The organism is Cellulomonas hominis (genome assembly GCF_014201095.1).
Lineage (GTDB): Bacteria > Actinomycetota > Actinomycetes > Actinomycetales > Cellulomonadaceae > Cellulomonas > Cellulomonas hominis.
This window is the reverse complement of the sequence record NZ_JACHDN010000001.1, coordinates 1,360,259-1,417,929: the sequence shown is the minus strand read 5'-3', so window position 1 is coordinate 1,417,929 and position 57,671 is coordinate 1,360,259. Positions and strand designations below refer to the sequence as shown.

At 75.0% G+C, this 57,671-nt stretch carries 45 protein-coding genes and 2 CRISPR repeat arrays (2 of these 47 running past the window's edge); of the genes, 20 read left to right on the top strand and 25 right to left on the bottom strand.

Annotation, left to right across the window (positions count from 1 at the left end; translation table 11 throughout):
• A CRISPR array of direct repeats spans window positions 1-1,290; the repeat unit is 29 nt; unit sequence GGGCTCATCCCCGCACGCGGGGAGACGAC (it extends 2,279 nt beyond the left edge of the window).
• 120 nt (window positions 1,291-1,410) lie between these two features.
• From cas2e to HNR08_RS06650, 11 genes are all read right to left on the bottom strand, one after another.
• Window positions 1,411-1,758 carry a type I-E CRISPR-associated endoribonuclease Cas2e gene (gene cas2e / locus HNR08_RS06700; RefSeq protein ID WP_146836717.1) on the bottom strand — a complete coding sequence of 116 codons (348 nt, stop codon included), beginning with the start codon at window positions 1,756-1,758 and terminating at the stop codon, window positions 1,411-1,413.
• On the bottom strand, window positions 1,755-2,699 hold the full coding sequence (cas1e, locus tag HNR08_RS06695) for a type I-E CRISPR-associated endonuclease Cas1e (protein ID WP_146836714.1): 945 nt from the start codon (window positions 2,697-2,699) through the stop codon (window positions 1,755-1,757). The genes cas2e and cas1e overlap by 4 nt, the downstream gene beginning before the upstream one ends.
• A 1-nt stretch (window position 2,700) precedes the next feature.
• Window positions 2,701-3,399, bottom strand: a complete 699-nt coding sequence (gene cas6e / locus HNR08_RS06690; RefSeq protein WP_221286320.1) for a type I-E CRISPR-associated protein Cas6/Cse3/CasE — start codon at window positions 3,397-3,399, stop codon at window positions 2,701-2,703.
• Window positions 3,396-4,115 carry a type I-E CRISPR-associated protein Cas5/CasD gene (cas5e, locus tag HNR08_RS06685; protein WP_146836711.1) on the bottom strand — a complete coding sequence of 240 codons (720 nt, stop codon included), beginning with the start codon at window positions 4,113-4,115 and terminating at the stop codon, window positions 3,396-3,398. Before cas5e ends, cas6e begins: the two co-directional genes overlap by 4 nt.
• Complete coding sequence (gene cas7e, locus HNR08_RS06680; RefSeq protein WP_146836708.1) at window positions 4,112-5,296, bottom strand: type I-E CRISPR-associated protein Cas7/Cse4/CasC; 1,185 nt, start codon at window positions 5,294-5,296, stop codon at window positions 4,112-4,114. Before cas7e ends, cas5e begins: the two co-directional genes overlap by 4 nt.
• Window positions 5,296-5,952, bottom strand: coding sequence for a type I-E CRISPR-associated protein Cse2/CasB (gene casB, locus HNR08_RS06675; protein WP_146836705.1), 657 nt, complete (start codon window positions 5,950-5,952; stop codon window positions 5,296-5,298). The genes cas7e and casB overlap by 1 nt, the downstream gene beginning before the upstream one ends.
• On the bottom strand, window positions 5,945-7,573 hold the full coding sequence (gene casA, locus HNR08_RS06670; protein WP_146836702.1) for a type I-E CRISPR-associated protein Cse1/CasA: 1,629 nt from the start codon (window positions 7,571-7,573) through the stop codon (window positions 5,945-5,947). Before casA ends, casB begins: the two co-directional genes overlap by 8 nt.
• Complete coding sequence (gene cas3 / locus HNR08_RS06665) at window positions 7,570-10,536, bottom strand: CRISPR-associated helicase Cas3' (RefSeq protein WP_146836699.1); 2,967 nt, start codon at window positions 10,534-10,536, stop codon at window positions 7,570-7,572. Before cas3 ends, casA begins: the two co-directional genes overlap by 4 nt.
• 119 nt (window positions 10,537-10,655) lie before the next feature.
• Entirely contained in the window at window positions 10,656-11,405 is a 750-nt protein-coding gene (locus HNR08_RS06660) for a hypothetical protein (protein WP_146836696.1), read from the bottom strand.
• Window positions 11,402-12,541 carry a hypothetical protein gene (locus HNR08_RS06655; protein ID WP_186812759.1) on the bottom strand — a complete coding sequence of 380 codons (1,140 nt, stop codon included), beginning with the start codon at window positions 12,539-12,541 and terminating at the stop codon, window positions 11,402-11,404. Before HNR08_RS06655 ends, HNR08_RS06660 begins: the two co-directional genes overlap by 4 nt.
• Before the next feature lie 84 nt (window positions 12,542-12,625).
• Window positions 12,626-13,386: direct repeats of the CRISPR family, unit length 28 nt; unit sequence GGCTCATCCCCGCACGCGGGGAGCGGAC.
• Window positions 13,387-13,602: 216 nt separating this feature from the next.
• Window positions 13,603-14,589: a LacI family DNA-binding transcriptional regulator gene (locus HNR08_RS06650; RefSeq protein WP_246803040.1), complete on the bottom strand. Its 987-nt coding sequence runs from the start codon at window positions 14,587-14,589 to the stop codon at window positions 13,603-13,605.
• Between the two features lie 368 nt (window positions 14,590-14,957).
• Between HNR08_RS06650 and HNR08_RS06645 the strand changes: the two genes are divergently transcribed.
• On the top strand, window positions 14,958-17,540 hold the full coding sequence (locus HNR08_RS06645) for an ATP-dependent Clp protease ATP-binding subunit (RefSeq protein ID WP_146836686.1): 2,583 nt from the start codon (window positions 14,958-14,960) through the stop codon (window positions 17,538-17,540).
• A 162-nt stretch (window positions 17,541-17,702) separates the two neighbouring features.
• Entirely contained in the window at window positions 17,703-18,752 is a 1,050-nt protein-coding gene (locus tag HNR08_RS06640; RefSeq protein WP_146836683.1) for a serine hydrolase domain-containing protein, read from the top strand.
• Between the two features lie 22 nt (window positions 18,753-18,774).
• Here the strand turns inward: HNR08_RS06640 and HNR08_RS06635 are convergent, their stop codons facing one another.
• A complete protein-coding gene (locus HNR08_RS06635; protein WP_146836681.1) occupies window positions 18,775-19,167 on the bottom strand; it encodes a VOC family protein in 393 nt (130 codons plus the stop codon).
• Between the two features lie 133 nt (window positions 19,168-19,300).
• On the opposite strand from HNR08_RS06635, the gene HNR08_RS06630 reads away from it, so the two are divergent.
• Window positions 19,301-20,317, top strand: coding sequence for a LacI family DNA-binding transcriptional regulator (locus HNR08_RS06630; RefSeq protein WP_146836678.1), 1,017 nt, complete (start codon window positions 19,301-19,303; stop codon window positions 20,315-20,317).
• Window positions 20,318-20,387: 70 nt separating this feature from the next.
• Here HNR08_RS06630 and HNR08_RS06625 read toward each other — a convergent pair whose 3' ends face one another.
• The gene (locus HNR08_RS06625; protein ID WP_146836675.1) at window positions 20,388-21,326 is read right to left on the bottom strand and encodes a DUF4862 family protein; all 939 of its coding nucleotides are present in this window, start codon (window positions 21,324-21,326) and stop codon (window positions 20,388-20,390) included.
• A gap of 203 nt (window positions 21,327-21,529) precedes the next feature.
• Here HNR08_RS06625 and HNR08_RS06620 point away from each other — a divergent pair, with 203 nt between their 5' ends.
• From HNR08_RS06620 to HNR08_RS06595, 6 genes are read left to right on the top strand one after another with little or no spacing between them, the layout of a single operon-like run.
• Window positions 21,530-22,927: an MFS transporter gene (locus HNR08_RS06620; RefSeq protein WP_146836672.1), complete on the top strand. Its 1,398-nt coding sequence runs from the start codon at window positions 21,530-21,532 to the stop codon at window positions 22,925-22,927.
• Window positions 22,924-23,781, top strand: a complete 858-nt coding sequence (gene kduI / locus HNR08_RS06615) for a 5-dehydro-4-deoxy-D-glucuronate isomerase (RefSeq protein WP_246803039.1) — start codon at window positions 22,924-22,926, stop codon at window positions 23,779-23,781. The genes HNR08_RS06620 and kduI overlap by 4 nt, the downstream gene beginning before the upstream one ends.
• A gap of 35 nt (window positions 23,782-23,816) precedes the next feature.
• Window positions 23,817-24,614: an IclR family transcriptional regulator gene (locus HNR08_RS06610; RefSeq protein WP_146836670.1), complete on the top strand. Its 798-nt coding sequence runs from the start codon at window positions 23,817-23,819 to the stop codon at window positions 24,612-24,614.
• Between the two features lie 35 nt (window positions 24,615-24,649).
• Complete coding sequence (locus HNR08_RS06605; RefSeq protein WP_146836667.1) at window positions 24,650-25,642, top strand: C-terminal binding protein; 993 nt, start codon at window positions 24,650-24,652, stop codon at window positions 25,640-25,642.
• Complete coding sequence (locus HNR08_RS06600; protein ID WP_183834886.1) at window positions 25,639-26,682, top strand: zinc-dependent alcohol dehydrogenase; 1,044 nt, start codon at window positions 25,639-25,641, stop codon at window positions 26,680-26,682. The genes HNR08_RS06605 and HNR08_RS06600 overlap by 4 nt, the downstream gene beginning before the upstream one ends.
• Window positions 26,679-27,434, top strand: coding sequence for an SDR family oxidoreductase (locus HNR08_RS06595; RefSeq protein WP_146836664.1), 756 nt, complete (start codon window positions 26,679-26,681; stop codon window positions 27,432-27,434). Before HNR08_RS06600 ends, HNR08_RS06595 begins: the two co-directional genes overlap by 4 nt.
• A 200-nt stretch (window positions 27,435-27,634) precedes the next feature.
• Here the strand turns inward: HNR08_RS06595 and HNR08_RS06590 are convergent, their stop codons facing one another.
• On the bottom strand, window positions 27,635-28,261 hold the full coding sequence (locus tag HNR08_RS06590) for a TetR/AcrR family transcriptional regulator (protein ID WP_183834884.1): 627 nt from the start codon (window positions 28,259-28,261) through the stop codon (window positions 27,635-27,637).
• A gap of 117 nt (window positions 28,262-28,378) precedes the next feature.
• Between HNR08_RS06590 and HNR08_RS06585 the strand changes: the two genes are divergently transcribed.
• Window positions 28,379-29,452 carry an ABC transporter permease gene (locus HNR08_RS06585; RefSeq protein ID WP_146836732.1) on the top strand — a complete coding sequence of 358 codons (1,074 nt, stop codon included), beginning with the start codon at window positions 28,379-28,381 and terminating at the stop codon, window positions 29,450-29,452.
• Window positions 29,449-31,293 carry an ATP-binding cassette domain-containing protein gene (locus HNR08_RS21585; protein WP_246803038.1) on the top strand — a complete coding sequence of 615 codons (1,845 nt, stop codon included), beginning with the start codon at window positions 29,449-29,451 and terminating at the stop codon, window positions 31,291-31,293. The genes HNR08_RS06585 and HNR08_RS21585 overlap by 4 nt, the downstream gene beginning before the upstream one ends.
• A gap of 13 nt (window positions 31,294-31,306) precedes the next feature.
• On the opposite strand, the gene HNR08_RS06575 is transcribed toward HNR08_RS21585, so the two are convergent.
• Complete coding sequence (locus HNR08_RS06575) at window positions 31,307-32,065, bottom strand: ABC transporter ATP-binding protein (RefSeq protein WP_146836658.1); 759 nt, start codon at window positions 32,063-32,065, stop codon at window positions 31,307-31,309.
• Window positions 32,066-32,213: 148 nt separating this feature from the next.
• Entirely contained in the window at window positions 32,214-33,671 is a 1,458-nt protein-coding gene (locus tag HNR08_RS06570; RefSeq protein ID WP_146836655.1) for a sugar porter family MFS transporter, read from the bottom strand.
• A gap of 205 nt (window positions 33,672-33,876) precedes the next feature.
• Here HNR08_RS06570 and HNR08_RS06565 point away from each other — a divergent pair, with 205 nt between their 5' ends.
• The 3 genes from HNR08_RS06565 (at window position 33,877) to HNR08_RS06555 (ending at window position 36,464) form a co-directional block, all read left to right on the top strand.
• Entirely contained in the window at window positions 33,877-34,479 is a 603-nt protein-coding gene (locus HNR08_RS06565; protein ID WP_146836730.1) for a hypothetical protein, read from the top strand.
• 353 nt (window positions 34,480-34,832) lie between these two features.
• Window positions 34,833-35,453: a DUF47 domain-containing protein gene (locus tag HNR08_RS06560; RefSeq protein ID WP_146836652.1), complete on the top strand. Its 621-nt coding sequence runs from the start codon at window positions 34,833-34,835 to the stop codon at window positions 35,451-35,453.
• Between the two features lie 6 nt (window positions 35,454-35,459).
• Window positions 35,460-36,464 carry an inorganic phosphate transporter gene (locus tag HNR08_RS06555; RefSeq protein WP_146836649.1) on the top strand — a complete coding sequence of 335 codons (1,005 nt, stop codon included), beginning with the start codon at window positions 35,460-35,462 and terminating at the stop codon, window positions 36,462-36,464.
• Window positions 36,465-36,584: 120 nt separating this feature from the next.
• Here HNR08_RS06555 and HNR08_RS06550 read toward each other — a convergent pair whose 3' ends face one another.
• From HNR08_RS06550 to mshD, 3 genes are all read right to left on the bottom strand, one after another.
• Window positions 36,585-37,550 carry an NUDIX hydrolase gene (locus HNR08_RS06550; RefSeq protein ID WP_146836646.1) on the bottom strand — a complete coding sequence of 322 codons (966 nt, stop codon included), beginning with the start codon at window positions 37,548-37,550 and terminating at the stop codon, window positions 36,585-36,587.
• Window positions 37,547-40,063, bottom strand: a complete 2,517-nt coding sequence (locus HNR08_RS06545) for an RNA degradosome polyphosphate kinase (RefSeq protein ID WP_246803037.1) — start codon at window positions 40,061-40,063, stop codon at window positions 37,547-37,549. Before HNR08_RS06545 ends, HNR08_RS06550 begins: the two co-directional genes overlap by 4 nt.
• Window positions 40,064-40,177: 114 nt before the next feature.
• Window positions 40,178-41,077, bottom strand: a complete 900-nt coding sequence (gene mshD, locus HNR08_RS06540) for a mycothiol synthase (protein WP_146836643.1) — start codon at window positions 41,075-41,077, stop codon at window positions 40,178-40,180.
• Window positions 41,078-41,301: 224 nt separating this feature from the next.
• Here mshD and HNR08_RS06535 point away from each other — a divergent pair, with 224 nt between their 5' ends.
• The gene (locus HNR08_RS06535) at window positions 41,302-42,618 is read left to right on the top strand and encodes an NAD(P)-binding domain-containing protein (protein ID WP_246803036.1); all 1,317 of its coding nucleotides are present in this window, start codon (window positions 41,302-41,304) and stop codon (window positions 42,616-42,618) included.
• Between the two features lie 9 nt (window positions 42,619-42,627).
• Here HNR08_RS06535 and HNR08_RS21580 read toward each other — a convergent pair whose 3' ends face one another.
• Window positions 42,628-43,701, bottom strand: coding sequence for a LacI family DNA-binding transcriptional regulator (locus HNR08_RS21580; protein ID WP_146836640.1), 1,074 nt, complete (start codon window positions 43,699-43,701; stop codon window positions 42,628-42,630).
• A gap of 141 nt (window positions 43,702-43,842) precedes the next feature.
• On the opposite strand from HNR08_RS21580, the gene HNR08_RS06525 reads away from it, so the two are divergent.
• Genes HNR08_RS06525 through HNR08_RS06505 form a run of 5 tightly spaced genes read left to right on the top strand, consistent with a single transcriptional unit; the run spans window position 43,843 to window position 51,624 of the window.
• Window positions 43,843-45,117 carry an extracellular solute-binding protein gene (locus HNR08_RS06525; RefSeq protein ID WP_183834882.1) on the top strand — a complete coding sequence of 425 codons (1,275 nt, stop codon included), beginning with the start codon at window positions 43,843-43,845 and terminating at the stop codon, window positions 45,115-45,117.
• Between the two features lie 4 nt (window positions 45,118-45,121).
• On the top strand, window positions 45,122-46,087 hold the full coding sequence (locus HNR08_RS06520) for a carbohydrate ABC transporter permease (RefSeq protein ID WP_146836637.1): 966 nt from the start codon (window positions 45,122-45,124) through the stop codon (window positions 46,085-46,087).
• An 8-nt stretch (window positions 46,088-46,095) separates the two neighbouring features.
• Window positions 46,096-46,983, top strand: coding sequence for a carbohydrate ABC transporter permease (locus HNR08_RS06515; protein WP_146836634.1), 888 nt, complete (start codon window positions 46,096-46,098; stop codon window positions 46,981-46,983).
• 50 nt (window positions 46,984-47,033) lie between these two features.
• Window positions 47,034-50,408, top strand: a complete 3,375-nt coding sequence (locus HNR08_RS06510; RefSeq protein ID WP_146836631.1) for a GH36-type glycosyl hydrolase domain-containing protein — start codon at window positions 47,034-47,036, stop codon at window positions 50,406-50,408.
• Between the two features lie 28 nt (window positions 50,409-50,436).
• Window positions 50,437-51,624 carry a glycoside hydrolase family 1 protein gene (locus tag HNR08_RS06505; protein WP_146836628.1) on the top strand — a complete coding sequence of 396 codons (1,188 nt, stop codon included), beginning with the start codon at window positions 50,437-50,439 and terminating at the stop codon, window positions 51,622-51,624.
• Between the two features lie 57 nt (window positions 51,625-51,681).
• On the opposite strand, the gene acs is transcribed toward HNR08_RS06505, so the two are convergent.
• From acs to HNR08_RS06480, 5 genes are all read right to left on the bottom strand, one after another.
• Window positions 51,682-53,631, bottom strand: coding sequence for an acetate--CoA ligase (acs, locus tag HNR08_RS06500; protein ID WP_221286633.1), 1,950 nt, complete (start codon window positions 53,629-53,631; stop codon window positions 51,682-51,684).
• Window positions 53,632-53,833: 202 nt separating this feature from the next.
• Window positions 53,834-55,075 carry a hypothetical protein gene (locus HNR08_RS06495; protein ID WP_183834880.1) on the bottom strand — a complete coding sequence of 414 codons (1,242 nt, stop codon included), beginning with the start codon at window positions 55,073-55,075 and terminating at the stop codon, window positions 53,834-53,836.
• 149 nt (window positions 55,076-55,224) lie between these two features.
• On the bottom strand, window positions 55,225-56,067 hold the full coding sequence (locus tag HNR08_RS06490; RefSeq protein WP_146840391.1) for a formate/nitrite transporter family protein: 843 nt from the start codon (window positions 56,065-56,067) through the stop codon (window positions 55,225-55,227).
• Between the two features lie 140 nt (window positions 56,068-56,207).
• Window positions 56,208-57,332: a 23S rRNA (uracil(747)-C(5))-methyltransferase RlmC gene (gene rlmC, locus HNR08_RS06485; protein WP_146840390.1), complete on the bottom strand. Its 1,125-nt coding sequence runs from the start codon at window positions 57,330-57,332 to the stop codon at window positions 56,208-56,210.
• A gap of 25 nt (window positions 57,333-57,357) precedes the next feature.
• Window positions 57,358-57,671, bottom strand: partial view of an NAD-dependent malic enzyme gene (locus HNR08_RS06480; RefSeq protein WP_146840389.1) — the 3' portion only. The gene runs 1,126 nt beyond the window's last position; the window shows 314 of its 1,440 coding nt (coding positions 1,127-1,440); its start codon lies beyond the right edge, outside the window — the gene reads right to left on this strand; the stop codon is at window positions 57,358-57,360.

Sequence of the window (57,671 nt, the reverse complement as noted above, 5' to 3'; positions counted from 1 at the left end):
GGAGACGACCTCACCCCGCAGTCGAAGGAGGCGCAGGCCCAGGGCTCATCCCCGCACGCGGGGAGACGACTGGCTCTCCTCAGTTCGTGAGTCGCTTCGCGAGGGCTCATCCCCGCACGCGGGGAGACGACCGGCCCGCGGTAGCCTGCGACACGAGGCCCATGGGCTCATCCCCGCACGCGGGGAGACGACACGGGCGTCTCACCAGCGGCGGCCAGCCGCTGGGGCTCATCCCCGCACGCGGGGAGACGACTCACGTCGATGGCGACGAAGGAGATCGAGCGGCGGCTCATCCCCGCACGCGGGGAGACGACCACAGGAGGTCACCCAGGATGTCCCCGAGCGCCGGCTCATCCCCGCACGCGGGGAGACGACTTCACGGCTGCGGTGTTCAACCCTGCGTCCCGGGGCTCATCCCCGCACGCGGGGAGACGACAGGCTTCCGTACCCCCCCGAGGGACCCCCCGCCGGCTCATCCCCGCACGCGGGGAGACGACCATCACGACTCCACCCCCTCGACGCGCACGCCGGGCTCATCCCCGCACGCGGGGAGACGACGCCGGGTGAGGACTCGGTGGGCGAGCGGATGCGGGCTCATCCCCGCACGCGGGGAGACGACTCCCCGGCCTTCTCCGCCGCCGGGATCAGCAGGGGCTCATCCCCGCACGCGGGGAGACGACGAACCCCGGGTACGTCCGCACGCTCGACCCGGCGGCTCATCCCCGCACGCGGGGAGACGACGCAACCCGTCACCCCCTCGGGAAGTCCGGCACGGGCTCATCCCCGCACGCGGGGAGACGACGGCTTCGTGAGGCACCCGCACGCGCACCCGGCCGGCTCATCCCCGCACGCGGGGAGACGACCGGCGGCCGCATGACGAGCGGCCTGCCCTACCCGGCTCATCCCCGCACGCGGGGAGACGACTCGCCGTTCCCGGCGCCCGCGACGGCCCAGTAGGGCTCATCCCCGCACGCGGGGAGACGACCCGATCCCCCCTGGTGGCTCGGTGACGTACGCGGGCTCATCCCCGCACGCGGGGAGACGACCTCGCGACGCTGGCGGTGAAGAAGTTCGCGGACGGCTCATCCCCGCACGCGGGGAGACGACTCAGCGGCCTCCAGGTCGCCGGCGGCGTGGCGGGGCTCATCCCCGCACGCGGGGAGACGACGAGATCAGCGTCGCCTCGTCCGTGCCCGAGCCCGGCTCATCCCCGCACGCGGGGAGACGACTTCGGGGCCGGGCCGATCGCCTTGGACCACACGGGCTCATCCCCGCACGCGGGGAGACGACACTTCCTGACCTGTGACGATACCCGCTCGACGTGCGTTTTCACTTCACTCCGCGCACCCTCGCAGAGGGCTGTCGCGCCCGCCGCTGGGCGCGACGATCAGCGCTGATGAACCTGTGCCGCTACCGTCCGATCCGCCGACGCCGCCCGGCGTTGCTCCACCCCGCGGCCGGTGCCGGCGCGTCGGCCGACTCCGCCCCGTGCGGCCGGAGCATCAGCGTGAGCCCTTCGACGTCGACCGGCTCCCAGTGGTGCCCGTGGCTGCGGAGGGCGAACCCCTGCTCGGTGCGGGCGGTGTGCGCCATGACCGCGCGGCCGCGGCCGGACAGCTCGACCACGCGGTCCCAGAGCTCGTCACGCACGCGGGTGCTGACCTTCCCGACGAAGACCCCGGCGGAGACCTCGATCAGCCAGCGGGTGAGGTGCCCGCGCAGGCCCTCCGGGCAGGCGGTCAGCACGAGGACGATCACCAGTCCGGCTCCGCGTAGGACGTGCCACCGGCGACGACACGATCGCCCCCGTCCCAGAGGTGGACCAGGTCGGCGTCGGGCTCCTCCTCTGGCGGGTCGGTCGGGAGCAGGAGAGTGCGGATGTCGCGTGCGCACGTGTCGAGCAGCGCGCCGTCCCGGAAGCGGTCGCGCATCGCGCGCCTGGTCTCAGCGCCGATGTCCATCGAGGTGTGCGCCGCGACCTCGAAGGCGCACGGGATGGCGTACTCCGCCTTGTACAGGTCGGCGACGTCGAAGACGAACGACCGTACGTGTCCGGTATGGACGAAGCCGAGGCCGGGGGAGCAGCCGAGCGCGACGATGACGGCGTGGGTGATCCCGTAGAGCGCGGTGGTCGCGGCGGACAGAGCTTGGTTGACGGGGTCGCCGGACTCGAAGTCCGTGGGGTCGTAGCGTCGGTTCTTCCACTCGATGCCGTGCAGGGCAGCCTGCTCGCGGTAGCAGCGGCGGACCCGCGCCCCTTCCCGTCCACGGAGCTGCTGCATCGTCAGGGTGGTCGTGTCCTCGCCGGGGAAGCGCATGGCATACATCTCGCGGGCGACTCTCAGTCGCGACGGACGGTGCGTGACGAGCTCGGCCTGCGCCAGCAGCAGCGTGGACGAGCGCGCCAGGGACCGGCCGTGCGCGTAGTAGCGCACGCCGCGCTCCCCGACCCAGACCACCGTGGCGCCGCAGTCGCCGAGCAACATCATCGCGTGGTGGCTGATCTGGACGCCGGGGCCGAGCAGCAGCGCCCCGACCGAGGCGGCGGGGATGTGCACCGTGCCGCGTTCGTCGGTGGCGGTCACCGCGTTGGACTCGCGGTGCACGACGCAGCGCTCCAGGTAGAGGAACGACAGCCGGTCCTGCGCGCGGGTCAGCTCGCCGAGCTCAGGCGGGCGGGTGCCCGGGATGCGCGCCATGTCACGAGCGATCCGCGGCGAGGGTCAGCAGTCCGCAGCCGTAGGCCTTCGCGGGGCCGATGCCGGTGACGAGAGTCTGCCGCAGCGCGGCCGCGTCGGTGACCTCGAGCCGCCCGTCGTATTGGACTGTGCTGATCGTGACCGTGCGGGACCGCGGCATCTCCGTCTCGCGGCGGTCGAACGAGGCGATGTTCCGCCGGGTCACCACCAGGTCGCCCGTCGGGTCCTCCGGTCCGGTTCCGGTGATGCGGAACCCGAGCCGCTCGCACCGCTCGCGCAGCCACGTCGCCTGGTGACCGACCGACACGTGCCCCACGCGCTTCGCGCGGGAGTCGTCCGAGCCGCGCACGTAGCGCGTGGGGTTCGCCGCGAGGCGGAACGCCCAGGTCTGCCCGGCGTCGAGACGGGCGAGGAGCTTGTCGTACGACTTCACCGTCCCGCGCTCCGTGGTCGGCCACCCGGCCTGCTCCGCGAGGTGGGCGAAGTCCGGCTCGTCCGGGCTGACGACGTAGAGCAGCACACGCTCGGCGTCGTGGTCGAGGCGCCAGAGCACGCGGGCCGATCCCGCGCGGTCCCCGGTCGGCGGCGTGGGGAAGGAGGCGAGCACGGCCGCGTGCAGGCGCTGCGGACTGCTCAGCAGCCGCCGTGCGCCCCGGCGGCGCGGGTTCAGCTGGAGACGGGACAGGTACACGGCGGTCACTCCAGCTCGGTCATCGGTTCGTGGGCGAGTCCGGCGACGGCGGGTGGCCCACCGGCGCGCAACGGGATCACCCCGTGCGTGACGGTGCGCCAGCCGTACTGCCGGTTCTGCGGGTCGAACGACCGCGGTTCGTCGCGCTGGGTCGAGGTGCCGAGCACGCGGAGCCCGGGCGCCGCCCCGCCCTCGCCGTCCATGCGGAACTCCAGGTCCACCGGGTCGCCGTCCAGCTTCCGGCGCCACCAGGCAGCCGCCTGCCACGGCTCGTCGATGAGCACCTGCTCGAGGGCCGCCTCGCGCAGCCGAGGGGCGAGTGGCTCGGACGGCGGGCAGGACCGCCGGCCCAGGTACAGCGGGAACACCGGGGAGCGCAGCGCGTCGACCAGTGACTCGAGCAGCGCGCGATCCGCCTCCAGCGCCACGACGTAGCGGGCGTCCGCGCGGTAGTACCGGTACGACAGCGGCATCGACGTCCCGCCGTCGAGCGTCCGCGCGGTCTGGAAGTCCCGCAGCAGCTCCCCGGGCTGGTCGATCCGCACCCCGAAGCGGAGCGAGAGCAGGTCCTCGAGCGGGTCCGTGCGCCGCAGTCCTCGGGCCGCGGCGAGCAGGCCGATCACCCCCGACTTCGTCGGCGCGTCGTCGGTGGCCCGGGTGGCGAAGCGACTGCCGCTGCCCCATGCCTGCATGGGGCCGGCGAGGGTGAGTGCGAGCACCGTCACCGCGGTGCTCCGGCGCGCGCGGCGACGACGTCGCCCACGGACGACGCGAGCGCCGGGAGGGTGGTCCAGGACAGCCGCAGGTCCTCAGCGCGGTCGGCGTCCCACACGTCCTCCAGCCCCGTGCGGGCGTCGCCGACGGCGAGAGCCCACGTCGCGACAGGACGCTGCCCGAGGACCTCGGACACCTCGACGGCACGACGTGCGAGCCGCCGGGCGGCGACCGTGGCGCGCGGCGTGCCGTTCTCGGCCGTGACCGGGTCCTCGAAGGCGCCGACGAGGTTCACGGACTGGCTGTCCCGCGCCGTCACGACGACGACGTCCGGCAGCGTGCGGTTCGCGAACGTGTTCTGCTTGCCCGTGGGCATCGACGTCACGAACGCCTGGATGAACGCCTCGACGGCCCGCCGGGTTGCCTCGTCGTCGCCGAGGTTGTCCCGAAGCCGGTCGACGTCGACGGTCGCGTACCGGTACAGCGTCGACGAGTTGAACTCGACCGTCCCGATCATCCCCGCGCCGGCGTCCTCGTCGTCGCCCTTCTCGTCGTCGACAGCGGTGAAGTAGTCGAACTCGTTGTCGATGCCGTGCACGGAGATGGCGTGGGCGACCTGGGCGCATGCGTCGACGCTCAGGTCCTTGTCGTCCGCGACCATCCGCCCGAACAGCGCCAGGTCGACGGAGTGGTCCCGCTTGAGCAGGTCCTTGCCCTCCTTGCCCTTGAAGGCCTTCATCGCGGCCTCGGGGTCCGGGGCGTCCGCGATCTCGACCGCCTTGGCGGCGAGCTGGTCGAGCTGCAGGTGGGAGAGGAACACCAGGTACTTGCTCTGCTGGACCTCGACGGGCTCGGCGCCCGAGCGCGTGCGCGTCGCCTTCTCGAGCTCGATGCCGGTCCCACGCACGACACCCTCGGCGAGCGACGGCGCCCGGCCGGCCAGGTCCGGGCGGCTCGCGGTGACCCGCTCCGCGACGACCTCGACGATCCGCTTGGTCCGGGTGCCCAGGTTCTCCCGGTCGAGCAGGTCGGAGAAGGCGAGGCGCGCCGCCCGCTTCCACGCCTGCGAGGACACCCGCGCCCGGCGCACGCCCCCGAAGACCGCGGTCTTGGGGCTCCCGGTGTCGTCCCGGTTGACGTTGCTCGGCGGGACGGTCTGCAGGACGTGCAGGTCGATGACGGTACGGCTCATCACGGCTCCTCGGAGGTGGTGCTGGCGGTCGGGTCGGTGGCGGCGTCGGTCGGTTCCGCACGCACGCGGTAGAAGTCGCGACCCCAGGACAGCCGGACGGCGTCGGCGCGCGCAGGGTCCTGCAGCCGGATCAGGTCGCGGGTGAACCAGCCGTAGTCGAAGCCCTGGTCGGCCGACCGCAGCAGCGTGACGAGGGCGCGCGCGTGGACCAGGGCCTCGGTCAGGTCGGAGGACGTGCCGAGGGCCTGGAAGCGCCGGATGACACCGGGGACCGGGGTGCCTGCTCGCTGCTTGATCCGGCCGAGAGCGGTGCCGAACGACACCCCGGCGACGAACATCCCGCGGCGTTGCGACTGCTGGTGCAACGCGTAGAGCGTGAGGGCGCCATGGATCGCGCGCTCGTCGCGGGTCGGGCCCTCGCCGCCGCCGCGGGCGTCCGGGTCCGTCGTGAGCTCCAGGATTTCCGGCACGGAGCCGACCTCCCGCCCGACGCCACGGCGCAGCTGCGCCAGCGCCGCCCGGGACCGCGGGTCGGCGGGTGTCCGCAGGTAGCCGGACTGGATGCGCGCGATCGTCGCGACGACGAACGAGGCAGCCGATCCGCCCCGGTGCCCGGGCGTCGCCGGAGGATCCGGGACGGTGACGGTGTCAGTCATGCGGCGCCTCCTGGGTGCGCGGGGGACGGGGGAGTGCGGCGAGGAGTGCCGCGTGGAACCAGGCGTGCGCCTCGGGTGCGGTGACGCGCCGCCCGGACACTTCACGTCCGACCCAGGCGGCCGGACCCGCGGCGTCGACGAGTGCCTGACCCAGCCCGTCGATCGTGCGTCGGGCGCGGTCGTGCCACTCGGTGCGCGCGGCATCGACGTCGGAGTCGGCGCCGAGCGTCGACAGCCAGGACCGGAAGGGCTGGTCGAGCGCCCCGTACGCCTGCTCCGCGGCGCGGGCGCGGGCGCCGTCGACGAGTCGGGCGTCGGTTCCGCCCGCAGCGCGCACGAGGTTCGAGGCGAGGTTGCGCAGCGCGAGCACCGCGGCGTCGGTCGCGGCGACCGCGTCGACGACCATGCCCTGCGCGGCGGCCGAACCGTCGGCGAGCAGGTCGAGGCGGACGGTCAGCCGGTCGTCCACGACGTCGTCGACCACCGAGTTGTTCGACCCGTAGACCATGCCGACCGCGTGCAGCGTGACCGGGGCGGGGCGCTCCAGCGCGCGACCCGCCCACGCGACGACGCCCGCGGTGACGCGCGGAGGCTTGTCGTCGTCGCGGCCGCGCGGCGCCACGTTCGGCAGGATCGCCGCGAGCCCGCGCCACAGAGCACGGCTCGGGTCGTGCTCCAGCGGCATGTACACGAGCGGCATGCCGAGCTTCTTCTCCTGCGCCTCGCTGCGCCGCCAGGCGGTCATCGGCTCCCGCAGGTGCTGGTTCTGCGGGGTCAGGGGGTCGCCGTAGCCGATGAGCACGCCGGTCACGCCGTCGCCCTCGCGGCGGAGCAGCATCCGGCGGCTCGGCCAGGTGAGCAGGTCCACCGGGCCGTACGGGCGTCCCGCGACGTCGGGCGAGGGTTCCGGGCCGGGCGGGTCGGCCTCCCAGGCCGCACGGTCCGCCGGGCCGGACTCCACCAGGTCCGGCAGGCTCAGCGGCACGAGGTTCAGCAGCAGGGTCTCCCAGAGCGTCTCGCCCTCGACGGCCATCCCTCCGAGGTATCCCGCCCACCCGAGGCCGAGCGGGTAGACCTTGCCGCCCTTGCCCCGCGGGTCGCCGATGAAGTGCGACTTGATCCCGCTCACGTCGTACGCCTGCGCGTGCACCAGCCACCGCGCGGCCTCGGCCGGGCTGATCGACGCGAGCCCACGTCCGGCCCGCGTCGAGAAGAACCGATGTCCTGCAGGCACGTCGGCGATCAGCCGCTCGAGGCCGAAGAACTCGCCCTTTGCCGTGTGCAGGCCGGCGACCTGCAGGAACGGCGTCTTGTCGTGGAACAGGTCGAACCGGTCCGCGTGGCCGCGCAGGTACGCCTCGATCTGCGACACCGGCGGGCCGCCCGCCTCCCACAGGTCGTGCCAGGCGTCCTCGTCCGCGGGGCCGTCCACCGCGCGGTGCAGCACGGCGAGCGCGAGGCGCAGGAGGGCGAAGCCCTGGGTCGGGAGGTCGCCGACGACCCGCCGGAGGTCAGGGGCCCTGTGGAACAGGTCCAGCAGCGACACCTCGACCGTCGCTCCGTCGACCGTGAGGCACGGGATCCAGGGCTCGTCGAGGAGCGAGTACGCCTGCTCGGTCATGGGGCCTCCGGGGCTTTCGGCACGAGGTGATCGGTGGGCGGCCGGTCGTCGGCCACCACCAGCCCGAGCGTCAGGTCGTAGTGCAGGTGGTGGTCGGCGAGCCGGGCGCTGCGGTCGTCGTCGAGGACGAGGGCGAGCTGTCCGGAGAGCAGCGGCGTGCGCTGCCACCCCTCGAAGTAGTCCTGCTCCAGGGACGCGATGACCCGCTCGGCGACACCAGGTCGGCACAGCGCGTACGGCAGCCGCAGCGTGCACCGCGCCAGCGTCCGGGCCAGGTCCCGAGGCACGGGATGTGCGCGCAGCGGCAGCATCTCGCCGCCGCCGGGCACCCAGTCGGGGATGCGGTCCACCCCGTCGTCCCCGCGCTGCACGACGACGACCTCGATCGAGTCGGATCCGTCGCGGACGAAGCCCTGTGCCTGCAGGGAGTCTTCGTCGACCACCCCGGCGGAAAACCGGGCGCCGTCGTACAGGTCCGTGCCGGCGGCCCGCACCGGGGCGATCGTGAACGGGGCGGCCGCCCGCTCGCGCTCAGCCTGCCGGCGCCTGAACTCGTCACGCGCGGTGGTGGCCGGCTCTCGCCAGTCGTCCGGCACGGGCACGTCGTCCGCGTAGGCCGCCTGCACCAGCGGCGCGATGTCGTCGGGTAGCCGCAGTGGCTGTCCGTCGAGGTGCGTCCCGAGCACCGCGAGCCCGGCCCACGGGAGCCACGTCCCGTAGACGGCCCGGGTGCCGCGTTCCGGCGCGGGCGGGGTGGTGGACCAGTCCGCGCCGGTGACGTACGCGTGCGCCTCGCGGAGCGGCGCGGGCCGGTCCGACTCGACGGTGCCGCGCCGGTGCCGGTGGAGGCGGCCGAGGCGCTGCAGGAGCAGGTCGACCGGGACGACGTCGGTGACCATGAGGTCGAAGTCGACGTCGAGCGACTGCTCCACCACCTGCGTCGCGACGACGACGTGGCGCTGCGGCCGAAGAGCCCCGGGCCCGGGTGGCCCGAACTGCTCCAGCAACCGGCGGTCGGTCGCCACGCGGTCCACGGAGAGGAAGCCCGCGTGCGCGACGGAGACGTCGTCGGCGCCCAGGATCTCCGCGACGTACCGGGCGGTCTCCTGCGCGCGGCGGACGGTGTTCCGCACCACGACCGCGCAGCCGCCGTCACGTAGCCGGTCGGCGAGCAGGTCGCCGAGCGCCGGCAGGTCGTCGGTGAGGCGGTGCACGTGGACGGTGCGGCTGTCGTCCCCGCGAGGCAGCGCGTGCACGCGGGGGCCGTGCTCGCCGGTGACGACCGCGCAGGGGTAGCCGATGTCGCCCGTGAGCTCGTCGGTTCCCCCGGTCGTGGCCTCGCCGGACCTTCCCCGCTCGTAGGCCCGGTAGAGGTCCGCGCGGCGCGCCCCCGGCAGGGTCGCGGACATCAGGACCACGGGGGTCCCCGAGGCGCCGAGCCACTCGAGGGCCCGGTCCAGGAACGTGGACATGTAGACGTCGGCGGCGTGCACCTCGTCGATGACGACGACCTTTCCGACGAGCGACAGGTGCCGGAGCATCGTGTGCCGGGCGCGCAGGGCCGCGAACAGGACCTGGTCGATCGTGCCGACGACGAAGCTGCTCAGCGCCGCCTGCTTGCGCCCGCGCGTCCACTCGCCGACGGCCGGGCGGACCGTTCCGTTCCTGGCGCGGTGCGGTCCGGTGTCGTCGTACACCGGGGCCCGGAGCTCGACGCCGAACGGCAGGGCGGCCAGGTCGTCGTTCAGGGCGGCCTTGCCGTGGACGAGCGCCACGGATTGCGCGTGCGCCCCCGACTCGTCGGGTACGCGCTCCAGCCAGTCGAGCATCCGCCCGAACATCGCGTTCGACGTCGCCTGCGTGGGGAGCGCGACGAAGCACCCCGTCGCGCCGGTGCGCCGGGCGAGCGTCTCGGCCGCGAGGAACGCCGCCTCCGTCTTCCCGACCCCCATCGGCGCCTCGACGATCATGAGGCCGGGCGCCGTCATCTCGTCGGCGAGCACGGCGACCGCGCGCTGGACGGGTCGTGGTCCGGCGGTCGCCCAGGGGAACCGCGCGCGGAACCACTCGCCGGCGTCGTCCGGATGCGGCCCCGGCACCCAACGGCGGCCGAGCCGCACCGCGCGCAACCCTGCCTCCGCGCGCGGGTTCGGCGCGCCGGCCGGTGGGGGCGCGGGGACGTCGTCGACGTCGAGCAACGGGAACGCGTCGCCCGAGGCGATCCAGTCCGCCATGACGACGGTCCCCGCCAGGAGCATCTGCACCGTCTGGGGGAGCAGCAGCGAGGACCACGACGAGTCGGCCGGGTCGACACCCGCGCGCTCGGCGGCGCGGTCCAGCAACGCGTCCTGGACCTCGACCCAGGGCCCCGATCCCAGCAGGTCCGGCCGGCGGGGCGCGGTGGTGATGCGGGACAGCTCCGGGAACGACCCGTGGTGACCGGCGACCAGGCCCGTGACCTGCCGACGCGCGCGGCGCGACCAGTCGCCGCGGTCGCGGAGCCAGCGGTCGAGGATCGCGGCGCCGGCGATCTCGTGCCGGAGCAGGCTCCGGTCGGTCTGCACGGCCGGGCCGATCCGGAGCCCGGCCCGTTCCATGCGTGCGGCGAGGCGTCGGACCTGGACCGCGAAGGCCGGCGTGGCCTTGCCGACGTCGTGCACTCCCGCGATCCACACGAGGAGCCGGCGCGCCCGGTCGGGGTCGCCACCCGCCCCCGCGGCGAGGTGGTCCCGCACGGCGGGCGGCAGCCACCGGTCGAACAGCAGCCCGGCGACGTCGCCCGCGTCGTCGAGGTGGCGCCACAGCGGGCTCCACTGCTCCACCTCACCGTCGTAGGGCCAGGATTTCGCCCACGTCGTCGCAAGCGTCAGCACGGTGCACCACCGCGTGTGACCGGTCGCTGAGCCAGCTCCCCCATCCGGCTTGTCTACCCGAGGCGCCACGATCCGGCGGGCGAGCGCCATCGACGCACTCACCTGAGGCGGCTCGGCCGGACCGACGACTCTGTCAACGGGACGATCAGAAGAGACCTAGGTCCTGCGCGAGGCGGCGAACCGGACCGATCGACCTCCGCGGCGAGCTCTCACAGCTCGGGCACCACCCGTCTCACCAGCAGGCGAGCCCGCGGTCCGGCGGACCCGAGGTGGCGGTCGCGGCGGGTCGACCCCAGCAGCGCGTGCAGCATGCGCGCGGCGTCGCGTGCCTCCCGCCGGTCCGGCCAGTCCCGCGTGGTGCGCCCCGCGAGGTTCGCGGCCTCCAGCAAGCGGTGGATGTCGACTGCGTCTGCCGCGGCGAGTCGCCCCTGGTAGGCGTGCGCCTTCATGACCAGCGCTGCCGCCACGTCCGGTAGCAGCAACGCGGTGCTGATCTCGGTCCCGTCGGTGAGTCGTGCCGTGATCGAGACCTCGGTCGCCGGCTCGAGCAGGGCCACGTGGAGGCCCGGGATCTCGTCCACGACGAGGTCGCCGTGCGGCTGGTTGGTCACGAGCCGACCCACATACGACGGCGCGAGCACGTCGATCACGAGCTCGCGGTCCCCGTCCTCCCGGACGAACCGGTTGCCCTCGGTCTGCGAGTAGCCAGCGGCGCGCAGCGCGGGAACGAGCTGCTCGTCGCCGCACACGTCGAACGGCACGCCCATGTCCGCATCCGCCGTCTCGCGTGGCGGGGCGAGGCCGTTCGCCCCATGGTGGTGCACGAGCAGCGTGACCGCGAGACCGCCGACGAGCCGGTAGGTCGCACCCATCCGCGCTGCGACCGAGGCGATGTCCGCGGCGGCGAGCCAGCCGGCATCCGTCGCGCGCGACGCCGAGGTGAGAGCGAGCGCGTTCACGCGGCAGCCTCGGCGAGCAGCCGAACCAGCAGGTGCTCGGCTGCGGCGTCGTCCCCTGACTGCACGAGCGTCACCCAGGTGCGCCACGGGTCCGCCAGGACCAGTCCGTCGCGCTCGCGCGCCTGCGTGAGCGCTCGCGGGTCGTCCGGTACCGCGATGATCACGGACGCTTCGGCCTCGCTCACCGGCGTGCAGCCGGCTGCGCTCAGATCGACCAGGCGATCCGTCCAGATGATCGAGCGGGTCGGGCGCGACCAGGGGGCGTACGAGTCTGCTGCCACCTGACCGGCGACCGCGTAGGCGACCCCGGCGTGCGTCAGGAGGTCGGCGATCTGCCGCGTGGCGGGCACCGGCTCGTCCAACGTGAGCCATGCAGCAGCCGTCCTCGGGCGCGGGTACTCCGCGGCGAGCCAGTGGGCGATCGCGCTCGGGTGCGTCGTCGTCCACCCGGACGGGCGCTGTGCGACGAGATGACGCAGCCGCAGCCGCGTCAGCGACTGCGACACCCTCGCCTGGGTGACGCCGATCTCGCGAGCCAGGGCGGTCTGGGACCGCGGGGTCCGGTCGCCCAGCAGTGTGTACGCGAGAGCGAACGTGCCCCATGCGGGGCGTCCCGGGCGGCTCGGGGCGCGGTCGGGTGCCGAGTTCCGCTCGCCGCCTGCGTCCACGGTGTGGGACCGGCCGTCGCTGTCGATCAGCGTTCCGCTGACCGGGCCGTGCTCCGGTGCGATGAGGACGGACACGCGGGCCGTCAGTGCCGCATCGACCGCTGCGGGCGTCGCGGACGCGGTGATCACCAGCACCTGCGGCAGGTCCTCCGGCGTGCTGCCGGCAGGGTCGGCGAACCGTCGGACGCGTGACGGGTGCAGGGTCGAGACCGTTCTGACGTCGTAGGGCGTGGCAGGGAACGCCGGCCCACGCAGCACCACGTCCGCCCGAAGGCTCGAGTCGGCGGTGGGCAGGATCTCGTGGCTCTCGGCTAGTGCGGACCACACGTCTGGCATAAGCATCGTCAGGCTCCGTCTGCTATTGCTTATACCGTAGCTCAGAGTCGCGTGGATGTCCTGGTGGGGTCGCGCAAACGCGGAAGTTGACCGACGGGCCGCCGACGCGATGACGCGCGCGACTGGGGTCATCCGTCTCCCAGTCCCACACGTAGGGCTCATCCCCGCACTCGGGGAGCGGACTGGTCGCACACCACGGGGATGGCGGACCGCGGAGGCTCATCCCCGCACGCGGGGAGCGGACTCGTCTGCGGGTAAGCCGATGACGCCCTACGCGGGCTCATCCCCGCGCGCGGGGAGCGGACGCCGGATGGGTCGGGCTCATCGCGGGTCTGACGGGCTCATCCCCGCATGCGGGGAGCGGACATGGACGCTGCAGGCCAACGGCTCCGCGGCGAGGGCTCATCCCCGCACGCGGGGAGCGGACGCAGCCGCCCTACTGACCCTGGTTCAGGTGCAGGGCTCATCCCCGCACGCGAGAAGCGGACCGGTACTTCGCCTGCGTCGCGATGTCGACGACGGGCTCATCTCCGCACGCGGGGAGCGGACGCGCGGGTCGGCCGGTAGCCGAACGCGACCGCGGGCTCATCCCCGCACGCGGGGAGGGGACTCGCCCTTGGTGAGGTAGAGGTTGCCCATCGGGGGCTCATCCCCGCACGCGGGGAGCGGACTGCCCGGGATGCGTACTTCGCGCCGAGCGAGACGGGCTCATCCCCGCACGCGGGGAGCGGACTCGTACGCCGAGATGCCGAGCTCCTTCATCTTGGGCTCATCCCCGCACGCGGGGAGCGGACTCCAGCGCTTCGTCGAACTCGGCGTCCGTGACGGGCTCATCCCCGCACGCGGGGAGCGGACGGATTGCCTACGACCGGCTGGTGGCGGCAGTCAGGCTCATCCCCGCACGCGGGGAGCGGACGAGTCGGTGACCCCGCGACCAGGCTCGGCCTCGGGCTCATCCCCGCACGCGGGGAGCGGACACATCCTGACCAGCGAAGATACCCCGGCCCTGGCCGCTTCTCCTTCAGTCCCAGCCGGGGGTAGGGCTATGAGCACGGCGACGCACCGGTGACGGAGGTGCGCGGCCACGCCTCAGCGGTCACGTCCAGCGGCTTTGCGACCGTCGCGGACGTCGCCGGCGACGCAGAGGCCCGCTCGGACTAAGGGGACGTCACGGTGCAGGGCGCGGGCACCGCTCACGCGAGCACGCTCGAGGACCGCACCACCAGCTCCGGCTGGAACACCACGTGGTCCCGCACGGGGTTGCCGTCGGCGTCCCGGGACAGCAGCAGATCGGCCGCCCGGTAGCCCACCTCGTACGCGGGCTGCCGCACCGAGGTCAGCGGCGTCGCCAGCTCGGCGGCGATCTCGATGTCGTCGTACCCGACGATGGCGGTCCGGCCGAGCAGCTCGGGGCGGCGCCGGCGGATCTCCCGCTGCACCCCGACGGCCACGAGGTCGTTGACGCAGAACACGGCGCGCGGCGCGGGGTCCTCGTCCAGCAGCGCCGCGAACGCCGTGGCCGCGCCGCCGGCGTCCAGCGACGGGATGCGGACCTCCCGCACGACCACGTCGGGGTCGAGGCCGCGGCGCTCCACGGCGCGGTGCAGGCCGGCGAGGCGGTCGCGGCACTGCCGGATCGCGTGCGGGCCGTTGAGCATGAGGATCTCGCGGTGCCCGAGGTCGAGCAGGTGCTCGCCCGCCATCCGCCCGCCCGCGACGTCGTCGACCGCGACCGAGGAGATCGCGTCCGTGGGGGAGGGCATGTCGAGCAGCACGGTGTGCACGCCACGGCCGGCGAGCGCGAGCAGCGGGCCGAGGTCGTCGCCGGTGGGGACGACCAGCAGGCCGGAGACGCCGTGCTCCTCGAACAGCCGCAGGTAGCGGGCCTCGCGCTCGGGGTCGTCGTCGCTGGACGCGAGCATGAGGGTGTGGTCGGCGAGCGCCAGGCGGTCCTCGACGCCGCGGGCGGCCTCCGTGAAGAACGGGTTCCGGATGTCGAGGACGATCGCCCCGACGGTCGTGATCGTGCCGGCGCGCAGCTGGCGGGCGGAGGCGTTGGGGACGAACGAGAGCCGCTGGATCGCGTCGAGCACGCGGTCGCGCGTGGCCTGGGCGACCCGGTCGGGTCGATTCAACACGTTGGACACGGTGCCGACGGAGACGCCGGCGAGTCGGGCCACGTCGCCGATCGAGCTGCGGCGTGGGGCTGTGGTCCGCGGCACGGGCTCCTCCGGGCGTCCGGCGCCGTCGGGGGGCGGCTCTCGCCCCCGCTCGCGGGACTGAGCGGCAGCATAGACCGGGCCCCGGGGCCCTGAACCGATTCAGGGCGCCGGCGCCTCCGCGCGGTCGCGGCGCCGTCCCCGCGCCGTCCCCGCGCCGTCCCCGCGCCGTCCCCGCGCCGTCCCCCCGTCGTCACGCCAGGGGCGAACACGGGACGCCCGCGACACCCCCCGCCGTTAGCATCGAACAACGCCGCCTCGTCGTGCGTGTCGACCCCGGGTCAACGGGCCGGGTCGCACGGCGAGCACGTCGCTCGTGAGGAGTGCACATGTTCGAGAGATTCACGGACCGAGCCCGTCGCGTGGTCGTCCTCGCCCAGGAAGAGGCGCGGATGCTCAACCACAACTACATCGGCACCGAGCACATCCTCCTGGGTCTCATCCACGAGGGGGAGGGTGTCGCGGCCAAGGCGCTCGAGTCGCTGAACATCTCGCTCGACGCGGTGCGCGCCCAGGTGCAGGAGATCATCGGCGAGGGCCAGCAGGCGCCGAGCGGGCACATCCCGTTCACGCCGCGCGCCAAGAAGGTGCTGGAGCTGTCGCTGCGCGAGGCGCTGCAGCTCGGCCACAACTACATCGGGACCGAGCACATCCTGCTCGGCCTCATCCGCGAGGGCGAGGGCGTCGCGGCCCAGGTGCTCGGCAAGCTCGGCGCCGACCTGAACCGCGTCCGCCAGCAGGTCATCCAGCTGCTGTCCGGCTACCAGGGCAAGGAGCCCGTGGCCGCCGGCGGCCCGCAGGAGGGCCAGCCGTCCGGCTCCGCCGTCCTCGACCAGTTCGGCCGCAACCTGACGCAGGCCGCGCGCGAGGGCAAGCTCGACCCGGTCATCGGGCGCGAGAAGGAGATCGAGCGGGTCATGCAGGTGCTGTCCCGCCGCACCAAGAACAACCCGGTGCTGATCGGCGAGCCCGGCGTCGGCAAGACGGCCGTCGTCGAGGGCCTGGCCCAGGACATCGTCCGCGGCGACGTGCCGGAGACGCTGAAGGACAAGCAGCTCTACACGCTCGACCTCGGCGCCCTGGTGGCCGGCTCCCGGTACCGCGGCGACTTCGAGGAGCGCCTGAAGAAGGTGCTCAAGGAGATCCGCACCCGCGGCGACATCATCCTGTTCATCGACGAGATCCACACCCTCGTGGGTGCGGGTGCCGCCGAGGGCGCGATCGACGCCGCGAGCATCCTCAAGCCGATGCTGGCCCGCGGCGAGCTGCAGACCGTCGGCGCGACGACCCTGGACGAGTACCGCAAGTACGTGGAGAAGGACCCGGCCCTCGAGCGCCGGTTCCAGCCCATCCAGGTCTCCGAGCCGAACCTGCAGCACGCCATCGAGATCCTCAAGGGTCTGCGCGACCGGTACGAGGCGCACCACCGCGTCTCGATCACCGACGGCGCCCTCGTGGCCGCCGCCACCCTGGCCGACCGGTACGTCAACGACCGGTTCCTGCCGGACAAGGCGATCGACCTGGTCGACGAGGCCGGCGCCCGCCTGCGCATCCGCCGCATGACGGCCCCGCCGGAGCTGCGCGAGCTCGACGAGCAGATCGCCGAGACGCGCCGCGACAAGGAGTCGGCCATCGACGAGCAGGACTTCGAGAAGGCCGCGCGCCTGCGCGACCAGGAGAAGCAGCTCGGGCTGAAGCGCCAGGAGAAGGAGAAGGCCTGGAAGTCCGGCGACCTGGACGCGGTCGCGGAGGTGGACGAGGAGCTCATCGCCGAGGTGCTGGCGCTGGCCACCGGCATCCCGGTGTTCAAGCTCACCGAGGAGGAGTCGAGCCGCCTGCTCCACATGGAGGACGAGCTGCACAAGCGGGTCGTCGGCCAGGAGTCGGCGATCAAGGCGCTCTCGCAGGCGATCCGCCGCACCCGCGCCGGCCTCAAGGACCCGAAGCGTCCCGGTGGCTCGTTCATCTTCGCCGGCCCCACGGGCGTCGGGAAGACCGAGCTCGCCAAGGCGCTCGCGGAGTTCCTGTTCGGGGACGAGGACGCGCTGATCCAGCTCGACATGTCCGAGTTCTCGGAGAAGCACACCGTGTCGCGGCTGTTCGGCTCGCCCCCCGGGTACGTCGGGTACGACGAGGGCGGTCAGCTCACCGAGAAGGTGCGCCGCAAGCCGTTCTCGGTCGTCCTGTTCGACGAGGTCGAGAAGGCGCACGCGGACATCTTCAACTCGCTGCTGCAGATCCTCGAGGACGGTCGCCTGACCGACTCGCAGGGCCGGGTGGTCGACTTCAAGAACACCGTGATCATCATGACCACCAACCTCGGCACCCGGGACATCGCCAAGGGCGTCCAGACCGGCTTCCAGGCCGGCGGCGACCTGTCGACGTCGTACGAGCGCATGAAGGCGAAGGTCAACGACGAGCTCAAGACGCACTTCCGTCCGGAGTTCCTCAACCGCGTCGACGACGTGGTCGTCTTCCCGCAGCTCTCGCAGCCGGAGATCTTCGCGATCGTCGACCTGATGATCGCGAAGCTCGACGCCCGCCTGCGGGACAAGGACATGGGCATCGAGCTCACCGAGGCGGCCAAGAAGCTGCTCTCGGAGAAGGGCTACGACCCGGTCCTGGGCGCCCGGCCGCTGCGCCGCGCGATCCAGCGGGAGATCGAGGACGCGCTGTCCGAGAAGATCCTGTTCGGCGAGCTGCACGCGGGTCAGCAGATCGTCGTGGACGCGCACGGCGAGGGCATCCTCGGCGAGTTCGTCTTCCGCGGCGAGGAGCGCAGCTCCCGTCCGAAGGAGCCGGTGGCCGCCGGTGCGCGCACGGCCGGGACGCCGGGCTCCGGCACGGACGTCCCGCCGGCGCCGCCGATCGCGTCGTCCGGCGACGGCGGCACGGGCCTCATGCCCGCCTGACGCGGTCCGCTCACCCGGCGAGGGCCGGGTCCGCACCTCCCACGGTGCGGGCCCGGCCCTCGCCGCGTCCGGGGGCGATGTCGGAGGTGGGCGCTAGCGTCGCGGGCACAGCCGCATCCGGGGCGAGGAGCGCGGGCCACCTTCTCGCTGCCTGGAGGCCGCATGTCCGAGTCCGCCACCCGCCCGCCCGTCGGGATCGCGACCGTCGTCGTGGACCCGCGCGACGGCGTCGCCGTCCGCGTCGAGGGGCTGGCCGACGCCACCACCGGGCGGCCGCTCACCGCGGGGACCCCGATGCACCTGTGCTCGGCGGCCAAGGCCGTCGCCGCGGTCGTCGTCCTCCGGTTGGCGGAGCGCGGGGTGCTGGACCTCGACGCGGACGTCCGCGACCTCGTGCCTGTCGAGGTCACCGCACCCGGGGCGGCCGGGCCGTCGCTGCGCGACCTGCTCGCGCACCGCGGCGGCGTCGCAGACCCGGACGGCGCGTTCGAGCCGGGCGCCGGCCCCGCTCCCGCCACCGCGGACGTCGTCGCGGGGCGGACCGCCGCGCACCCCGGCCGGGTCCGGGTGACCGCGGCGCCCGGGACCGGGTTCGCCTACTCCGACGCCGGGTACTGCCTGGTCGAGCTCGCGGTGGAGGCGGCGACCGGGCAGGCGTTCGCGGACGTCGTGCACCGGGAGGTGGCGGAGCCGCTCGGCCTGCGGTCGACGGCCGTGTGGGCCGGGGAGCCGGGCGACCCGGCGACACCCCGGGGCGCCGCCGTCGCGCGGATCGCCGCGTCGGCCGCCGCCGGGCACCGGCCCGACGGGAGCCGCGTGCCCGGGGAGCGGCTGCACTACGCCGGGCTCGCGGCGTCCAGCCTGTGGTCCACGCCGGAGGAGGCCGGGGTGCTGCTCGCGGACCTGGTGCGGTGCTGGTCGGGGTCGGGCGGCGGCGTGCTGCTCGGGCCGGACGAGGTCGCGGCGATGCTGGACGACGCCGGCGAGCCGGGCGTCGGGCGCGGGGTGTTCGTGCTGGGGTCCGCCGAGCGGCCCTGCGTCATGACGCAGGGCTGGGGCGACGGGTTCCAGGGCCAGCTGCGCGGGTACCCCGCCGCGGGCGGCGGCGTCGCCGTGCTCGTGAACCAGAACCCGGGGGTGCCGCAGCCGGAGTCGGTGGTGGGGCGGACGGTCGCCGCGCTCGCAGGGGAGCGCGGGTGGGCGGCGGTGTGAGCCCGGCCGCCCACCCCCGGCTTCAGGCGGTCGGCGCGAACAGGTCCACCGCGGTCCCGTCCGGGTCGTGCAGCACCGCGTACCGCTGGCCCCAGACCGCGTCCCACGGCGCGAGGTGCCCGGCGAACCCGGCGTCCACCATCCGCGCGTAGGTCGCGTCGACCTCGGCGGGGTCCGCGCACGCGAACGCCAGCGCCACGCGGTGCCCGCCGGCCGGCGGCTGCCAGCCCGGGTCGAACGAGCGCACCACCTCGACGGTGTCCCAGGCCAGGCGGATCCCGCCGGGCAGGGTGACCTCGACGCGCGGGGCGGCGTCGGCCTCCGGCGGGAGGTCGACGCCGAGCGCCCGGTAGAACGCGAGGGTGCGGGGCAGGTCGGCGGCGACGAGGCCGATCAGGTCCAGGTGCGGTGTCATGCCCCCGACCGTAGGCCCGTCGCCCGGGCGGTGTCGTGGACGTTCCCGGCTCCGGCCGCCGTCCCGCCCGGCTGGGTGCTCGCACCCACGCGGTCCCGGTCCGGGGCCCGGGAATGCGCCTACCCTGTCCCGCATGGCCGGACAGGTGACGCTCAGCGACGTGGCCCGGGAGGCCGGCGTCTCGCTCGCGACCGCGTCCCGCGCGCTGAACGGCAGCGCGAACCGCACCGTCGGCGCCGAGCTGCGCCAGCGCGTGCAGGCGGCTGCGACCCGGCTGCGGTACTCGCCGGACGGGATCGCGCAGGCGATGGCCCGCGGGCGGACGACGTCGCTCGGCCTGGTCGTGCACGACGTCGCCGACCCGTACTTCGCCGCGATCGCCGCCGGCGTCACCGAGGCGGCGGACGAGGCGGGCCTCATGGTCACGCTCGCCTCGACCCGGCACGACCCGGAGCGCGAGGTGGAGATCGTCCGGCTGCTGGAGCGGCAGCGTGCCCGGGCGGTCATCCTCGCCGGCGCGCGGCAGGGCGACGAGGCCACCGAGGCCGCTGTCCGGGCGGCGCTCGACGCCTTCCGGTCGGTCGGCGGCACCGTCGCGGTCATCGGCCAGGACACCCTCGGCACGGACGCCGTCGTCGTGGGCAACCGCGAGGGAGCCGCCGACCTGGTCCGGGCGCTGCACGGCCGGGGCTACCGGCGGTTCGCGGTGCTCGGCGGGCCCGAGCGGCACGCCACCGCCGCCGACCGGCGCGCCGGGTTCGTCGAGGCGCTCGCCGAGCTGGGCTGCCCCCCGCCGCGGCACGTGGCCGGGGACCTCACCCGCGACGGCGGGTACGCCGCGATGGGCCGGCTGCTCGCCGACCGCGGGGACGCCGAGGTCGTGCTGGCCGCGAACGACGTCATGGCCGTCGGCGCGCTCGCCGCCGCGCGGGACGCCGGGGTCTCCGTGCCGGGCGACCTGGCCGTGGCCGGCTTCGACGACATCGAGACGCTGCGCGACGTAACGCCCGGGCTGACCACCGTCCGGCTGCCGCTCGCGCACATCGGCGCGGTCGCGACCCGGCTCGTGCTCCAGCCGCCGTCCGCGGACCCGTCCCTGGTGCCGGTGCCGGGCGAGGTCGTCCTCCGGCAGTCGACCCCCGGCCGCTGACCCGCCCCGCCGCTGCGGGCGGTGCGACGGCAGGCCGTGCGGTCGGCGGGGGCCTGCGGGCTCGGTGGGGTCAGCCCCGCGCGTCCGCCAGCACGCGCAGCGTGGCCGCCGCGAGGGCGAGTCGGTCCGCCACGTCCCCGTCGCTCGGCCGCGGCGCCACCTTCACCCCGAGGTGCACCCCCGCGCCGGCCGCGTCCAGCGCCGCCCGCACCTGCTCGACCCCCAGCAGCGACGACCCCGCGTTCGCCAGCGCCGGGTCGTCCCCGCGTGGCGGCAGGTGCGCGTCCGTCCACGCCGGGCCCCACGGCCCGTCGACGGCAGCCGCCCCCGAGAGCACGAGCGTCGCGAGCAGCCCCGCGTCGGCCGCGGTCCGCAGGTGCTCGAGGGGGGTCGCCGCGGACCGCCCCTCGATCGCGGACCGCCCCCAGTTGATCCCGATCCCCGGCCCGTCCGCACCGGCGTCGAGCAGCCGGACCGCGGCGATCTCGGCGTCCAGCGGCAGGAACCCCTTCTGCGGGGCCTGCCCGGGCACGAGGGCGTCGCAGTGCTCGACGACCAGCCGCGCCCCGGCGCGGTCCCACTCCTGCACCTCGGCGAGCGACCGGGCGAGCGCCGCGCCGGAGCCCGCCAGCGGCCCGGGCGCCGACTGCACCTCGATCGCCAGCACCCGCGGCCGGCCCGAGCGGTCGGCCAGGGCGCGCGCGAGGTCGCAGGCCCGCCGGACGTCGGCGAGCGCACGCCGCCGGCCGCTCTCGTCCGCGGAGGCCAGCCCGTAGCCGGGGTCGAGCGCGCGCCGGTGCATCACCGTCGGCACGCAGGTCAGCAGCAGGTCGTGCGCGGGGGCGACGACCTGGTCGAGCCACGCGGGGTCGGCGTGCCGGCCGTCGTCCGGCGGCAGCGGCGCCTCCAGGCCCGCGATGTCGAGGTCCGCCACCCCCTCGTAGAACGCGCGCTCGGCTGCCGGGTCGGCGGGGGCGAGCGGGTAGGCGGCGAGCAGCGGGCGGGTCATGGCGTCTCCTTCGTCGCGGTCCGGGCGGATCGCGGCGGCGCCCTTGACGCCCGCCGCGGTCCGGCATAAGTTCCGTCATGCGGAACTCAGTTCCGCGGAGAGCATGGCAGCGTGGTCGTGCTCCCGGCAAGGGACCCGCCGACGGCGGCCCCCGGCCGGACCCCCGTCCGCATCCACCCGATGCCCCGACCATCCGAGGAAGCATGGTTCCCAGCACGGAGAGCAGCGCCCCGGCGCGCGTCGTCCCGCCCCCGCCCACCGAGCCGTCGTCGCCGAAGGGCCTGCGCAAGGCCGCCTGGGCGGGCCTGATCGGCACGACCCTCGAGAACTACGACTTCGTCATCTACGGCACCGCGTCCGCGCTGGTGTTCAGCGAGCTGTTCTTCCCGACCGTCTCCCCGGTGGTCGGCATGATCGCGTCGTTCAGCACGTACGCGGTCGGCTTCATCGCCCGCCCGCTCGGCGGCATCTTCTTCTCCCGGTACGGCGACCGGCTCGGCCGCAAGTTCGTGCTGGTGGCGACGCTGTTCCTCATGGGCACCGCCACGCTCGCGATCGGCCTGCTGCCGACGTACGCGCAGGTGGGCGTGCTCGCCCCGGTGCTGCTCGTGCTGTGCCGGCTGCTGCAGGGCTTCGGCGCCGGCGCGGAGCAGGCGGGCGGCATGGTGCTGCTCGCGGAGACGGCCGCCCGGAACAAGCGGGGCCGGTACTCCTCGCTCGTCATGGTGGGCGCCGCCGCCGGCTCCGCGCTCGGCGCGATCGCGTGGATCCTCGTGCAGCGGCTCGACGACGAGGCGCTGATGTCCTGGGGCTGGCGCGCCATCTTCATCTCGTCGATCCTCGTGACGATCCTGGCGCTGGTCCTGCGCCGCACGCTGAACGAGAGCCCCGTGTTCGCCGAGCTCAAGGCCGAGCACGCGCAGCCGAAGGCGCCGATCGGGGACGTGGTCCGCCACGGCCGCCGGCCGCTCCTGCGGGTGTTCCTCATCAACATCGGCGGCAACGCGCACTCGTACACGTACCAGGTGTTCATGGCGTCGTACCTGACCACCGTGCTGGGCGTGGAGAAGTCCCTGATCCCGCCGATGCTGCTCGCGGGGGCGTTCTTCGCGATGATCTCGGCCTTCGTGCACGGCATCGCGACGGACCGGTTCGGCCGCCGCCCGGTCAACCGGTTCGTGCTCACCTGCCTGACCGTGCTGCCGCTGCCGGCCTTCCTCATGATCACGTCGAAGAACACGGTGCTGATCTTCGTGACGCTGATCCTCGGGTTCATCGTCGCGGTGCAGGGCACCGTCGGCTCGCAGACGGCCTGGTTCCCGGAGATGTTCGGCACGCGGTACCGGTACGCGGGCGTCGCGCTCGCCCGGGAGTTCTCGTCGGTGTTCGGCGGCGGCCTGGCCCCGCTGATCTGCGCGGCGCTGCTCGGCTGGTTCGCGGACTCCTGGATCCCGGTCGCGGTGTACATGACCGCGATCGCGGGCATGAGCCTGTTCGTCGCGTGGCGCTCCCCGGAGACCCGCGGCCGCGACCTCAGCTCGCCGGACGACGCCGACGGCGGGGACTGGGTGTTCGAGGACCGGCAGGGGCCGACGGCGTGACCGCCCCGGTGACCGCCCCGATGGAGGTCCGGCAGGCCACGGCGCCGGAGCAGGTGCCCGGCATGTCCACCGAGGACTTGCGCGACCGGTACCTCGTGCCCGGGCTGTTCGCGCCCGGTGAGGTGCGCGCGGTGTACACGCACCACGACCGGCTCGTGCTGCTCGGCGCCGTGCCGGCGGACCTCCCGCTCGACCTGCCCGCGTTCGACCCGCTGCGCACCGCGACGTTCCTGGAGCGCCGCGAGGCCGGGGTCGTGCACGTGGGCGGCGGCGCCGGGGCGGTCACCGTGGACGGGGAGGCGTACGCGATGACGGAGGGCTCGGTCCTCTACGTCGGCCGGGGCGCGGGCGCGGTCCGGTTCGCGTCCGCCGATCCCGCCGATCCGGCCCGGTTCTACCTCGTGTCCGCCCCGGCGCACGCGACGCACCCGACGGTGCTCACCGGCCCGGACGGCGGGACGGTGCGCGAGCTGGGCGACGCCCTGACGTCGAACCGCCGCACGCTGCGCCAGGTGGTCCACGAGGGCGGGGTGCGGTCCTGCCAGCTCGTCCTGGGGGTGACGCGGCTGCACCCCGGGTCCACGTGGAACACGATGCCGGCGCACACCCACGACCGGCGCACCGAGGCCTACCTGTACGTCGGGTTGCCCGCGGACGCCCGCGTGGTGCATATCCTCGGGGAACCGTCACAGACCCGGCACCTGCTGGTCGCCGACGGGGAGGCGGTGGTCTCGCCCTCCTGGTCGGTGCACTGCGGGGTCGGGACGGCGGCGTACACCTTCGTGTGGGCGATGGCCGGCGAGAACCAGTCCTTCGACGACATGGACGGCTGTGCGATCACCGACCTGCGCTGATCGGCGGCGACCAGCGCGCGACCGAAGGGCCGACCATGCGCGCGACCAGCCTCCTGCCGAGCGAGGACCCGGCGGCGGACGGCGCCGCGCCGCTGAGCGCGAGCGGGAAGACGCTGATCGTGCTCGAGGCGGCGCTGACGCACGCGCGGTTCTCCGAGGTGGTGGCGGCCACGGGCCTGCCGAAGGCCACAGTGCACCGGATCATCGCGACGCTCGCCGAGCACGGGTTCGTCACCGTGGACGCCCGCGGGGAGTACCTGCCGGGCCCGCGGATCCTGTCGCTCGCCGGGCAGGCGCTGCGCCGGATCGACATCTCCCGGATCGTGCAGCCCCACGTCGACGACCTGGTGGCGCGCGTGCACTGCACGGTGCACGTGGGCGCCCGGAACGGCGACGAGGTGGTGTACCTGGTGCGCACCGACTCGGACAAGCCGTACCGGATGCCGTCCCGGGTCGGGGACTCGGTGTCGATGCACGCGACCGGCATCGGCAAGGCGATCCTCGCGCAGGGCGACGACGACGCGGCGGCCCGCTACGCCGCCCGCACCGGGCTGCCGCGCCGCACGGACAGCACGATCACGACGCTGCCCGGCCTGCTGCACGAGCTCGCGGACATCCGCGACCGCGGGTACGCGCTGGACCGCGGGGAGAACGTCCCGGGGGTCGCCTGCATCGCGGTCCCCCTGTTCGACCACACCGGGCAGGCCACGTACGGCATGTCCATCTCCACCCTGTCCCTGGAGCACTCCGAGGACCAGATCGTCGCCATGCACGGCGACCTGCGAGCCGCAGCCCGCGCCGCGTCCGCCGCGCTCGGGCACCGCACGACCTGACCGCACCCGCCGGTGCGGTCGCAGGAGGGAACCTCATGACCGACCGCACCGCCGGGGCCACGCACGTCGTGGTGACCGAGTGCGACCACGACGCCTTCGCCGAGGAGCAGGCCGCCGCCGCGGCCGCCGGGGCGACGTTCCGCGTGGCGCAGTGCCGCACCGCCGACGAGGTCGTCGCCGCGTGCGCCGACGCCGACGCGATCCTCGTGCAGTACGCGCAGATCACCGCCGAGGTGCTGGACGCGCTGCCGCGGCTGCGCGCGATCGGCCGCTACGGCGTGGGGGTCGACTCCGTGGACGTGGACGCCGCGACCGCCCGGGGCGTCGCCGTGTGCAACGTGCCGGACTACGGCACCGAGGCGGTCTCGGACCACGCGATCGCCCTCACGCTGTCCGTGGCCCGCGCGATCCCGCGACTCGACCGCGGCCTGCGCGCCGGGCGGTTCGAGCTGCCGGCCGTGCGTCCGGTGCACCAGGTGCGCGGCCGGACGTTCGGCGTGCTCGGGCTGGGGCTGATCGGCACGGAGACGGCCCGCAAGGCCGCCGGCCTCGGCTACGAGGTGATCGGGCACGACGTGCGGGCCACCCCCGGGTCGACGTACCACGGCGTGCGTGCCGTGACCCTGGACGAGCTGCTGGAGCGGTCGCAGGTGCTCAGCCTGCACGTGCCGCTCGACGACGCCACCCACCACCTCGTGGACGGCGCGGCGCTCTCCCGGATGCGGCGGGACGCGATCCTGGTGAACACCAGCCGCGGGGGCGTGGTCGACACCGCGGCGCTCGTGGCCGCGCTGCGGGAGGGGCGGATCGCCGGCGCGGGCATCGACGTGCACGAGGCCGAGCCGGTGCCCGTCGACCACCCGCTGACCGCGATGGACCAGGTCGTGCTCACCCCGCACCTCGCCTGGTACACCGAGGAGTCGTACGGCGAGCTCAAGCGCCGGACCATGCAGAACGTGCTCGACGTGTGCGCGGGGCTCCGGCCGGCGAACGTGGTCAACCCGGCGGTCCTGGCGGTGGCGTCGTGAGCGCCGCGGCCACCATGTCCGCCGTGGTCTGGACCGGCCCGGACGCGGTCGAGGTGCGGGAGGTGCCGCTGCCGGAGGTCCCCGACGGCTGGGCGCTGGTGCGCGTGGCCTACAACGGCATCTGCGGCACGGACCTGGCGATCGTGCACGGTGCGCACCCCCGCGCGCGGCACGGGCTGGTCCCCGGGCACGAGCTGTCCGGCTGGGTCGAGCGGGCCGGCGCGTCCGGGCCCGGCGTCGGGGAGCTCGTCGTCGCCCGGCCGCTGATCTCCTGCGGGACCTGCCGGGCGTGCGCGTCGGGGAGCCCGCACGTGTGCCGGGAGCTCGGGCTGTACGGCATCGACACCCCGGGGGCGATGGCGGACTACGTCGCGCTGCCGCCCGAGGTGCTGCACCCGGTGCCGGCCACCGTGGACGCGCGGACCGCCGCGCTCGCCGAGCCGCTGGCCGTCGCGGTGCACGCCGTCGCGCTGTCCGGGCTGGTGCCGGGGGACACGGTCGGCGTGCTCGGCGCGGGGCCGATCGGGATCCTCACCGCCCTGGTCGCCCGGCACGCCGGCGCGGCCCGGGTGGTCCTCGCTGAGCCGAGCGCCTGGCGGCGGTCGGTGGCCGCGGACCTCGGCCTGGACGTCGTCCCGGAGGGCGGCACGCTCACGGGGTCGGTCCGGGACGTCACGGGCGGGGAGGGCGCGGATGTCGTGTTCGACTCGGCCGGCCACCCCGCGGTCGCGCCGGAGCTCACCACCGCAACGCGGGTGCTCGGCCGGATCGTCGTCGTCGGCGTGCACAAGCAGCCCGCGCCGATCGACCTCCGGGACGTGTGCTTCAAGGAGCAGACGCTGCTGGGCGTCCGCGTCTACACCACCGAGGACGTGGACCGGGCGATCGAGCTGCTCGCGTCCGGCGCGCTCGGGCTCGACCGGTTCCCGACCCGCGCGTTCGCGCTGACCGACGCCGCCGCGGCGGTCGAGGCGGCCGCCGCGGGCACCGGCTGCCTCAAGGTCCTCACCACCCCCCTCGACGGAAAGGCCGACGCATGACCTCCCCCTTCGACCTCACCGGCAGCACCGCCGCCGTCACCGGCGGCGGCCGCGGCCTCGGGCTCGGCATCTCACGGGCCCTGCTCGACGCGGGGGCCGACGTCGTCGTGCTCGGGCGGGCCGGCGTGCCGGACGACCTGGTGGCGTACGCCCGGGAGCGCGGGCGCCGGGTCGCGTTCGAGCGGCTGGACCTCGCCGACCCGGACGGCGTCGAGCCGGCCGCGCGCCGGGTCCTCGAGGCGCACACGGTCGACGTCCTGGTGAACAACGCCGGGACGCAGGCGCGGCACCCCGCCGCCGACTTCCCGCTCGCCGACTGGGACGCCGTGCTGCAGGTCAACCTGCGCGCGGTGTTCCAGCTCTGCCAGACCTTCGGCCGGCCGATGCTGGAGCGGGGCGCCGGCAGCATCGTCAACCTCGCGTCGCTGCTGTCGTTCCAGGGCGGCTTCACCGTCCCGGCGTACGCGGCGTCCAAGGGCGCGGTCGCGCAGCTCACCAAGGCGCTGTGCAACGAGTGGGCCGGGCGCGGGGTGCGGGTGAACGCCGTCGCGCCGGGGTACATGGCCACGGACATGAACGCGGCGCTGCTCGCGGACCCGGTGCGGCTCGAGCAGCTCTCGGTCCGCATCCCGGCGGGCCGCTGGGGCACGCCCGAGGACATCGGCCACGTGGTGACGTTCCTGGCATCCCCCGCCGCCGCCTACGTCCACGGCCAGGTCCTCGCGGTCGACGGCGGCTGGCTGGCCCGCTGACACCGCCCGCCCGCCCGGCCGGCCACCCGCCCGGCCACCCGCCCGCCCACCCGCCCACCTGGCCACCCGCCCGGCCCTGCTCCGCGTCGAGGTTGCAGCAGCTGCGGGGTTCCGCGGCTCGAAGCCCGCAGCTGCTGCGATCTCGCCGACGCCGACGCCGACGCCGACGCCGACGCCGCGGACGGGTCGGGCGGGGTGGGTCAGGGGGCGAGCGTCGTGAGCAGGTCCGCGACCTCGACGGGGCGGCCCGGCAGCGGGTCGCCCCCGGGGCGGAGGGCCGCCCGCAGCAGCGGGGCGCGGCGCTCCAGAAGGGCGGCGTTCAGCTCGTCCGGCAGGCCGGGCAGCGGGCGCAGCGCGGCGGCGAACATGAGCAGGATCTCCGGCACCCCGACGTCCGCGCGGATCAGCCCGCGGTCCTGCGCCGCGCCGACCACGCCCGCGGCCGCGGCGGCCGTCCGCGCCCGCTCGTCCACCAGGTCGGGGGTGAACACGTCGGCGTCCCGGGCGCGGGGCGCCAGCGCGGGCAGCAGCATCGGCAGCCCGGACTCGAGGATCCCGTCGAGGAAGCCCTCCCACGCCGCGCGCGGGTCCGGCCCGTCGAGCGCGGTGCCGGCGGCGGCGACGAGCCGGCCGACGTGCGCGAGCCGGTCCGCGATCACGGCCCGGACCAGCGCGGCCCGGTCGGGGAAGTGCCGGTACACGGTGCCGACCCCGACGCCGGCCGCGCGGGCGATCTGCTCCATCGGCTCGTCGAGACCCCGGGTCGTGTAGAGGGCCCGGGCGGCATCGAGGACCCGCTGCCGGTTCCGTGCCGCGTCCGCCCTCACGCCGGTCACCCTAACCCGAAATAACCGGAAGCGGAGGTTCCGGTTCGGGTGTACGGTGGTGCCGTTCGGGCGCCGCGGAGGGCGCCCCGGGACGCCGGGAGGCGAGCCGTGCGCGCGATGATCCTCAAGGAGTTCCGGGAGCTCCGCCGCGACCACCGGACGGTCGCGATGCTCGTGGTCCTGCCGCTGCTGCTGCTGACGATCTTCGGGTTCGCCGCGAACTTCACCGTCGACAGCCTGACCACGCTGGTCGTCGGCCCGGGGGCGCAGCAGGCCGCCGACGCGATCACGGCGTCCCCCGCGGGGGAGACGCTCGACGTGCGGGACGTGCGTCCCGGCGAGGACCGGGCCGACGCGGTCGACGCCCTCGCCGCCAACCGCTACGACATCGCCGTCGTGACGGGGGACTCCGGGACGCCGGAGGTGCTGATCGACGGCACCAACCTGTTCGCTGCGCAGGCCGCCAACGTGGTCGTCGCGCGGCTCGGCGACGCGGTCGACCCCGAGATCCTGTTCAACCCCGACCTCGAGACGTCCTGGGTGATGGTGCCCGCGCTGATCGGTCTGATCCTCACGTTCATCGGGACGATCATCACGAGCATCGGGCTGGTGAAAGAGCGCGCGGCCGGGACGCTGGAGCAGCTCGCGGTGATGCCCCTGCGGCCGGTCGACGTCATCGTCGGGAAGATCGCGCCGTACTTCCTGCTCGCCGCCCTCGACATGGCCGTCGTGACCGTGCTGGGCATGGTGATCTTCGGGGTGCCGTTCACCGGGAACGTCGCGCTGTTCGTGCTGGCCGGGGCGATCTTCCTGTTCGTCGTCCTCGGGATCGGCGTGTTCATCTCGACGGTGTCGCAGAACGCCGGCCAGGCGATCCAGGCGGCGATCCTCGTGCTGCTGCCGCAGATCCTGCTCTCCGGGATCATCTTCCCGCTCGACGCGATGCCGCTCGGCGTCCGGTGGATCGGGTACTGCCTGCCGCTGACCTACTTCACGCAGGTGTCCCAGGGCCTCATGCTCCGCGGCGCCGGGATCGACTCCCTGTGGCTGCCGATCGTGGTGCTCACCGCGATGGCGGCGCTGGTGTTCGGCGCGGCGGTGTGGCGGTTCCGGGCGTCGATCACGCCGCGCCGGCCGCGCGGTGCGGGCGCGGCCTCCGCCTCCGCCGAGCCCGTCGGGGCCGGGCGGTGACCGCCGTGGCCGCGCCCGCGGGCGTCGCGGGGGTGACGGGCGTGACGGTCCGGCGCGGCGGGCACGCGGTGCTCGACGACGTCACGCTGCCGGTGCCCGCCGGCGAGATCACCGCCGTCGTCGGCGGTGACGGCGCCGGCAAGACGACGCTCGCGCGTCTGCTCGTCGGGCGGGAGCTGCCGGACGCCGGCGAGGTGCGGCGGGCCGACCCGCGGCGCACCGGGTTCCTGCCCGCGACCTCCGGGGTGTGGGGCGACCTGAGCGTCGCCGAGAACGTCGACCTCGTCGCCGGCGCCTACCGGCTCGACCCCGCGACCGCCCGCGACCGCGCGGACCGGCTGCTCGCCGCCGCCGGGCTGGCGGACGTGCCGCACCGGCTGGGCCGCGAGCTGTCCGGCGGCATGCGGCAGAAGCTCGGGTTCTGCCTGGCGATGCTGCCGGACCCGGAGCTCGTCGTGCTGGACGAGCCGTCCACCGGGGTCGACCCGGTGAGCCGCGTGGACCTCTGGCGCCTGCTCTCCGCCGCCGCGGCCGGCGGCTCGGCGGTGCTCGTGACGACGACGTACCTGGACGAGGCGGAGCGGGCCGCGACGGTCCTCGTCCTGGACCGCGGCGTCGCGGTCTACCGCGGCGACCCCGCCGCCGCGGCGCCGCAGGTCCGGGGCTCGATCGCGGTCCGCCGGGTGGGCGCGGGCGGTGGCGGCGGTGCAATCCCCGCCGAGAGCGCGGTCGGCACGACGACGGGGGGCCCGCGCGAGCACGCCGTCGTCGCCGCGGGTGCGGGTGCGCCCGCGCTCGCGCAGTGGCGGCGCGGGGGTGCGGTGCACGCGCTCGTGCCCCCGGGGGAGGGGGCGCCGCCCGCGGACCTCGAGGACGCCGTGATCGCGCTGACCGTGGAGCGGCGCGGGGGTGCCGGCACCGCGGTCACGCAGCCGGAGCCTGCCGTCCCCGCCCCGGCCCGGCACCGCGCCGCGACCGCGGCCCCGGCCGCCCCGGCCGTCGACGCCGCGCACGTCGTCACCGCCTTCGGCGCGTTCCGCGCGGTCGACGACGTCTCCCTCACCGTCCGCCCCGGCCAGGTGCTCGGTCTGCTCGGCGCGAACGGTGCGGGCAAGACCACGCTCATCCGCACGGTCCTCGGCCTGCTCGCCCCGACGACGGGCACGGTCCGGGTGCTCGGTGGCGAGCCGTCCCGCGACACCCGGCGGCGGATCGGCTACGTCCCGCAGGGCCTCGGCCTGGCCGCGGACCTCACCGTCGCGGAGAACCTGGCGTTCGTCGCGGCGGCGTACGGCCTGGACGTCGTCCCGGAGCCGCCGGCCGACCTCGCGGCGCAGCGCGACCGGCTGGTGGGCTCGCTCAGCCTGGGCCTGCAGCGGCGGCTCGCGTTCGCCGCCGCGCTGTCGCACGGCCCGGAGCTCCTGGTCCTGGACGAGCCGACGTCGGGCGTCGACCCGCTGGCCCGCGCGGTGCTGTGGGACACGGTGCACGAGCAGGCCGAGGCCGGCGTCGCGGTGCTGGTGACCACGCACTACATGCAGGAGGCGGAGCAGTGCGACGCCCTCGTGCTGATGTCCCGCGGTCGCCGCGTGGCCGCGGGCACGCTCGCAGACGTGCTGGACGGGACGACGGCGGTCGAGGTGACGACGCCGGACTGGCAGGCGGCGTTCGGGGCGCTCAGCGCGGCGGGGCTGCCGGTGACGGTGGCCGGGCGGGCCGTGCGGGTTGCCGGGGCCGGGGCCGCCGACGTCGGCCGGGCGCTCGCCGCCGCGGGGGTGCGCGGCGAGGCCCGGTCGGTGCCGGCCCGGCTGGAGGAGGTGCTGACGCTCGCCTCGCGGTGAGCGCCGGCCGCCGTCAGCGGAACGCGCCGACCGCCTCCGGGAACGCCTCCGCCAGCTCGCGGGTCTCCTCGTGCTGCGGGTCGGACAGCAGCGTCCGGACGGTCCCGGACTCGACGACCCGGCCCTCGGCGAGCACGTGCACGGTCCCGGCCAGGCGGTCCACGAGGCGCAGGTCGTGCGACACGACGAGCAGCCCGACGCCGGTGCCGGCGATCGCGACGAGCTCGTCCGCGACCTGCTCGCGCAGCGCGGGGTCCAGCGCGGTGGCCGGCTCGTCCAGCACGAGCACCTCGGGCCGCGTGGCCAGGGCGTCGGCGAGCGCGAGGCGCTGCTTCTCGCCCCCGGACAGCGAGTGCAGCGTGCGGTCGAGGTAGCGCGGGGCCAGGCCGACCCGGGCGAGCACGTCCGCGGGCTCCTGCCCGGTGGCACGGCCGGCCTTGCGCGCGTCGTTCAGGGTCGCGGCGAGCACCTTCTGCACCGACGTGCGGGAGTCGACGCCGACGATGCCGTCCTGGTGCACGGCCCGGACGACGGACCGGAAGGCCTTGGCCTCCTTGCGGGACAGCTTCGCCACGGGGCGGCCGCCCCAGGTCGCGCGGCCCTGCGTGGCCTTGTGCCGGCCGAGCAGCACCTGCACGAGGGTGGACTTGCCGGCGCCGGAGCGGCCGATCAGGCCGACGGTCTGCCCGGGCTCCACCGACAGGCTCGCGCCCGCGAGCACCGGCGCGCCGCCGTAGCCGGCCCAGACGTCGTGCGCGGCGAGGGCGGTCATCGGGCCACCCCCGCCCGGTGCGTGCCGGTTGCGTGCTGGTGCGGCGTTCCCACGGTGCGTCCCTTCGAGCGATGACTCCGGTGTCCCCAACGGCCGAGCCCCCCGCGAAGTTTCCGCGAGGGGCTCGTGCCGCAGCAAACCGGGGTCGTCAGGCGCGCCCCGCCTCGCGCCGGCGGGCGGGCGGCAGGTCCTCCATGTCCTCGAGCTGGACGCCCTTGGTCTCGGGCACCTTGGTCAGCACGAAGAAGAACGACAGCGCCGCGAACACGGCGTACATCAGGTACGGCCCGGTCGCGCCGAAGGTGTCCAGCAGCGGCGGGAACGTCACGGTGATGAGGAAGTTCGCGATCCACTGCGCGGCCGCGGCCACGCCCAGCGCGGCGGCCCGGATCCGGTTCGGGAACATCTCGCCGAGCAGCACCCAGACCAGCGGGCCCCAGGACGCCCCGAAGAACACGACGAACGCGTTCGCAGCCACCAGGGCCACCGGCCCCCACGGCGACGGGAGCGAGACGTCCTCGCCCGAGCCGGAGGCCTGCGTGAACGCGATCGCCATGATGGCCAGCGACAGCGTCATGCCGACGGACCCGGTCAGCAGGATCGGGCGCCGCCCCACCTTGTCGATGAGCGCGATCGCGATGAACGTCACCGCCACGTTCGTCACCGACGTGATGGTGGAGACCAGGAACGACTGGCTCTCGTCGAACCCGACGGCCTGCCAGAGCGTCGTCGAGTAGTAGAAGATCACGTTGATGCCGACGAACTGCTGGAAGACCGACAGCAGGATGCCGACCCAGACCACGGGCAGGAGGCCGAACCGGGGGCCGCGGAGCGTCGCCTGCGCCTCGAGGGCCTTGTCCTTCTCGATGGTCTTCTCGATCTGCGCGACGCGCTCGCGGGCGTCCTCGTCGGGACCGAGCACGGACTCCAGGACGGCGACCGCCTCGTCGCGCCGGCCCTGAGCGACCAGGTAGCGGGGGGATTCGGGGATCCGCAGCGCGAGGATGCCGTAGACGGCCGCCGGGAGCACCGCCACCAGGAACATCCAGCGCCAGGCCTCCCAGCCCAGCCACAGCTCCTCGGACGCGCCGCCCGCGGCCTCCTGCAGCAGCTGGTCCGACAGCAGGGCGGCGAAGATGCCGATGGTGATCGCGAGCTGCTGCAGCGACCCGAGCCGGCCGCGCAGCGCCGCGGGGGCGATCTCCGCGATGTACGCCGGAGCGATCACCGACGCGATGCCGATGCCGATGCCGGCCATGATCCGCCAGATGATCAGGTCCCAGACGCTGAAGGCGATCGCCGACAGGATCGACGACACGAAGAACAGCACGGCGCCGAGCACCATGACCTTCGTGCGGCCCCACCGGTCGGCGAGCTTGCCGCCGATCCACGCGCCGAACGCGCAGCCCAGCAGGGCCACCGCGACGGCGAACCCGGTCAGGGTCGCCCCGAGGTCGAACTGCCCCTGGATCGCGTCGACCGCGCCGTTGATGACGGACGAGTCGAACCCGAACAGGAAGCCGCCGACCGCCGCGGCGACCGCCAGGCCGATCGCCTTGTTGTGCGACGGGTGCCGCCCCGTCGTCCCCCCGTGTGCCTGCGCCATGACGCCTCTCCTCGCTCCGCTCTGCCTGCGGTGACGCGCCCCGGCGGATCGCCGCCCGAGGGCCATCCCACCTTTCACCCGACCCGCACATCTCGCACCCGGAAGCGGGGCGCGGTGGTGGCCGTCCTGCGGGGTCGCGGCCGGAGGGCGGACAATCGGGGGGGTGACGTCCGACTCCTCCCGCCCCCGCTTCCGCCGGCCCGCGATGCTCGACCCGCGCGAGGCCGACGAGCTCCCCGGCGACCTCGACCCGGCGCTGCGCTCGGAGGTCGCGCACACCACGGCGGCGGCGATCGTGCACCGCGGCCGGTCGGGCGGCGACGACCCGGCGCTGGTCGAGCGGCTGGTCCGGCTTGTGGAGACCGAGGGCCTCGACGTGGTGGCGGCGCTGTGGGCGGACTGCCCGGCGACGACGCTGCCGGGGACCCTGTGGCGGCTGTACGTGCTGCGCGAGTGGGTCCGGCGCGACCCGGAGACCGTGGCGGACCGGTACCGGCAGGGCCTGCACACCGCCCCGGTGCACCACGTGGTCGCCGGCGTCGCCAGCCCGCCCGGACCGGACGAGGTGCGGCAGGTGCTCGACGCGGTGCTGTCCGGCCTGTGGACGGGCGACCTCGACGTGGCGCTGGAGCGGGGGGCGGCGTTCTGCCGGGTGCTCGGCACGGGCGCCGCGTTCGACGCCGACCACCTGGACCTGGCCGCGGACGACTCGTCCGCGCGGCTGACCCGCAGCGCGGGGTCGCTGGTCCGCACCGCCGAGGAGCTGGAGCACGCCGCCGGGCTGTGGCGTGCGGGCGCACTGGAGTGAACGCCGCCGGGGTGGCCGGTGTGCCGTGGGATTCCTCACCCCGCCCGCCCGCGACGCGGCGGGAGCCGGCGCGTAGACTCGAACGCGACGCCGGGCCGCGGTAGCCCCGGGCTCCAATTCCAGCCGCTCCGAGCGGCCACGCGCCGAGAGGCGCTTCCCGGTCCGGCGTCCTCAGACCCCCGGTGCGGCTCCCGCCGACGTGAGACCTCCGTCCCGGTCCGCCGCCGAACGTGACGAGCGCGACACCCCGGGAACGCTGTGCGTTCACCCTGCGTTCACCTTCGGGGTTGTCAGTTCACCCGGCGGCTGCCCTAGCCTGTGCCTGACAAGAGCCCTCTTCCCCGGAGCCTCCCGTGCGCCTGCGCCTCACCCCGCGCGACACCTCGTTCTTCGATCTCCTCGCCGCCTCCGCGGCGCACCTCGTGACCGGCGCGAACCTGCTGGCCGAGCTGCTGGGGGCCGACCGTCCCGCCCGCAAGGCGCTCGCCAAGCAGCTGGCCGAGGCCGAGCACCTCGCCGACGAGGCGACGCACTCGATCATGCGGCGGCTGAACCAGACGTTCGTCACCCCGTTCGACCGGGACGACATCTACGGCCTGGCCTCGGCGCTCGACGACTGCATGGACTTCATGGAGGAGGCGGCCGACCTCATCGTCCTGTACAAGCTGGAGGCCCTGCCGGCGCGGGTGTCCGACCAGGTGCAGGTGCTGCAGCGCGCGGCCGAGCTCACCGCCGACGCCATGCCGCGGCTGCGGTCGATGGACTCGCTGTCCGAGTACTGGGTCGAGGTCAACCGCCTCGAGAACCAGGCGGACAAGTCGCACCGCAAGCTGCTCGCGCAGATGTTCGACGAGATCACCGACCCGATCCTCCTGATGAAGCTCAAGGAGGTCGTGGAGAAGCTCGAGGACGCGGCGGACGCGTTCGAGAAGGTCGCGAACATGGTCGAGACCATCGCGCTCAAGGAGTCCTGAGCCCCGGTGGAACTCGCGCTCGTCGTGGTCGTGGTCGCCCTGGCGCTCGGCTTCGACTACACCAACGGCTTCCACGACGCCGCGAACGCCATCGCGACGTCCGTGTCCACGCGCGCCCTGACGCCCCGCGTCGCGCTGCTCATGGCCGCGGTCATGAACTTCGCGGGCGCGCTGCTCGGCACCGAGGTCGCGGAGACCATCGCGACCTCGATCGTCGACCTCAGCGACGCCTCGTCGCACCAGGCCCTCGTGGTCGTGCTGTGCGCCCTGGTCGGCGCGATCGTGTGGAACCTCATCACGTGGTGGTTCGGCCTGCCGTCGTCCTCCACGCACGCGCTGATCGGCGGCCTGGTGGGCGCCGGCCTCGCGGGCGGGCTCGTGATCTACGGCTCGGCGATCGTCGACAAGGTCGTCCTGCCGATGATCTTCTCGCCGCTGATCGGCTTCGGCCTGGCGTTCCTCGTCATGGTGGGCCTGCTGTGGATCGTGCGGAACGCGTCGCCGTCGCGGACGACCCGCCGGTTCCGGCTCGCGCAGACCGTCTCGGCCGCCGCGATGGCCCTCGGCCACGGCCTGCAGGACGCGCAGAAGACCATGGGCGTCATCTTCATGGCGCTGCTCACGGTCGGCTGGGCGGACCCCGACGGCGGGATCCCGCTGTGGGTCAAGCTGTCGGCGGCCGCGGCGATCTCGCTGGGCACCTACTCCGGCGGCTGGCGCATCATGCGGACGCTCGGCCGGAAGATCATCGAGCTCGACCCGGCGCGCGGCTTCGTCGCCGAGTCGGTGTCCGCGGTGGTCCTGTACGTGAACGCCTTCGCGCTGCACGCGCCGGTGTCGACCACGCACACGATCACCTCGGCGATCATGGGCGTCGGCGCGACCAAGCGGCTGTCGGCGGTGCGCTGGGGTGTCGCGAAGAACATCGGCGTCGCGTGGGTCCTCACGATCCCGGCGGCGGCGGCCGTCGCGGCGCTGGTCTACTTCCTGCTGAGCCCGTTCCTCAACTGACCCGGGGCGGGGCCCCGGGCCGGGGCGGCAGGCTGCGGGCAGGCGGGCACGTTGCGGACGGCCGCAGATGATCGGCAGGTGCCGCCCCGGCCGCCCTGGCGGGCCGCGCCGGGCCGGGGTTCAGACGAGCGGCGTGTGCACCTCGACCGCCTCCACGTGCGGGTCGTCGGCCGCGCCGGAGACGTGGCACACCAGCACCTGACCGGGCCGCAGGTACGGGTCCGCAGCGGGCAGCGCGGCGCGGACCCGCGGGCGGGCGTGCGCGGCGACCACGTCGAGCACGGTCGGCAGCACCGGGCGGTGCGTGCACACGGCGACGTCGGTCCCCGCCCGGAGCCGGTCGGCGACGACGCCGGCGGTCTTCTCCGGCGACTCCTCGTGCGCAGCCTCGGTGAGCGGCTCGTCCTCGGTCGCGGCGAGGCCCGCGGCCGCGGTGTACGGCGCGACGGTGCTGCGGCAGCGTGCCCACGGGCTGGTGACGACCTCGGCGACGCCGAACCCGGACAGCACCGGCACGAGCGCGGCGGCCTGCCGCTTCCCGGCGTCGGTGAGGGGCCGGGTGGCCTCGCCCTTGCCCCAGGACGCGCGGCTGCGGGCGCGGCCGTGCCGGACCACCACGAGCGCCCGCGTGTCGAGCCGCCCGCGGGCGTGCGCGTCCACCAGGGCGTCGAGCGGGACCCGGTCGTCCTCGCGGGTGAGGCGGCGGCGGGCGACGTCGGCGTCCATCCAGCGCACCCGGTCGATCTCGTCGGCGGAGGCGTGCTGGGCGGGCGGCCGCGCGTGCACGGCGGGCCGGTCGGGGCGGCCGGCGACCTGCGCGGACCAGTAGTGCACGCGCTTGAACCGGCCGTCGGCGAGCGGGTACTCGAGGCCGGGCAGCGGGCGGCCGAGCACGACGTCCAGCCCGGCCTCCTCCTCGACCTCGCGGACGGCGGCGGTGACGACGTGCTCGCCCGGCTCGAGCTTGCCCTTCGGCCAGGACCAGTCCTTGTACCGGGGGCGGTGCACGAGGACGACCTGCAGGCGGCCCTGCCGGACCCGCCAGACCAGGGCCCCCGCGGCCTCGACGACGGGGACAGCCTTCACCGGGCGGCGCCCAGCCGGCGGCGCTGCCGGTAGATCAGCATCGACTGCAGGTCCCGCAGCGGGCCGTCGGGTCCCTCGGAGTGCCGGGTCCAGGCGCCGTCCGGGCCCAGGTGCCACGACGACGTGCCGTCGTCCATCGACTCGTCCAGCAGGTCCACGAGCTCGGCGATCTGCTCGGCGTCGGCCAGCCGCACCAGGGCCTCGACGCGGCGGTCCAGGTTCCGGTGCATGAGGTCGGCGGACCCGATGTACACCTCCGGCCCCGGCAGCCGCGGGCCGTCCGTGTCCCGCCCGGTGTCCGCGACCTCCGGCGTCACCCCGGCGTCCGCCGCGAACGCGAACACCCGCGCGTGCTCGAGGAACCGTCCGAGGATCGAGCGCACGCGCACCGTCTCGGACAGCCCCGGGACGCCCGGCCGCAGCGCGCAGATGCCGCGGACGCACAGGTCGATCGGCACGCCGGCCTGGGAGGCGCGGTACAGCGCGTCGATGGTCTCCTCGTCGACCATCGAGTTCACCTTGATCTTGATCCACGCCGGCCGGCCCTCGCGCGCGGCCTGCGCCTCGCGGTCGATCCGCTCGACCAGCCCGGCCCGGACGGACCGCGGCGCGACCAGCAGCCGGTGGAACCGGGACTTCGGCGCATAGCCGGAGAGCTGGTTGAACAGGCGCGTGAGGTCCTGCCCGACGTCCGGGTCGGAGGTCAGCAGGCCGAGGTCCGTGTAGAGGCGCGCGGTCTTCGGGTTGTAGTTGCCGGTCCCGACGTGGCAGTACCGGCGCAGGCCGTCCGACTCCTGCCGGACCACCAGCGACAGCTTCGCGTGCGTCTTGAGCCCGACGATGCCGTACACGACGTGCACGCCGGCCTGCTCGAGCTTGCGGGCCCACTCGATGTTGGCCTGCTCGTCGAACCGCGCCTTGATCTCCACCAGGGCGAGCACCTGCTTGCCGGCCTCGGCAGCGTCGATCAGGGCGTCCACGATCGGCGAGTCGCCGGAGGTCCGGTACAGCGTCTGCTTGATCGCGAGGACCTTCGGGTCCGCGGCGGCCTGCTCGAGGAACGTCTGCACCGAGGTCGAGAACGAGTCGTACGGGTGGTGCAGCAGGATGTCCCGGGTCCGGATCGCGGCGAACACGTCGGTCGGGGTCGCGCTCTCGACCTCGGCGAGGAACCGGTGCGTGGTCGGGACGAACCGCGGGTACTGCAGGTCCGCCCGGTCCAGGTCCGCGATGAGGTTGAGGCCCGTGTGGTCGAGCGGCGCGGGCAGCTCGTAGACCTCCTCCTCGGCGACCCCGAGCTCGCGCACCAGCAGCTGGCGGATGCGCGGGCTGATCGTGTCCGCGATCTCCAGGCGCACGGGCGGGCCGAACCGGCGGCGCAGCAGCTCCTTCTCCATGGCCTGGAGCAGGTTCTCGGCGTCGTCCTCCTCGACCTCCACGTCCTCGTTGCGGGTGACGCGGAACGTGTGGTGCTCCCGCACCTCCATGCCGGGGAACAGGTGGTCAAGGTGCTGCGAGATGACGTCCTCGACCGGCACGAACGACATCGGGCCGCGGTCGGTCGGCGCCTGCGCGGCGGCGGCGCTCGGGCGGCCGCGCGCGTCGACGGCGATGTACCGGGGGAGCAGCGGCGGCACCTTGACCCGGGCGAAGTGCTCCTTGCCGGTCGCCGGGTTCACCACGACGACGGCCAGGTTGAGCGACAGCCCGGAGATGTACGGGAACGGGTGCGCCGGGTCGACCGCCAGCGGGGTCAGCACCGGGAAGATCTGCTTGCGGAAGAACTTCCGCAGCCGGTCCTGCTCGGCCTCACCGAGCTCGTCCCAGCGGACCAGGGTGATGCCCTGCTGCGCGAGCTCGGGCTGCACCTGCTCGGCGAACACCCGGGCGTGCCGGGCGGCGAGGTCGTGCGCCCGCACGCTGATCGCCTCGAGCACCTGCCGCGGGCTCAGCCCCGAGGCGGCGGTCACGGCGAGGCCCGTCGCGATGCGGCGCTTCAGGCCGGCGACGCGGACCATGAAGAACTCGTCCAGGTTCGACGCGAAGATCGCCAGGTACCGCACGCGCTCCAGCAGCGGCTGGCCCGGGTCCTCCGCGAGCTGCAGCACCCGCTCGTTGAACGCGAGCCAGGACACCTCGCGGTCGAGGAACCGGTCCGTCGGCAGCGGCGGGAGCTCCGCGTCGTCGAGCACCGCGGTGCCGGGGCGGGGCGAGGGGGCGATGTGCTCGGCGATGTGCGCGGCGAGCTCGGGCGCCAGCGGCCGGGTGCGGGCGGTCGGCGCGGAGGTCACGGGCACGGGGGCGGTGGTGGCGCCCGAGCCCGAGCCGCCGTCGGAGGCCGTGCCGTTCGACGACGCCGCGTCCTCCGTGGCCCCGGCGGGACGCGTCCGGGACGCGGTGGACCGGCCCCGCGCCGCGGGCGCGGACGCGCGTCGACCGGTTGCCGCCGTGGCGGCGGACGGGCGTCGGGTGCGGCCCCGCGGGGTCCCGTCGGAGGAGGAGGCGTCGTTCATCCCCACATGGTTGCACCCGGACGTGTCCGGCGGGTGGCCGGAGGCCGTCCCGCTGGGGACCGCGCACGCGGCGGGTGCCTGTGGAGGACTCGGTGCCCCGTCGTGGCGCGGGAGTCAGCCCGCGCGGTACACGACGTCGACCGCCGAGCGCGCGAAGCCGGCCGCCCGGTACACCCGGATCGCGGCGTGGTTGTCGCCCTCGGTGTACAGCACGACGCGGCCGACGCCCCGCCCCGCCAGGTGCGCGAGCATCCGGGCGGTCAGCGCGGGCCCGAGGCCCTGCCCGCGGGCGTCGGGGTCGACCCCCAGCGCGTAGATCTCACCCTCCGCGGGGTCGGCGACCTTGGTCCAGCCGAAGCCGAGCAGCGCGTCGCCGCGGACGGCCAGCAGGAACCCGGCCGGGTCGAACCACGGCTCGGCGGCCCGGTCGTCGAGGTCGGCCCGGGTCAGCCGCCCCTGCTCGGGGTGCGCCGCGAAGGCCCGGGCGTTGACCCGCACCCACGCGTCCTCGTCCCGGCCCGGCCGGAACGCCCGCACCGCGACGCCGTCGGGCAGCGGCGGGAGCTCCGGCACGACCACCGGGTCCAGGGCCATCTGCCACAGCTCCCGCACGACCGGCAGCCCGCGCGCCGCGGCGAGCGCCCGGGCCGCGGGCAGGTCCCCGTGCGCCCACACGGAGACGCCGTCCCCGCCGCGCTCCCGGACCGCCGCGACCGCCGCGTCCAGCAGCGCCGATCCGACGCCGCGCCGCCGGTGCGCCGGGTGGACGACCAGCTCGGCCGTCGCCAGCGCCGGGTCCCGGAGGTCGACCTGCGCGTACCCGGCGGTCGCCCCGTCCGGTGCCGCGGCGACCAGGTGCCGCACGCCGGGCCCGCCGCCGTCGAGCCACAGCAGCGGCTGCTCGGACAGCGGCGGTACCCCGTCGGCGGCGCCCGCGGCGTCGGCGAGCGCGCGCACGGCGCCGGCGTCGTCGCCCGGGAGCGCCCCGGAGGCCTCGATGGTCGCTTCACCCACGCCCCCATCCCACCACCCCGTGTCGACCCCGTGCCGCTGCCTCGTGCCGCCACCCCGTGCGAGGGCGGTGGAGGGGAGCGGCGGGCCGGGAGCCGCGGCCGGTCGCGCCGGGCGCGGGACGGGAGGGGCGCGCCCCGCGGGTGCGGGGCGGGAGGGGCGGGCGCGGCCGGGCGCCGCGGGGGAACGTCCGCGGGGGCCGCCGCGTTGGACCTCGTGTGCCCGACGTGACCCCGACCGACGCCTCCGCGGACGTCGTGGTGGTCGGTGCGGGCCAGGCCGGCCTCGCCGTGGCGGCGCACCTCGCGCGCTCGGGCTTCGTCCCGGCGGGGACCGCGGGCGGCCCGACGTACGTGGTCCTGGACGCCTCCGCCGGCCCGGGCGGGGCGTGGCGCGAGCGCTGGCCCGGTCTGACCATGCGCACGGTGAACGGCGTCTACGAGCTGCCCGGCCGCGCCCTGCCGGAGTTCCCGGCGGACGAGCCCGCGTCGAGCGCGCTGACCCGGTACTTCGGCGACTACGAGCGGGACCTGGCGCTCGCGGTGCGCCGGCCGGTCCAGGTGCGCGTGGTCCGGGACGACGGCGGGCTGCTGGCGGTCGAGACCGTGGAGCGGCCGGGCACCGACGACAGGCGGCACGACCGCGCCCCCGCCGGGGTCCCGACCGCCGTGCCGGACCCCGACGACGGCCTCGGCTGCGGCGTCGGCGCCGCCCGCCCGGTCCCGGTCCCCGCGCCCGCCCCGGACGCGCCCGCCACGCCCGCCGCGCCTCCGCCGCCCGCGCCCGCCCCGGCCCGCCGCCGCCTCGCCCGCACCTGGCACGCCCGGGCGCTGGTGAACGCCACCGGCACCTGGACCCGTCCGTTCTGGCCGTCCTACCCGGGGCGGGACGACTTCGCCGGCACCCAGCTGCACACCCACGACTACCGGACCCCGGAGGAGTTCGCGGGCCGCCGGGTGCTCGTCGTCGGCGGCGGCATCTCGGCGGTGCAGCACCTGCTCGCGATCCACCCGCACGCGGCGTCGACCACGTGGGTCACCCGCCGCCCGCCGGACTGGCGCGACGAGGAGTTCTCCCCGGAGCTCGGCCGCGCCGCCGTCGCCCGGGTCGAGGACCGCACCCGCGCCGGCCTGCCGCCGGGCAGCATCGTGTCGGCGACCGGCCTGCCGCTGACCCCGGAGTACCGCGCGGGGATCGCGGCGGGCGTGCTGCGCGCCCGGCCGGTGTTCGCGCGGCTGGTCCCGGACGGGGCGGTCTGGGACGAGGCGGCGGCGCGCGGCCCGCTCGCGGACGGCTGGGTCACCGGCCCGGTGCGCGAGGCCGCCGACGTGGTGCTCTGGGCGACCGGGTTCCGTCCGGCGCTGGACCACCTGCGTCCGCTCGGCCTGCGGAACCCCGAGGGCGGCATCGTGATGGACGGGACTCAGGTGCTCGCGGACCCGCGCGTGCAGCTCGTCGGCTACGGCCCGAGCGCGAGCACGGTCGGGGCCAACCGCGCGGGCCGCGAGGCGGTCCGCCGCATCCGGGCCCTGCTCGACGTCTGACCCGCGCGCTCAGACCCCCGGGCAGCCGCAGCTCTCCCGGCGGACCACCTCGACCGGCAGGCGGTGCGACTCCGGCTCCCCGGCGGCCGTGCCCGCGTGCCGGACCAGCACCTGCACCGCCAGCCGCCCCATCGCGACCATCGGCTGCCGCACCGTCGTCAGCGAGGGACGCGTCAGCCGTCCGGCGAGGATGCCGTCGAACCCGGTGACCACCACCCGCTCGGGCGCGGGGATGCCCCGGGCGGCGAGCAGGTCGAGCACGGCGAGCGCGTGCTGGTCGCTCGCGCAGACCAGCGCCCGCGGCAGCCGGTCGGCGTCCGCGAGCTCGGCGACGACCTCCAGCCGGTGCGGCTCGGCGAGGTCGGTGGGGTCGAGGGGCTCGGCGGGCTCGGGGAGCCCGGCGGCGGCGAGCGCCTCGCGGAACCCGGCGAACCGCTCGGCGTAGTCGGGCGTGGTGAGGCGGCCGACGAATGCGAGGTCGCGCAGGCCGTGGTCGCCGACCAGGTGGCCGACGAGGTCGCGCATGCCGGCGCGGTTGTCGACGGTGACGTGGTGCAGGCCGTCGGCGACGGGCGGCATGCTGAAGGCGACGACCGGGATCCGCCGGGCGACGTGCTCCAGCGCCTCGACGGGCGTCGGCCCGGGGAACATCGCGAGCCCGTCCACGCGTCCGGCGATCTCGGTGACGGCTGCGCCGGTGCCGGAGCCGCTGCTGAGCAGCAGGGCCTGCCCGCGCTGCCAGCACTCGAGCTCGACGCCGCGCTGCACCTCGTCGACGTACAGCGGGAAGGCGCGCGGGTCGGAGTCGGGGTGCTCGCCGGAGGGCGGCGGGGCGGCGGCCGCGCCGGACTGCGGGGCGGCGAGCATGAGGTCGAACGCGTAGAGCCCGAGCGCGCCGGTGCTGCCGTGCGCGAGGCCGCGGGCGCTCGCGGACGGGACGTAGCCGAGCTCGCGCGCGGCGGCGAGCACGGCGTCGCGCGTGGACTCGCGGACGCGCTCGGGCTGGCGGAACGTGAACGACACGGTCGCGATGGACACGCCGGCGCGCTCGGCGACGTCGTAGACGGTGGGTCGACGCGGCACTGCTGACCTCCTCGGGGCGCTCCACTTGCGAACGGCATTCTATGCGCTTAACATCACATCCGATCGATCTAAGCGCATAGACCCGCGAGGCGCACCCCGCGTCCTCAGCCGCCGCACCGTCCGTTCGAGGAGGAACGAACCATGATCCGTCCCGCCGCGCGCGTCGCCCTGGTGACCGCGCTCGCCCTGACCGCGCTCACCGCGTGCGGTCGCTCCGACGACACCGGGAGCACCGGAAGCACCGACGCGTCCACCCTCGGATCGGGGGAGGCCAGCGGCGAGCTCACCGTGTGGGCCATGGGCACCGAGGGCGAGGCCCTGCCCGACTTCGTGCAGGACTTCGTCGACGCCAACCCCGACGTCGACATCGAGGTCGTCCCGATCCCCTGGGACGCCGCCCGCGACAAGTTCCAGACCGCCATCGCCGCCGGCACCACGCCCGACGTCGCGATGATGGGCACCACCTGGATGGCCGAGTTCGGCGACGCGTTCGCCCCGGTGCCCGACGGCATCGACACCAGCGACTTCTTCGCCGGCTCGGTCGACACCACCGAGCTCGCCGGCCAGGCCGTCGGCGTGCCGTGGTACGTCGACACCCGGGTGCTGTACTACCGGACCGACCTCGCCGAGCAGGCGGGCTGGACCGAGGCCCCGGCCGACTGGGACGAGCTGCAGCAGATGCTCACCGACATCAAGGACAAGACGGACGCCGAGTACGGCATCCGCCTGCTGGCCTCCGGCAACGACGCGTTCCAGGGCTCGCTCTGGGCGCCGTGGTCGAACGGTGCCGCCCTGATGGACGAGGACGGCTCCGAGTGGACGCTCGACACCCCGGAGATGGCCGAGGCGTACGAGTACTACACGTCCTTCTTCGACCAGGGCCTCGCGAACGCGCAGGCCGACCGCACGCCCGGCGCCACCGAGGCCGACTTCGTCGACGGCCGCGTCGGCGCGTTCATCGAGGGCCCGTTCATGATGGGCTCGCTCGAGCAGCTGGGCGGCGAGGAGTTCGCCGACAAGTACGCCACCGCGCGCATCCCCGCCGGGAAGACGTCCACGTCGTTCGCGGGCGGCTCGAACCTCGTGGTCTTCAACGACTCCGACAACCAGGACGCCGCCTGGAAGCTCGTGGACTGGCTGACCCAGCCCGACGTCCAGGTCGACTTCTACGAGCTGACCGGCGACCTGCCGTCCTCGCAGTCCGCGTGGGACGACCCGGCCCTGGCCGACGACGAGAAGCTGGCCGTGTTCGGCGAGCAGCTCCAGGACACGCAGTCCCCGCCGGTGAACACCGCGTGGGTGCAGGTCGCCGCGGCGGCCGACTCGGCGCTGGAGCGGATGATCGTCAGCGGCGAGGACCCGGCCGAGGCGCTCGCCGCGCTCCAGGAGCAGGCGACGTCGATCGGCGTGGGCTGACGCCATGAGCGCGACCGCCACCCGTGCGGCCGGGACCCCGCGTCCCGGCCGCACGGCCAGCCGCAGCAGCGCCCCCGAGCGGGGGCCGGTCGCCGCTCGGCGCCGCCGTCAGGGCCGCGTCGCGTGGATGTTCGCCGCACCGTTCGTCCTGGTGTTCGGCTTCTTCATGCTCGTCCCGCTGGTCTCGTCGTTCGGCATGTCGTTCACCGACTTCACGGCGCGCGACGTGCGCAGCCCGCTCGCGGTGAACTTCGTCGGCCTCGACCAGTACGTCACCCTGTTCGGCGACCCCCGGTTCCTCAAGTCGCTCGGCGTCACCGCGACGTTCGTGGTCATCGGCATCCCCGTGACCATGGCCGTGGCGCTGCTCCTGGCCGTGGCGCTGAACAACGGGATCAGCCGGTTCCGGTCGGCGTTCCGCGTGGGGTTCTACGCCCCCGTGGTCACCAGCATCGTCGCGGTGTCGGTCGTGTGGCGGTACATGCTCCAGCCCGACGGCCTCATCAACACCGCGCTCGGCTGGGTCGGCATCGACGGCCCGGCCTGGCTCACCGACACCACGTGGGCGCTGCCCGCGCTGATCCTCATGGCGGTCTGGCGGAACGTCGGCACGCTCATGGTCATCTTCCTGGCGGGGCTCCAGGCGGTCCCCGCCGACGTGCAGGAGGCCGCCGTCATGGACGGCGCGAGCCCGTGGCGCCGGCTGGTCAGCATCACGCTGCCGCTGCTGCGCCCGACCCTGCTGCTGGGCGCCGTCCTCATCTCCGTCGGCTACCTCCAGTTCTTCGAGGAGGCCTTCGTGATGACGCAGGGCGGGCCGCTCGACTCGACCCTCTCCACGGCCTACTACACGTTCGAGCAGTTCGGCTTCGGCAAGTACGGGCAGGCGTCCGCCGCGTCCTACGTGCTGTTCCTGGCGATCGCGCTCATGAGCCTGCTGCAGTTCCGGCTGCTGCGGTCCAAGGACTGAGGGAACCCATGGCCACCATCACCAGCCCCGTCACCCCGACGGTCCCGGCCGCGCCGCAGCGGCCGCGCCGCCGCCGGCGGTTCAGCACCGGGCGCGCGCTCACCTACACCGTCCTCGTCGTCGGCGTGGCCGCCTGGCTGCTGCCGTTCGCCTGGATGGTCCTCGGCTCGGTCAAGACGCAGCGCGAGATCCTCACGAAGCCGCCGACCTGGTGGCCCGAGAACCCGACGCTCGACAACTTCAGCACCTGGTTCAACGAGCTGCACTTCACGCAGTACTTCACGAACTCGTTCGTGGTCGCCGTCGTGACGGTGCTCGGGAACCTGCTGTTCTGCTCGATGGTCGGCTACGCGCTGGCCAAGATGGACTTCGCCGGCAAGAAGGTGCTGTTCACGCTGGTCATGACCATGCTCATGGTCCCGGGCGTCGTCACGTTCGTGCCGCTGTTCGTCATGGTCACGAAGCTCGGGCTGCTCAACACCTACCCGGCCCTGATCCTGCCGTTCGTCACCCAGCCGGTCGGCGTGTTCCTCATGCGGCAGTTCATGCTCGGGATCCCGGACGAGCTCATCGAGGCCGCCCGGATGGACGGTGCCGGCGAGCTGCGCATCTTCGCCCGCGTGGTGATGCCGCTGTGCGGTCCGCCGCTCGCGACGCTCGGGATCCTCACGTTCCTCGGCTCGTGGAACAACTTCCTGTGGCCGCTCGTGGCGTCGCAGAGCCAGGACATGTACACGCTGCCCGTCGCGCTGTCGCTGTACTCGACGGGCCAGCGGGGCACCGACTACGGCCTGCTGCTCGCGGGGGCGGTGCTCATCATCACGCCGATCCTGCTGCTCTTCCTCGCGCTGCAGCGGTACTTCATCCAGGGCGTCGCGACCACCGGCCTCAAGTAGCCGGCTCCGCCCGACCGCCCACGCACCACCGAGAACGAGGTCACCCGACGATGACGACCCGCACCCCCGCGCGCCCGCAGCCCGCCACGACCACCCTGGACGCCCCCGGCGGGCTGGAGATCGCGCTCACCCGGGCCGGGGACGTCCGGACGGTCCGCGTCCCGGGCGGCCTGCTGGTCAACCAGTACGTCCCCGGGCCGCACGACGCGGCCGTGGGCGGTCTGCACCTGCGGCGGCACGGCGCGGACGGCACCGTCGCCGCGGTACCGCTGACCGGCTCCCGGTCGGAGGCCCGGCACGTCGCGGGCGACGGGTGGGCGCGCTGGGACGGCGCCGGCCTCGGGGCGCGGTGGACCGTGCACCTCGTGCTCGACCCGGCGACGACGGCGTGGGTGTGGCGGGTCGACCTCGCGGCGGAGTCCGTGCCCGACGGCGCGACCTACGACGTCGCCGTGCTGCAGGACCTGTCGCTGTCGCCCGAGGCGGCCGCGCAGTCCTCCGAGCCGTACGTCAGCCAGTACGTCGCGCACCGGCTCGCGGACGACCCGCGGTTCGGCCGCGTCGTGCTGTCCCGGCAGACGATGACCTCCGCCCCGGCGCTGCCCCTCGCGGCCGCCCTGCTCGTGGAGGGGGCCGTCGCCGCCGGCACCGACGCGTTCGACCTGCACAGCCCGCGCGCCCGTGCCGGCCTGACCCCGGCGTTCCTCACCGGCGAGCCGTGGCCGGACCGCGTGCGGCAGCACGAGGCGGCGACCGCCGCGCTGCTGTCCGCCCGCACCGACCTGGCCGCGCCGTGGACGCTGCACGCCGTCACCGGGTTCTGGCCGGACCGGCGCGGGGACATGACGGCGGCGCTGGCGGACCTGCCGGCGCTCGCGGACGCGCTGGTGGCCCGCGCGGCGTCGGTGGCCGCGACGACCGCCCCGGCGGGGGTCGCCCGCGACGAGCGGTCGCTGCTGGCCACGGCCCCCCTGCTGTCCGGCGCGCCGCTGAGCGACGACGACCTGCTCGCGCTCGCCGACGGCGCCCGGTACCCGGAGCGGGACGCGGCCGGGGCGCTGCTGTCGTACTTCGCCGCCGACGGCGCCCACGTGGTGCGCGGCGAGAAGGACCTGCTGCTCGACCGGCCGCACGGGCACGTGCTGCTGTGCGGCGACGCGCTCGCCCCGGACCGCCCGGTGCTGTCCACCACCGTGTTCGCGCACGGGGTCGTCGGCTCGCACACCGTCCTCGGCAACACGTCGTTCGACCGGTTCGCGAGCGTGCACCGGAACCACCTGAACCTGCTGCGCTCGAACGGCGTGCGCGTGCTGGTGCGCCGGGACGGGCGCTGGCGGATGCTCGGCCAGCCGTCGGCGTTCGTGCTCGACGTCGGCGAGGCGCGCTGGCTGTACCGCTGGGCGGACGCCGAGGTCGAGGTCCGGACCGTGGCGGCCGGGGACCGCGCGGCGCTGCTCACGGAGGTGCGCGCGACCGCCGACGTGGACCTCCTGGTCACGACGGACGTCGAGCTGGGCGAGCGCGACTGGACGGCCTCGCCCGCGGGCACCGGCGCCGTCGCGTTCCGGGCCGGCGCGGGCACCGCGGTCGCGGCCCACCACGACGCGCTCACCTACGTCCTCGCGGCGTCCCCCGGCGCGGTCCTGGCCGGCGACGGCGCGCTGTTCGCCGACGGCGACGACCGCGGCACCTCCGTCGTCACCGTGCGCGCGGACGCCACCCGGCTGCTGCGCGTCGTCGTCACCGCCGACCTGGCCCACGGCGCGGAGGCCGGCCCCGATGCCGCCGTCGTCGTCGCGGGCGGGCTGGACCGCGCCGCGCACGCCGCCCGGCACCGGGCCACGCTGGCTGCGCTCACGCGGGACGTGCGGATCGACGCGGGCTCCCGGCTGGCCGAGCTCGAGGTGCTGCTGCCCTGGTGGGCGCACGACGCCCGGGTGCACTTCCTGGTGCCGCACGGCCTCGAGCAGTACTCCGGCGCGGCCTGGGGCACCCGCGACGTCTGCCAGGGCCCGTTCGAGCTGCTGGTCGCCGCCGGGCGGTTCGCCGGCGCGCGCGACGTGCTGCTGCGCGTGCTGTCGCGGCAGTCCGTGGACGGGACCTTCCCGCAGTGGTTCATGTTCGACGACTACGCCGAGGTCCTCCAGGAGCACGCGCACGGCGACGTCGTGGTGTGGCCGCTGTTCGCGCTCGGGCAGTACCTGCAGGCCACGGGCGACCTCGGGGTCCTCGACGAGGTCGTGCCGTTCCGGGACGGCGACCCGGCCCCGGTCACCGCGCACCTGGCCGCGCTGCTCGAGCACCAGCGCACGCACCGGGTCCCCGGCACGGCGCTGCCCGCGTACGGCGAGGGCGACTGGGACGACACCCTGCAGCCCGCGCGCCCCGAGATGCGCGAGCACATGACGTCGACCTGGACCTCGGCGCTGCTCGCGCAGGCGCTGGGGCTCGCGGCCGAGCAGCTGCGGGAGGCGCCCGGCGCCGACGCCCGCGACCTCGCCGACCGGGCGGCCGCGATGGCCGACGAGGTGCTGGCCGACATCCGCCGCCTCCTGCTGCCCGACGGCGTGGCGGCCGGGTTCGCGACCGTCGAGGACGGCGTCGTCACCCCCGTCATCCACCCCCGCGACACCACGACCGGCCTGAGCTACCGCCTCATCCCGCTGACCCGGACCGTCATCGCCGGCGCCGTCGACCCCGAGCAGGCCGCGCGGCACGAGCGGCTGGTCCGCGAGCACCTGCACTTCCCGGACGGCGTGCGGCTGACGAACCGCCCCGCGCGGTTCGCGGACGGCGAGGTCGAGTCGTTCCTGCGCGCCGAGCAGGCCGCGTTCTTCGGCCGCGAGGTCGGCCTGATGTACGTGCACGCGCACGTCCGGTGGGTCGAGGCGCTGGCCGCGCTGGGCCGGGCCGCGGTCGGCGAGGAGCTGCTGCGGCTGTCCCCGGTCGGCATGCGGGAGCGGGTGCCGAGCGCGCTGCCCCGGCAGCGCACCTGCTACACGTCGTCGTCCGACGCGACGTTCCCCGACCGGTACGCCGCCGCGGCGGGCTTCGACGGCCTGCGCACCGGCGACGTGCCGACCGCCGACGGCTGGCGGGTGTACTCGTCGGGCCCCGGCATCTACATCCGGCAGGTCCTGCACGGCCTGCTCGGCCTGGAGGAGCGCGCGGACTCCCTCGTCGTCGCGCCCACGCTCGCGCCGGAGGACGACGGGCTCGAGGTGTCGGTCGTCCTCGGCGGCCGGCCGCGCCGGGTGCGGTACCACGTGGACCCCGCCGCGCCCGCGGTCGAGCTCCGGGTGGACGGCGCGCGCGTCACCACCGGCGTGCGGCCCCGGCCGTACCGCACCGCGGGGGCCGTCCTGCCGCTCGCGCTGCTCGGCGACGCCGCGGTGCTCGACGTCCGCACGCCTGCGGGCTCCTGACCTCCACCACCGACCGAAGGACCGACACATGACCGTCCGCCGCTTCCCCGAGGGCTTCCTCTGGGGCGCCGCCACCGCCGCCCACCAGGTCGAGGGCAACAACGTGAACTCCGACTGGTGGGTCCGCGAGCACGCCCCCGGCACCGACCTGGCCGAGCCCTCCGGCGACGCCGCCGACTCCTACCACCGGTACCCCGAGGACATCGCCCTGCTCGCGTCGCTCGGCCTGAACACCTACCGGTTCAGCATCGAGTGGGCGCGCATCGAGCCGGAGCAGGGGTACGTGTCGAAGGCCCAGCTCCAGCACTACCGGCGGATGGTCGACACCTGCCGCGAGCACGGCCTGACCCCGTCGGTGACGCTGCACCACTTCACGCACCCGCGCTGGTTCGCGCGGCTCGGCGGCTGGCGGAACCCCGTGGCCCCCGACCTGTTCGCGCGGTACACCGAGGCGGTCCTGCCCGTGCTCGGCGACGACGTCGAGTGGGTCTGCACCATCAACGAGCCCAACATGGTCGCGATGACGCGCGGCGAGGAGGGCACGGAGATGACCGCGTCCCGCCTGCCCGCGCCCGACCCGCAGATCACCGACGCGCTCATCGCCGGGCACCGCCGGTCCCGCGAGGTGCTGTCCGGCGTCGGGCAGGTGCGGTCCGGCTGGTCCGTCGCCACCCAGGCCTACCACCCGGCCACGCCCGACGCCGTCGAGGCGACCGCCGCCTACGGCTACCCGCGCGAGGACGTGTTCCTCGACGCCGCCGCCGGCGACGACTGGATCGGCGTGCAGGCCTACCTGCGCACGTTCATCGACCGCGACGGGAACCCGCAGCCCGTCGCCGACGACGTCGAGAAGACCCTCATCGGCTGGGAGTACTTCCCGCCGGCCCTGGGCATCGGCGTCCGGAACGCCTGGCGGCGCACCGGCGGCGTGCCCGTCGTGGTCACGGAGAACGGCATCGCCACCCAGGACGACGCCCGCCGCATCGACTACACCCACGACGCCCTCGTCGGCCTGCACGACGCCATGGCCGACGGCATCGACGTCCGCGGGTACCTGCACTGGTCGGCGCTCGACAACTACGAGTGGGGCTCCTACGCGCCGACGTTCGGCCTGATCGCCTGGGACCGCGAGACGTTCGCGCGCACCCCGAAGCCGAGCGCGCACTGGCTCGGCGGCGTGGCCCGCACGGGCGAGCTGACGCACCCGGCGCGCTGACCCGGTCCCGGTTTCCCGCGCCGGCTCCCCGCTCCGGGGGTCGCGGCGGAGACCGCCTCAGCCCTTCGGGGTCGCCAGGCCCTGCTGGATGAGGTCCATCACCGACGAGTCCGCCAGCGTCGTCGCGTCGCCGACCTGGCGGTGCTCCGCCACGTCCCGCAGCAGCCGGCGCATGATCTTCCCGGACCGGGTCTTCGGCAGCTCCGGCACCACGAGGATCGTCCGCGGCTTCGCGATCGGGCCGATCTGCCGCGCCACGTGCGCCCGCAGCTCGGTGGCGACCTCCTCGGGTGTGCCCGCGGCGGCGTCCCCGCGCAGGATGACGAACGCGACGACCGCCTGGCCCGTGGTGTCGTCCGACGCCCCGACGACGGCCGCCTCGGCGACGGACGGGTGCGAGACGAGCGCCGACTCGATCTCCGTGGTGGACAGCCGGTGGCCCGACACGTTCATGACGTCGTCGACCCGGCCGAGCAGCCAGATGTCGCCGTCCTCGTCCTTCTTCGCCCCGTCGCCCGCGAAGTAGGTGCCGGCGAACCGCGACCAGTACGTGTCCCGGAACCGCTGCTCGTCGCCCCAGATGCCGCGCAGCATCGACGGCCACGGCTCGGTGAGCACGAGGTACCCGCCGGAGCCGTTCGGGACCGGGTGCGCGTCGTCGTCGATGACGTCGGCGGCGATGCCCGGCAGCGGGGTCTGGGCCGAGCCGGGCTTCGCGGTGGTCACGCCCGGCAGGGGGCTGATCATGATCGCGCCCGTCTCGGTCTGCCACCAGGTGTCGACGACGGGCGTCCGGTCGGCGCCGATGACCCGCCGGTACCAGGTCCACGCCTCGGGGTTGATGGGCTCGCCGACCGAGCCGAGCACGCGCAGGCTCGACAGGTCGAACTGCCCGGGCACGTCCTCGCCCCACTTCATGCAGGTGCGGATGGCGGTGGGTGCGGTGTACAGGATCGACACCCGGTACTTCTGGACGATCTCCCACCACCGGCCGCGGTGCGGGGTGTCGGGGGTGCCCTCGTAGATGACCTGGGTCGCGCCGTTCACCAGCGGGCCGTAGACCACGTAGGAGTGGCCGGTGACCCAGCCGACGTCGGCGGTGCACCAGTACACGTCCGTCTCCGGCTTGAGGTCGAAGACGTTGAGGTGGGTCCACGCGGTCTGCGTGAGGTAGCCGCCGGTGGTGTGGAAGATGCCCTTGGGCTTCCCGGTGGTGCCCGAGGTGTAGAGGATGAACAGCGGGTGCTCGGCCTCGAGCGGCACGGGCGTGTGCTGGTCGCCCGCGGCCTCGACGGCGTCGTGCCACCAGACGTCGCGGCCCTCGGTCCAGGGCACGTCCTGGCCGGTGCGCCGCACGACGAGCACCGAGCGGACGACGTCGCCGCTGCCCTTCGCGAGGGCCTCGTCGACCGTGGGCTTGAGGGCGCTCGCGGCGCCGCGCCGGTAGCCGCCGTCCGCGGTGATGACGACCCGGGCGTCGGCGTCGAGGATGCGGGTGTGCAGCGCCTCGGCCGAGAAGCCGCCGAACACGACCGAGTGCGGGGCGCCGATCCGGGCGCACGCCAGCATCGCGATGACGGCCTCGGGGATCAGCGGCAGGTAGATCGCGACCCGGTCGCCGGTGCGCACGCCGAGGTCGGTGAGCGCGTTGGCGGCGCGGGACACCTCGCGCAGCAGGTCGGCGTACGTGAGCGTGCGGGTGTCGCCGGGCTCGCCCTCGAAGTGCAGCGCGACGCGGTCGCCGTGCCCGGCCTCGACGTGCCGGTCGACGGCGTTGTACGCGGCGTTCAGCCGGCCGTCCGCGAACCAGCGCGCGACCGGCGGGTTCGTCCAGTCGAGCACCTCGTGGAACGGCTCCGCCCAGTCGAGCAGCGAGCGCGCCTGCTCCGCCCAGAACTCCAGCGGGGACGAGTTCGCCCAGGAGTACAGCTCGGCGTGCGCGTTGGCCTGGGCCGCGAACGCGGGGTCCGGCGGGAACCGCCGGTCCTCGGTCAGCAGGTTCTCCAGACTCTCCCGGCGGGGCTCGGGGGTGCCCCCCTCGGGTGCGGCGGGCGGGGCGGAGTTGTCGAGGGCCACGTGTGCCTCCACGCAGGCGACGTCGGTGTCGATGCGGCGCGGCGGGGGCGCCGCGTCTCTCGGCACTCTAGTAGGACTTACGTCCCATGCACGGGCGAACTCGGGGCCGCGGGCGCGGGCCGCTGCCCCGCTGTCAGGCGCGCGGCAGCCAGCGCCGCCGGGCGACCGCGACCGTGAGCCCCGCCGCGAGCAGCAGCGCGCCGACCAGGAACACCGTCCCCGAGGTCGCCGTCACCGTCGTCTGCGTCACCGAGACGCGGGTCGTGTCCGTGGCGAACCAGCGGACCGTGTCGACGTGCGTCGTCGCCGGGACGTAGAGGTAGACGACGCCGACGACCGACGCGACCGCGCCCGCGGTCAGCGGCACCGCCGGGGTCCACAGCCCCAGCCCCACCACGGCGGCGAGCACGAGGACGCCCGCCGTCACCAGCACGACGCCCAGCGGGTCGTACGAGGCGTCCCAGCCCGGGGCCTGCACGCCCAGCACGCGCGCCTGGCCGAACAGCGCCGCCCAGACGCCGACCGCGCCGAGCAGCAGGCCGACGAGGACGCCGAGCAGGTGCCGGCCGGCGCCGCCGCCGGGCCGGCGCGCGAGGGCCGCGGCGACCGGCTCCGCGGGCGGGGCGGACCGGCGACCCCGCGGTCGGGTCCCGTCGGCGTCGGTGGCCGATCCGGGCTCCGGCGCGGGCAGCGGCGCGGTCGGGTGCGGCGCCGCCGCCGCCGAGGCGTCCCCGTAGGGCACCGAGGCGTCGGACGGCCCGGTCCCCGGCAGGTCGGCTGCCGCGGCCGGCTCCGGGGCGGCGGTGGTCCCCGCGACGCTGGCACCCGCGGTGAGCGCGGTGGCGGCCCGGGCCTCGGCGCCGCGGATGCTCGTGCGGCGGACGGGCTCGGCGGGCGGGACGGGCTCGGTGGGGGTGGTGGGCGTGGTGGTCGCCGCCCCGGCGGCCGGGGTCGCCGGCAGCGGCGCCGTCGGCGCTCCCGCCCCGTCCCGTGAGACGGTCGCGGCCGTCGGCCCGGCGGCTGCCGGGAGCGCCGACGGCACGGGCTCCTCCGGCGCGGGCGGCACGGGCGCCGGCCGGGACGCGCGGTGCGCCTTCGTGCCCTTGGGCTCGGTGCGGAGACCGCGCGCCGCGGCGGCTGCGGTGGGCGCGACCGGCTCCACCCCCGGCCGGGCCGCCGACCCGCTGCCCCCGGTGGGCGGCGTCGCGGCGGGCGCGGCGGCTGCGGCGGTCGTCCCGGGGTCGGCGGCCGCCCCGGGCTCCGCCGGCGCCGTCGTCGCCTCCGGGGCGTCCTCCGGGGCCTGCGCCGCGGTCGTCGGCTCGGCGTCGGTGGCGGGCTTCCCGCCCGGCTGCTCGCGGTCCGGCGTGGTGGTCATGTCTGCTCCGCCCTGCGGGAGCGGTCGGCGCCGCCCCCCGCACGTCCGTCGGCGACGTCACCCGTCCGGGCGCGTCCGTGCTCGGTACGACGGTAGAGCGCCTGGTCGCCCGCCGCCGGGTGACGCGCCCGGGGCGGGTGATCCTCGGGTCAGTGCGCGGCGACGGTCTCGCGCGCCGGGGCGTCCTCGGCCGCCTCGGCGTCGGCCGGGGTCGCGGGCACGGCGGGGGAGGCGGCGACCACGTTGGCGGCGCCGACGAGCAGCCCGCCGCCGACCAGGTTGCCGAGCCCGACGAACAGCACGTTCCGGGCGAACTCGCCGACGGTCGCCTCGGGCAGCCCGCCCAGGAGGCCGAACGAGAAGGTCGTCATGTTGGCGACGACGTGGTCGAAGCCGGAGGTGATGAAGACCATGACGCAGGCGAAGATCACGACGATCTTGGCGACCTCGTTCTGCAGCCGACCGGCGCACCAGATCGCCAGGCAGACCATGAGGTTGCCCAGGACGCCGCGGAAGAACAGCTCCGTGCCGGTCTCGTGGGCCTTGTGCTCGATCATCGACGCGATCATCCGGCCGCCGGGGGTGTCCGGCCCGAGCGCCCCGGAGAAGTGCAGGATCGTCGCGAGCACGAACGCCCCGAGCAGGTTGCCCGCGAGGCAGGCCAGCAGGGTCGCCCCGGCGCGCAGCCAGGAGATCGAGCCGCGCATCGCACCCTGGGTGAAGACCATCATCCCGGAGGTCGCGAGCTCGCCGCCGGCGACGACGACGATGGTCAGCGCGACGCCGAACACCAGGCCCTGGACGAGCGGGGTGAAGCCCGACCCGGCGTCCGCGAGCGGCCCGCCCGCGGTGGCCATGATGACGACGCCGAGGCCGATGTACGCGCCGGCGAGCATCGTGTTCACCAGGTACACGCCGGGGCGGCGGGCGAGGTCGGTCTTCGTCCGGGCCGCTCGCGTCTGGTAGTCGAGGGCCTCGGAGACGGTCAGCATGCCCTCAGCGTGCTGGCTCGGGCGCGGCCAGACATGGGACGAAAGGCACGTTCTGGGATTTCTCGCGGGAGAAATCCCGCACCGGACGCCGAGGGGCGGCAGCCGGACCGGTTTGCTCCGCAGGAAGTCCGCGCGCCGCGTCAGCCGCGGGACAGCCCCACCACGACCTCGTAGTGCCCCGTCTGCGGGAACATGTCCAGCACCCGCCCCCGGCGCGGCCGCAGCGACGGCATCGCCGCCAGGTCCCGGGCGAGCGACGCGGCGTTGCACGACGAGTACACGACGTCCCGCACCCCGGAGTCCTCCAGCCAGCCGGCCAGCGCGGGCCCGATGCCGCGCCGGGGCGGGTTGACCACCACGAGGTCCGGCGCCCGCCCGGCCGCGAGCGCGAAGGCGGTCGCGTCGCCGGCGGCGAACCGCACGTCCGGCAGCCCGCGCTCGTCCCGGCTCTGCTCGGCGCTCGCGACGGCCTCGGCGCTGGTCTCGATGCCGACGACGGCGCGGCCGGGCCGGGCGACGTGCAGCGCGAACCCGCCGACGCCGCAGTACAGGTCCCAGACGCTCGCGGGGTCGGCGGCGTCCACCCAGTCCCGGCCGATCCGGTACAGCGCCGCCGCGACCTCGGTGTTCGTCTGGAAGAAGCTCTGCGGCCGCAGGTGCAGGTCGACGTCGTTGACCCGCATCCGCAGCGTCGACCGCTCGGTGAGCACGACCTCCTCGTCGCCCTCGAGGGCGGCCTTGTGCTCGGGCAGCAGGTTCGCGGACACGACGGCGGCCCGCGGCAGGGCGGCGAGCAGCCACGGCAGGTGCTTGCGCAGCCGGGGCAGCGCCTCCGTGGACCGCAGCACGAACCGGATCATCAGCTCGCCGTCCGGGGACTGCGTGACGAGCACGTACTTGAGCTCGCCGCGCCGGGTCGGGACGTCGTAGGGCACCAGGCGGGCCCGGGTGACCAGCTCCGCCACCGTCGGCAGCGCGGCCTGGAGCGAGGCGGGGTACAGGCCGCAGTCGCGCAGGTCGACCCCCGCGCCGCCGGGGTCGAGGATGCCGAGCGTCGGGGCGTCGACCGTGCCGCCGACCGCCATCTTCGCCTTGTTCCGGAACCCCGACTCCGCGCTCGCCACCGGGTCCAGCCAGTCGACCGGCCCGAACGGCGCGAGCAGCTCGCGGCAGCGCTCCTGCTTCGCCTCGAGCTGCGCGGCGTACGGCTGCTCGATCAGGGTGCAGGAACGACACCGGGCGGCGTCGTAGTGGGGGCACTGCACCCCGGGATCCTACGCGGGCGAGCCCTCAGACCCCCGGGACGGGGACCACCGCGACGGCCCCGGTGTCCGGGTGCGGGTCGCCCGCCCCGGCGACGTGCGCGACCGCGGCCGCCACCGTCGCGGCGACGTCCGGGTGGAACACGCTGGGGATGATGTACGCCGGGTTCAGCTCGTCGTCGCCGACCACCGAGGCCAGCGCCCGGGCGGCCGCGAGCAGCATGTCGTCGGTGATGACGTGCGACCGCGCGTCGAGCAGGCCGCGGAACACCCCGGGGAACGCCAGCACGTTGTTGATCTGGTTCGCGACGTCGCTGCGGCCCGTGCCGACGACCGCGGCGT

Bases quoted from the DNA above. Each gene is read 5' to 3' on its own strand.
- HNR08_RS06610 (WP_146836670.1), top strand. From the start codon at position 23,817: ATGCGCGCGACCAGCCTCCTGCCGAGCGAGGACCCGGCGGCGGACGGC.
- HNR08_RS06510 (WP_146836631.1), top strand. From the start codon at position 47,034: ATGACGACCCGCACCCCCGCGCGCCCGCAGCCCGCCACGACCACCCTG.
- HNR08_RS06655 (WP_186812759.1), bottom strand. From the start codon at position 12,541: ATGACCCCAGTCGCGCGCGTCATCGCGTCGGCGGCCCGTCGGTCAACT.
- HNR08_RS06525 (WP_183834882.1), top strand. From the start codon at position 43,843: ATGATCCGTCCCGCCGCGCGCGTCGCCCTGGTGACCGCGCTCGCCCTG.
- casB (WP_146836705.1), bottom strand. From the start codon at position 5,952: ATGACTGACACCGTCACCGTCCCGGATCCTCCGGCGACGCCCGGGCAC.
- HNR08_RS06520 (WP_146836637.1), top strand. From the start codon at position 45,122: ATGAGCGCGACCGCCACCCGTGCGGCCGGGACCCCGCGTCCCGGCCGC.
- HNR08_RS06565 (WP_146836730.1), top strand. From the start codon at position 33,877: ATGCTCGACCCGCGCGAGGCCGACGAGCTCCCCGGCGACCTCGACCCG.
- HNR08_RS06505 (WP_146836628.1), top strand. From the start codon at position 50,437: ATGACCGTCCGCCGCTTCCCCGAGGGCTTCCTCTGGGGCGCCGCCACC.
- HNR08_RS06585 (WP_146836732.1), top strand. From the start codon at position 28,379: ATGATCCTCAAGGAGTTCCGGGAGCTCCGCCGCGACCACCGGACGGTC.
- HNR08_RS06645 (WP_146836686.1), top strand. From the start codon at position 14,958: ATGTTCGAGAGATTCACGGACCGAGCCCGTCGCGTGGTCGTCCTCGCC.
- cas1e (WP_146836714.1), bottom strand. From the start codon at position 2,699: ATGGCGCGCATCCCGGGCACCCGCCCGCCTGAGCTCGGCGAGCTGACC.
- casA (WP_146836702.1), bottom strand. From the start codon at position 7,573: ATGACCGAGCAGGCGTACTCGCTCCTCGACGAGCCCTGGATCCCGTGC.
- HNR08_RS06515 (WP_146836634.1), top strand. From the start codon at position 46,096: ATGGCCACCATCACCAGCCCCGTCACCCCGACGGTCCCGGCCGCGCCG.
- HNR08_RS06495 (WP_183834880.1), bottom strand. From the start codon at position 55,075: ATGACCACCACGCCGGACCGCGAGCAGCCGGGCGGGAAGCCCGCCACC.
- cas3 (WP_146836699.1), bottom strand. From the start codon at position 10,536: ATGGCGCTCGCCCGCCGGATCGTGGCGCCTCGGGTAGACAAGCCGGAT.
- HNR08_RS06570 (WP_146836655.1), bottom strand. From the start codon at position 33,671: ATGGCGCAGGCACACGGGGGGACGACGGGGCGGCACCCGTCGCACAAC.
- HNR08_RS06625 (WP_146836675.1), bottom strand. From the start codon at position 21,326: ATGACCCGCCCGCTGCTCGCCGCCTACCCGCTCGCCCCCGCCGACCCG.
- HNR08_RS06640 (WP_146836683.1), top strand. From the start codon at position 17,703: ATGTCCGAGTCCGCCACCCGCCCGCCCGTCGGGATCGCGACCGTCGTC.
- cas7e (WP_146836708.1), bottom strand. From the start codon at position 5,296: ATGAGCCGTACCGTCATCGACCTGCACGTCCTGCAGACCGTCCCGCCG.
- HNR08_RS06620 (WP_146836672.1), top strand. From the start codon at position 21,530: ATGGTTCCCAGCACGGAGAGCAGCGCCCCGGCGCGCGTCGTCCCGCCC.
- HNR08_RS06490 (WP_146840391.1), bottom strand. From the start codon at position 56,067: ATGCTGACCGTCTCCGAGGCCCTCGACTACCAGACGCGAGCGGCCCGG.
- HNR08_RS06635 (WP_146836681.1), bottom strand. From the start codon at position 19,167: ATGACACCGCACCTGGACCTGATCGGCCTCGTCGCCGCCGACCTGCCC.
- HNR08_RS06575 (WP_146836658.1), bottom strand. From the start codon at position 32,065: ATGACCGCCCTCGCCGCGCACGACGTCTGGGCCGGCTACGGCGGCGCG.
- HNR08_RS06595 (WP_146836664.1), top strand. From the start codon at position 26,679: ATGACCTCCCCCTTCGACCTCACCGGCAGCACCGCCGCCGTCACCGGC.
- HNR08_RS06545 (WP_246803037.1), bottom strand. From the start codon at position 40,063: ATGAACGACGCCTCCTCCTCCGACGGGACCCCGCGGGGCCGCACCCGA.
- HNR08_RS06605 (WP_146836667.1), top strand. From the start codon at position 24,650: ATGACCGACCGCACCGCCGGGGCCACGCACGTCGTGGTGACCGAGTGC.
- HNR08_RS06630 (WP_146836678.1), top strand. From the start codon at position 19,301: ATGGCCGGACAGGTGACGCTCAGCGACGTGGCCCGGGAGGCCGGCGTC.